This window comes from Lachnoclostridium sp. An196 (genome assembly GCF_002160135.1).
GTDB lineage: Bacteria > Bacillota > Clostridia > Lachnospirales > Lachnospiraceae > Hominiventricola > Hominiventricola avistercoris.
Window position 1 is genome coordinate 1 of sequence record NZ_NFJZ01000015.1, and the last position, 56,574, is coordinate 56,574.

64 protein-coding genes, 1 tRNA gene and 1 pseudogene are annotated in these 56,574 nt (G+C 50.4%); 9 read left to right on the forward strand and 57 right to left on the reverse strand.

What is annotated here, in order from left to right:
* The 36 genes from B5F29_RS14530 to B5F29_RS14705 all read right to left on the reverse strand — a co-directional run.
* The coding region (locus B5F29_RS14530; protein WP_087155329.1) for a phage tail tape measure protein at positions 1–2,238 on the reverse strand (2,238 nt) is incomplete at its 3' end.
* 14 nt (positions 2,239–2,252) lie between these two features.
* Positions 2,253–2,462 (reverse strand): hypothetical protein, encoded by a 210-nt coding sequence (locus B5F29_RS14535; RefSeq protein ID WP_087155330.1) that lies wholly within the window; start codon positions 2,460–2,462, stop codon positions 2,253–2,255.
* Positions 2,463–2,539: 77 nt separating this feature from the next.
* Positions 2,540–2,875 (reverse strand): hypothetical protein, encoded by a 336-nt coding sequence (locus B5F29_RS14540; RefSeq protein ID WP_087155331.1) that lies wholly within the window; start codon positions 2,873–2,875, stop codon positions 2,540–2,542.
* An 88-nt stretch (positions 2,876–2,963) separates the two neighbouring features.
* Positions 2,964–3,779 (reverse strand): hypothetical protein, encoded by an 816-nt coding sequence (locus B5F29_RS14545; protein ID WP_330397628.1) that lies wholly within the window; start codon positions 3,777–3,779, stop codon positions 2,964–2,966.
* Between the two features lie 23 nt (positions 3,780–3,802).
* Positions 3,803–4,141 (reverse strand): hypothetical protein, encoded by a 339-nt coding sequence (locus tag B5F29_RS14550; protein WP_087155332.1) that lies wholly within the window; start codon positions 4,139–4,141, stop codon positions 3,803–3,805.
* A gap of 3 nt (positions 4,142–4,144) precedes the next feature.
* Positions 4,145–4,552 (reverse strand): hypothetical protein, encoded by a 408-nt coding sequence (locus B5F29_RS14555; RefSeq protein ID WP_197710838.1) that lies wholly within the window; start codon positions 4,550–4,552, stop codon positions 4,145–4,147.
* Positions 4,542–4,832, reverse strand: coding sequence for a hypothetical protein (locus B5F29_RS14560; RefSeq protein WP_087155333.1), 291 nt, complete (start codon positions 4,830–4,832; stop codon positions 4,542–4,544). Before B5F29_RS14560 ends, B5F29_RS14555 begins: the two co-directional genes overlap by 11 nt.
* Complete coding sequence (locus B5F29_RS14565) at positions 4,829–5,158, reverse strand: hypothetical protein (protein ID WP_087155334.1); 330 nt, start codon at positions 5,156–5,158, stop codon at positions 4,829–4,831. The genes B5F29_RS14560 and B5F29_RS14565 overlap by 4 nt, the downstream gene beginning before the upstream one ends.
* A 32-nt stretch (positions 5,159–5,190) precedes the next feature.
* Complete coding sequence (locus tag B5F29_RS14570) at positions 5,191–6,432, reverse strand: phage major capsid protein (protein WP_087155335.1); 1,242 nt, start codon at positions 6,430–6,432, stop codon at positions 5,191–5,193.
* A gap of 17 nt (positions 6,433–6,449) precedes the next feature.
* Positions 6,450–7,217, reverse strand: a complete 768-nt coding sequence (locus B5F29_RS14575) for a head maturation protease, ClpP-related (RefSeq protein WP_242955688.1) — start codon at positions 7,215–7,217, stop codon at positions 6,450–6,452.
* On the reverse strand, positions 7,195–8,499 hold the full coding sequence (locus B5F29_RS14580; protein WP_242955689.1) for a phage portal protein: 1,305 nt from the start codon (positions 8,497–8,499) through the stop codon (positions 7,195–7,197). The genes B5F29_RS14575 and B5F29_RS14580 overlap by 23 nt, the downstream gene beginning before the upstream one ends.
* Before the next feature lie 100 nt (positions 8,500–8,599).
* The gene (locus B5F29_RS14585) at positions 8,600–10,363 is read right to left on the reverse strand and encodes a terminase large subunit (protein ID WP_242955690.1); all 1,764 of its coding nucleotides are present in this window, start codon (positions 10,361–10,363) and stop codon (positions 8,600–8,602) included.
* Between the two features lie 3 nt (positions 10,364–10,366).
* Positions 10,367–10,753 carry a hypothetical protein gene (locus B5F29_RS14590; protein WP_087155336.1) on the reverse strand — a complete coding sequence of 129 codons (387 nt, stop codon included), beginning with the start codon at positions 10,751–10,753 and terminating at the stop codon, positions 10,367–10,369.
* 136 nt (positions 10,754–10,889) lie between these two features.
* Complete coding sequence (locus B5F29_RS14595; RefSeq protein ID WP_087155337.1) at positions 10,890–11,213, reverse strand: hypothetical protein; 324 nt, start codon at positions 11,211–11,213, stop codon at positions 10,890–10,892.
* Position 11,214: 1 nt separating this feature from the next.
* The gene (locus B5F29_RS14600) at positions 11,215–11,562 is read right to left on the reverse strand and encodes a hypothetical protein (RefSeq protein WP_087155338.1); all 348 of its coding nucleotides are present in this window, start codon (positions 11,560–11,562) and stop codon (positions 11,215–11,217) included.
* Between the two features lie 22 nt (positions 11,563–11,584).
* Positions 11,585–12,334: a hypothetical protein gene (locus B5F29_RS14605; RefSeq protein WP_087155339.1), complete on the reverse strand. Its 750-nt coding sequence runs from the start codon at positions 12,332–12,334 to the stop codon at positions 11,585–11,587.
* A 47-nt stretch (positions 12,335–12,381) separates the two neighbouring features.
* Positions 12,382–13,248: a rolling circle replication-associated protein gene (locus tag B5F29_RS14610; RefSeq protein WP_087155340.1), complete on the reverse strand. Its 867-nt coding sequence runs from the start codon at positions 13,246–13,248 to the stop codon at positions 12,382–12,384.
* Positions 13,249–13,521: 273 nt separating this feature from the next.
* On the reverse strand, positions 13,522–13,830 hold the full coding sequence (locus tag B5F29_RS14615) for a hypothetical protein (RefSeq protein WP_087155341.1): 309 nt from the start codon (positions 13,828–13,830) through the stop codon (positions 13,522–13,524).
* A complete protein-coding gene (locus B5F29_RS14620) occupies positions 13,808–14,212 on the reverse strand; it encodes a hypothetical protein (RefSeq protein WP_242955691.1) in 405 nt (134 codons plus the stop codon). The genes B5F29_RS14615 and B5F29_RS14620 overlap by 23 nt, the downstream gene beginning before the upstream one ends.
* Positions 14,178–14,573, reverse strand: a complete 396-nt coding sequence (locus B5F29_RS14625; protein WP_143449170.1) for a hypothetical protein — start codon at positions 14,571–14,573, stop codon at positions 14,178–14,180. The genes B5F29_RS14620 and B5F29_RS14625 overlap by 35 nt, the downstream gene beginning before the upstream one ends.
* Before the next feature lie 17 nt (positions 14,574–14,590).
* Complete coding sequence (locus tag B5F29_RS14630) at positions 14,591–14,917, reverse strand: hypothetical protein (protein WP_143449171.1); 327 nt, start codon at positions 14,915–14,917, stop codon at positions 14,591–14,593.
* Positions 14,918–14,944: 27 nt separating this feature from the next.
* Positions 14,945–15,220, reverse strand: a complete 276-nt coding sequence (locus tag B5F29_RS14635) for a hypothetical protein (protein ID WP_087155344.1) — start codon at positions 15,218–15,220, stop codon at positions 14,945–14,947.
* Between the two features lie 4 nt (positions 15,221–15,224).
* Positions 15,225–15,506, reverse strand: a complete 282-nt coding sequence (locus tag B5F29_RS16640) for a DNA methyltransferase (protein ID WP_275532942.1) — start codon at positions 15,504–15,506, stop codon at positions 15,225–15,227.
* Between the two features lie 73 nt (positions 15,507–15,579).
* Positions 15,580–15,933: a site-specific DNA-methyltransferase gene (locus B5F29_RS16645; RefSeq protein ID WP_197710836.1), complete on the reverse strand. Its 354-nt coding sequence runs from the start codon at positions 15,931–15,933 to the stop codon at positions 15,580–15,582.
* Complete coding sequence (locus B5F29_RS14645) at positions 15,927–16,922, reverse strand: DUF6273 domain-containing protein (protein ID WP_087155345.1); 996 nt, start codon at positions 16,920–16,922, stop codon at positions 15,927–15,929. The genes B5F29_RS16645 and B5F29_RS14645 overlap by 7 nt, the downstream gene beginning before the upstream one ends.
* Positions 16,923–16,952: 30 nt before the next feature.
* Complete coding sequence (locus tag B5F29_RS14650) at positions 16,953–17,453, reverse strand: helix-turn-helix domain-containing protein (RefSeq protein ID WP_087155346.1); 501 nt, start codon at positions 17,451–17,453, stop codon at positions 16,953–16,955.
* The gene (locus B5F29_RS14655) at positions 17,444–17,920 is read right to left on the reverse strand and encodes a hypothetical protein (protein WP_087155347.1); all 477 of its coding nucleotides are present in this window, start codon (positions 17,918–17,920) and stop codon (positions 17,444–17,446) included. Before B5F29_RS14655 ends, B5F29_RS14650 begins: the two co-directional genes overlap by 10 nt.
* Positions 17,921–17,961: 41 nt before the next feature.
* Positions 17,962–18,414 carry a DNA N-6-adenine-methyltransferase gene (locus tag B5F29_RS14660; protein ID WP_162608446.1) on the reverse strand — a complete coding sequence of 151 codons (453 nt, stop codon included), beginning with the start codon at positions 18,412–18,414 and terminating at the stop codon, positions 17,962–17,964.
* Between the two features lie 22 nt (positions 18,415–18,436).
* On the reverse strand, positions 18,437–18,655 hold the full coding sequence (locus tag B5F29_RS14665; protein WP_087155348.1) for a hypothetical protein: 219 nt from the start codon (positions 18,653–18,655) through the stop codon (positions 18,437–18,439).
* Between the two features lie 223 nt (positions 18,656–18,878).
* Positions 18,879–19,076 (reverse strand): helix-turn-helix domain-containing protein, encoded by a 198-nt coding sequence (locus tag B5F29_RS14675; protein WP_106790444.1) that lies wholly within the window; start codon positions 19,074–19,076, stop codon positions 18,879–18,881.
* 133 nt (positions 19,077–19,209) lie between these two features.
* Entirely contained in the window at positions 19,210–19,659 is a 450-nt protein-coding gene (gene dtd / locus B5F29_RS14680) for a D-aminoacyl-tRNA deacylase (RefSeq protein ID WP_087155350.1), read from the reverse strand.
* Positions 19,656–20,252, reverse strand: coding sequence for a Maf family protein (locus B5F29_RS14685; protein WP_087155351.1), 597 nt, complete (start codon positions 20,250–20,252; stop codon positions 19,656–19,658). Before B5F29_RS14685 ends, dtd begins: the two co-directional genes overlap by 4 nt.
* A gap of 219 nt (positions 20,253–20,471) precedes the next feature.
* Complete coding sequence (eno, locus tag B5F29_RS14690; protein ID WP_087155352.1) at positions 20,472–21,770, reverse strand: phosphopyruvate hydratase; 1,299 nt, start codon at positions 21,768–21,770, stop codon at positions 20,472–20,474.
* A gap of 52 nt (positions 21,771–21,822) precedes the next feature.
* Entirely contained in the window at positions 21,823–23,187 is a 1,365-nt protein-coding gene (locus B5F29_RS14695; protein WP_087155353.1) for an SH3 domain-containing protein, read from the reverse strand.
* A gap of 12 nt (positions 23,188–23,199) precedes the next feature.
* Positions 23,200–24,738, reverse strand: a complete 1,539-nt coding sequence (gene gpmI / locus B5F29_RS14700; RefSeq protein WP_087155354.1) for a 2,3-bisphosphoglycerate-independent phosphoglycerate mutase — start codon at positions 24,736–24,738, stop codon at positions 23,200–23,202.
* A gap of 74 nt (positions 24,739–24,812) precedes the next feature.
* The gene (locus tag B5F29_RS14705; protein ID WP_087155355.1) at positions 24,813–25,676 is read right to left on the reverse strand and encodes an aldo/keto reductase; all 864 of its coding nucleotides are present in this window, start codon (positions 25,674–25,676) and stop codon (positions 24,813–24,815) included.
* Positions 25,677–25,858: 182 nt separating this feature from the next.
* On the opposite strand from B5F29_RS14705, the gene B5F29_RS14710 reads away from it, so the two are divergent.
* The 4 genes from B5F29_RS14710 to B5F29_RS14725 all read left to right on the forward strand — a co-directional run bounded on the left by B5F29_RS14710 (position 25,859) and on the right by B5F29_RS14725 (position 29,630).
* Entirely contained in the window at positions 25,859–26,845 is a 987-nt protein-coding gene (locus B5F29_RS14710) for a lysozyme inhibitor LprI family protein (RefSeq protein WP_087155356.1), read from the forward strand.
* Positions 26,846–26,894: 49 nt separating this feature from the next.
* Positions 26,895–27,557, forward strand: a complete 663-nt coding sequence (locus tag B5F29_RS14715) for a MerR family transcriptional regulator (protein ID WP_143449172.1) — start codon at positions 26,895–26,897, stop codon at positions 27,555–27,557.
* An 83-nt stretch (positions 27,558–27,640) separates the two neighbouring features.
* Positions 27,641–28,375 carry an ABC transporter ATP-binding protein gene (locus tag B5F29_RS14720; protein ID WP_087155357.1) on the forward strand — a complete coding sequence of 245 codons (735 nt, stop codon included), beginning with the start codon at positions 27,641–27,643 and terminating at the stop codon, positions 28,373–28,375.
* Positions 28,362–29,630 (forward strand): hypothetical protein, encoded by a 1,269-nt coding sequence (locus B5F29_RS14725; protein ID WP_087155358.1) that lies wholly within the window; start codon positions 28,362–28,364, stop codon positions 29,628–29,630. The genes B5F29_RS14720 and B5F29_RS14725 overlap by 14 nt, the downstream gene beginning before the upstream one ends.
* A 57-nt stretch (positions 29,631–29,687) precedes the next feature.
* Here B5F29_RS14725 and tpiA read toward each other — a convergent pair whose 3' ends face one another.
* The 3 genes from tpiA to gap form a co-directional block, all read right to left on the reverse strand.
* Positions 29,688–30,437, reverse strand: coding sequence for a triose-phosphate isomerase (tpiA, locus tag B5F29_RS14730; RefSeq protein ID WP_087155359.1), 750 nt, complete (start codon positions 30,435–30,437; stop codon positions 29,688–29,690).
* A 26-nt stretch (positions 30,438–30,463) separates the two neighbouring features.
* A complete protein-coding gene (locus B5F29_RS14735) occupies positions 30,464–31,687 on the reverse strand; it encodes a phosphoglycerate kinase (protein WP_087155360.1) in 1,224 nt (407 codons plus the stop codon).
* A 200-nt stretch (positions 31,688–31,887) separates the two neighbouring features.
* Entirely contained in the window at positions 31,888–32,901 is a 1,014-nt protein-coding gene (gap, locus tag B5F29_RS14740) for a type I glyceraldehyde-3-phosphate dehydrogenase (RefSeq protein WP_087155361.1), read from the reverse strand.
* A gap of 253 nt (positions 32,902–33,154) precedes the next feature.
* On the opposite strand from gap, the gene B5F29_RS14745 reads away from it, so the two are divergent.
* Complete coding sequence (locus B5F29_RS14745) at positions 33,155–33,961, forward strand: histidinol-phosphatase HisJ family protein (protein ID WP_330397629.1); 807 nt, start codon at positions 33,155–33,157, stop codon at positions 33,959–33,961.
* 19 nt (positions 33,962–33,980) lie between these two features.
* On the opposite strand, the gene mnmA is transcribed toward B5F29_RS14745, so the two are convergent.
* From mnmA to B5F29_RS14765, 4 genes are read right to left on the reverse strand one after another with little or no spacing between them, the layout of a single operon-like run.
* Positions 33,981–35,066, reverse strand: coding sequence for a tRNA 2-thiouridine(34) synthase MnmA (gene mnmA / locus B5F29_RS14750; protein ID WP_087155362.1), 1,086 nt, complete (start codon positions 35,064–35,066; stop codon positions 33,981–33,983).
* A gap of 2 nt (positions 35,067–35,068) precedes the next feature.
* Entirely contained in the window at positions 35,069–35,512 is a 444-nt protein-coding gene (nifU, locus tag B5F29_RS14755; protein WP_087155363.1) for a Fe-S cluster assembly scaffold protein NifU, read from the reverse strand.
* A gap of 47 nt (positions 35,513–35,559) precedes the next feature.
* On the reverse strand, positions 35,560–36,729 hold the full coding sequence (nifS, locus tag B5F29_RS14760; protein WP_087155364.1) for a cysteine desulfurase NifS: 1,170 nt from the start codon (positions 36,727–36,729) through the stop codon (positions 35,560–35,562).
* A gap of 7 nt (positions 36,730–36,736) precedes the next feature.
* Positions 36,737–37,201: an RrF2 family transcriptional regulator gene (locus tag B5F29_RS14765; RefSeq protein ID WP_087155365.1), complete on the reverse strand. Its 465-nt coding sequence runs from the start codon at positions 37,199–37,201 to the stop codon at positions 36,737–36,739.
* A 123-nt stretch (positions 37,202–37,324) separates the two neighbouring features.
* Between B5F29_RS14765 and B5F29_RS14770 the strand changes: the two genes are divergently transcribed.
* Both B5F29_RS14770 and B5F29_RS14775 read left to right on the forward strand, forming a co-directional pair.
* Complete coding sequence (locus tag B5F29_RS14770) at positions 37,325–38,818, forward strand: oligosaccharide flippase family protein (RefSeq protein ID WP_162608447.1); 1,494 nt, start codon at positions 37,325–37,327, stop codon at positions 38,816–38,818.
* 115 nt (positions 38,819–38,933) lie between these two features.
* Positions 38,934–39,962 carry a 3-deoxy-7-phosphoheptulonate synthase gene (locus tag B5F29_RS14775; protein ID WP_087155367.1) on the forward strand — a complete coding sequence of 343 codons (1,029 nt, stop codon included), beginning with the start codon at positions 38,934–38,936 and terminating at the stop codon, positions 39,960–39,962.
* A gap of 50 nt (positions 39,963–40,012) precedes the next feature.
* On the opposite strand, the gene B5F29_RS14780 is transcribed toward B5F29_RS14775, so the two are convergent.
* The 10 genes from B5F29_RS14780 to B5F29_RS14825 form a co-directional block, all read right to left on the reverse strand.
* Complete coding sequence (locus tag B5F29_RS14780) at positions 40,013–43,069, reverse strand: gamma-glutamyl-gamma-aminobutyrate hydrolase family protein (RefSeq protein WP_087155368.1); 3,057 nt, start codon at positions 43,067–43,069, stop codon at positions 40,013–40,015.
* 63 nt (positions 43,070–43,132) lie between these two features.
* Positions 43,133–44,014, reverse strand: a complete 882-nt coding sequence (locus tag B5F29_RS14785) for a tyrosine recombinase (protein WP_087155387.1) — start codon at positions 44,012–44,014, stop codon at positions 43,133–43,135.
* Between the two features lie 126 nt (positions 44,015–44,140).
* A complete protein-coding gene (locus tag B5F29_RS14790; RefSeq protein ID WP_087155369.1) occupies positions 44,141–44,698 on the reverse strand; it encodes a hypothetical protein in 558 nt (185 codons plus the stop codon).
* Positions 44,699–44,744: 46 nt separating this feature from the next.
* Positions 44,745–45,539: a pyrroline-5-carboxylate reductase gene (proC, locus tag B5F29_RS14795; RefSeq protein WP_087155370.1), complete on the reverse strand. Its 795-nt coding sequence runs from the start codon at positions 45,537–45,539 to the stop codon at positions 44,745–44,747.
* Positions 45,540–45,617: 78 nt separating this feature from the next.
* Positions 45,618–47,165 carry a ribonuclease Y gene (rny, locus tag B5F29_RS14800; protein ID WP_087155371.1) on the reverse strand — a complete coding sequence of 516 codons (1,548 nt, stop codon included), beginning with the start codon at positions 47,163–47,165 and terminating at the stop codon, positions 45,618–45,620.
* Between the two features lie 116 nt (positions 47,166–47,281).
* Positions 47,282–47,812 carry a regulatory protein RecX gene (locus B5F29_RS14805; RefSeq protein WP_087155372.1) on the reverse strand — a complete coding sequence of 177 codons (531 nt, stop codon included), beginning with the start codon at positions 47,810–47,812 and terminating at the stop codon, positions 47,282–47,284.
* A complete protein-coding gene (gene recA, locus B5F29_RS14810) occupies positions 47,715–48,791 on the reverse strand; it encodes a recombinase RecA (RefSeq protein WP_087155373.1) in 1,077 nt (358 codons plus the stop codon). The genes B5F29_RS14805 and recA overlap by 98 nt, the downstream gene beginning before the upstream one ends.
* 173 nt (positions 48,792–48,964) lie before the next feature.
* Positions 48,965–50,050, reverse strand: a complete 1,086-nt coding sequence (gene asd, locus B5F29_RS14815; protein WP_087155374.1) for an aspartate-semialdehyde dehydrogenase — start codon at positions 50,048–50,050, stop codon at positions 48,965–48,967.
* Positions 50,051–50,171: 121 nt separating this feature from the next.
* Positions 50,172–51,575: an argininosuccinate lyase gene (argH, locus tag B5F29_RS14820; protein WP_087155375.1), complete on the reverse strand. Its 1,404-nt coding sequence runs from the start codon at positions 51,573–51,575 to the stop codon at positions 50,172–50,174.
* Between the two features lie 168 nt (positions 51,576–51,743).
* On the reverse strand, positions 51,744–52,517 hold the full coding sequence (locus tag B5F29_RS14825; protein WP_330397630.1) for a formate/nitrite transporter family protein: 774 nt from the start codon (positions 52,515–52,517) through the stop codon (positions 51,744–51,746).
* A 160-nt stretch (positions 52,518–52,677) separates the two neighbouring features.
* Here B5F29_RS14825 and B5F29_RS14830 point away from each other — a divergent pair.
* Positions 52,678–52,750: transfer RNA gene (locus B5F29_RS14830), tRNA-Thr, on the forward strand.
* A gap of 69 nt (positions 52,751–52,819) precedes the next feature.
* Here the strand turns inward: B5F29_RS14830 and B5F29_RS14835 are convergent.
* From B5F29_RS14835 to B5F29_RS14845, 3 genes are all read right to left on the reverse strand, one after another.
* Positions 52,820–53,014, reverse strand: coding sequence for a hypothetical protein (locus B5F29_RS14835; RefSeq protein WP_087155376.1), 195 nt, complete (start codon positions 53,012–53,014; stop codon positions 52,820–52,822).
* 84 nt (positions 53,015–53,098) lie between these two features.
* Positions 53,099–54,346, reverse strand: a complete 1,248-nt coding sequence (locus B5F29_RS14840; protein ID WP_143449173.1) for an amidase domain-containing protein — start codon at positions 54,344–54,346, stop codon at positions 53,099–53,101.
* Between the two features lie 26 nt (positions 54,347–54,372).
* Positions 54,373–55,287 carry a M15 family metallopeptidase gene (locus B5F29_RS14845; RefSeq protein WP_087155378.1) on the reverse strand — a complete coding sequence of 305 codons (915 nt, stop codon included), beginning with the start codon at positions 55,285–55,287 and terminating at the stop codon, positions 54,373–54,375.
* Between the two features lie 186 nt (positions 55,288–55,473).
* Here B5F29_RS14845 and B5F29_RS14850 point away from each other — a divergent pair, with 186 nt between their 5' ends.
* Entirely contained in the window at positions 55,474–56,052 is a 579-nt protein-coding gene (locus B5F29_RS14850; RefSeq protein ID WP_087155379.1) for a flavodoxin family protein, read from the forward strand.
* Between the two features lie 52 nt (positions 56,053–56,104).
* Here B5F29_RS14850 and B5F29_RS16490 read toward each other — a convergent pair.
* Positions 56,105–56,574: pseudogene (locus B5F29_RS16490) on the reverse strand (PD-(D/E)XK nuclease family transposase); the annotation flags it as partial.

The window sequence follows — 56,574 nt, forward strand, 5'->3', positions numbered from 1 at the left end:
CGTGACGTTCGTGTATGCTGTCTGAAACGTTGTCAGGAACCACGAACCGACCGTAGACAATGCGGTCTTGACATCCGTCCACCGGGCGGAAAACCACTGTCCGATCCCCGAAAATACTGTCGTTATCGCCGTGTATGCTTCCGTGAATCTATCGGAAAACCACTGTCCGACATTTTGGAAAATCAGAACAATATTTTCCCACAATCCCGAAAAATACGCCTTTATATTTTCGATCAGTGTGTTAATTGTATTTCTGAACCCCTCGCAATTATCGTATAATAATTTAAAGGCGCCCGCGAACGGATTCACGATCAGTAATAAAAGCCCCTGCCAATTTGACTTTACGAAATTAACGACCGAATTAAAGGCTGCCGGGATCGTAACCGTAAAAAAATCCGCTATCGCGCCGAACGCGTTCAGCGCGGTTTCTTTTACCTGCTCCCATACTGCAATCACTTTATTTCGGAAATCCTCATTTGTCGCGAATAATGTGACTAACGCGGCAACAAGCGTTGCGACCAATGTTATAATGATTCCGATCGGATTCGCCGCCATAACAGTATTCAGTATCTTTTGCGCTATCGTGACGCCCTCCGTCGTCGCCTTCCATACCTTTATCGCCGCAATAAGCCCTTGAATCATATTTACAACATTCCACGCCAACATTCCGGCGGCGATTCCTGCTATAATGGAAATGATCGTCGTTCCGTTCTTTGCGACAAACGAAACAAATTCTGTCACTTTTGAAATCACGTTCAATAATATGTTTCGGACGTCTGGAAGTTTTGACTGAACTTCCGAAATAACGTTGCTGATGACGGGCTGCAATTCTTCCCCGATCGGTTTCGCAAGTTCCGCGTTTATATTTCTCCCTAGTCCTTCTATCTGACTTCCGATATCGTCGTATTTCTGTTCATTGATTTTTGACAGGGCGTCCGTTGTGTTCGATATTTCGCCCTGTGTATTTATTAAAGATCGGATCGCGTCCTCTCCTAAATCTTCCCACTTTGTACCGTAAAGCGTAACGCCTAAAATATTTCTTTGAACCTGATCTTCGCACGAAAACAAGGCGTCGTTTACGATTGTAAATGCTTCCCGCGCCCCGTCGCCCCCTGCTGTAAATTTCGACTTTAGATCGTCAACGTCAAGCCCTAATTCTTTGAATGTGTCGTCGGCTGTCCCGTCCTTTACCCGGATCCCGAATTCCTTCACAGCGTCATTCAGGTAATCGATCTGAAATGTTCCGTCTTTCGCTCCGTTGGAGATCATATTGAACATTTCCTGCGCAGAAAATCCCATGTCGGCATAGTAAACGGCGTATTCTGCCATTTGATCCGCAAGATCTCCGTTCTGATTTAACCCCTTTTGCGCCCCCTGCGCCATAAGGTTATAGGCTTCTTGCGCTGATATTCCGAATTGCTTCATCATCGCAGTAACACCGCGAACGCCTTCGTTGACGTCTATATCGAATGTATCGCGCATTAACAGGGCGGTTTCCGTGGTGCTTTCCAATTCATCGTTTGCAAGCCCGGTCTGCTGCTTAACGGTTGCCATAGCGACAGCGATATCTTCGATATTTTCCCCGAAATTGTTCTTGTAAATATTCATCAGGCTATCTTCTAAGCCCTCTAGTTCATCATCAGCCGCGCCCGTCTGTGTAACTAAAGTGTTAAACGCTTTGTCGCAATCTGTTTCAAATTTCGTCGCATATGTAGCCGCCGCTACCAACGCGGATCCGGCTACTGCTCCCGCTTTTGTTATCGCGTCCGCCGCGCTGCTTATAGATTCCTTGAATTCATTTGACTTTTCTTTCGCTTCGTCTAACTCTTTCCCGGTCAGTTCTGAAGCGCCTTGCAGTCCTTCCATAGCTTTTTCAGCTTGTTTTGACGCTTCTTTCAGGCTGTCTAATTCCTCGGACGTTTTAATAATTTCCCGCTGCATGGCGCGATATTGCTGTTCCGAAACTTCCCCACGCTCGAACTGCTGCTGAACCTGTTCTTCCGCTTTTTTTAACGTGTCAAGTTTTTCCGACGTTGCAGAAATGCTTTCAGATAATATTTTTTGTTTTTGCGCAAGAAGTTCTGTATTTTTGGGATCCAGTTTTAAAAGTTTATCGACGTCCCTTAATTCTGCCTGCAAACTCCTTGTTTGCTTATTAACGTCTTTCAGTGCCTTGTCTAAAGCCGTTGTATTCCCGCCGATTTCGATTGTGATTCCCTTAATATTGTTTGCTGCCATATCGTCGCCCCGTTCTACTTCTTGCCTTTATTTCCAAACTTCTCCCGCAGCCTTGCGCGATCCGGTTTTTCCTGTTTGAAATAAAAGGCGTTTTCTAAATATTCCCGTCCTTCTTTTGTTTGGTTCATGCTATGGATAAAGGCGTCCCGGAAATAATACAGATATTCGTCCATTTCCATTTCGCCGATCTCTCGGATATTCAATCCGGTATATTCGACGACCATTCGTTCCCCCGCACTATCCGGCGTATAGAATAATTTGTCTTTTTCTTCTCCCGTGTGTCCCGGATAGAACGGGATCTCTAATTTGGGTTGTTCTGTAACCCGCCGACGAATTTTTCGTAATACTCCCCGATAAACGCCGTCATTTCCTCAATGTCGTATTCCTCGGCGATCTGCTCCGCTTTAACCCGAACGCCGTTCAAATTGTTGGAAAGACAATCCGCCATAACCGCCGCCATTGTGTCCATAACGTCGGCGACGTCGGCGTTTTCATCGTCCTGCAGTCTGTTCAGTGCCTGAACCTTTCCGAACGTGTTCTTTGTCGGCATTTTTACCTGCAGGGCGGTTCCGTCCTTCAGTGTTACGTTTAAATATGTCCTTTTGATTTTGTTGAAATTAAATGATAAATTTGCCATGATATGATCCTCTCTTTTCCTGAATAAAATAATCCGGCGGCGGACGTTTTAGTCCCGACCGCCGGATCCCTTTTTTCTCCTGCTGCCCTTAATCCTGAACCGCTGTCGCCGTAATGATGACGTTTCCCGTCACGCTTTCGATCGTGACTTTCTTTTCGGCAGCACTCCACGCCGTTTCCGTGATATCCTGACTATTCATTGTAATTGTGGGCGTCTGAATTGTGTGTGACGCTTCCGCTGTCAGAATCGCTTCCAGTTTTCCGCCCGCGCTTATACTTGTCCCCTCAAACGACGAAGTGACATTCGTCAAATTCTGTTCGACGGTATATGTCTGCGGCTCCGGTTCCTCTGCGTCCAAAATTTCCTCGACATAATTAACAAGCGTTCCTTCGCCGTCCAGATTCGGCATAGCTTTAAATTCCGCGTCAACGACAGTTGCGTCAGACGGCGCAAACGACAGCGTGAAGCCCGCCTGATTCTGACCGACAATCATAACCCATATGTCGCCGTCCTCCGGGTCTACATGGTGGAAACAAATAACGTATTTCGCGCCCTTCCTGTTGCCGACGCCGCCGATCTTTGTCTTGCGATATTTTCCGTTTGCCGATACAGAAACGCGGGCAGTGTCACACAACTTTTCGATTGTGTCCCCGATCAACGTCATAAGCCCCGCCTTCAGCGTGACTTCCTCCGATGTGATAACGGTTTTTGACACTCTCCCCATGTCGTCCTTCGCTTCGACTACCTCGTTCGTATATTCAAGCGTCGCGCCGTTTTTGATATACGAATACCGGTTTGCTTCTGTGCAGAATTCTTCCGGTTCCGGGATCTCCTGCCCTTTTTTGAATGTTGCAAGATGAATATAGCCGGATCCCAAAATGATTCTTTCAGGTGCTTTATCCATATCTTTTTTACTCCTTTCCGTTTCTAAAATTTTTGAACGACGTTGAAATCATACGCCGTTTGATACATATTTTCCGACTGGATCGGGGCGGTTGTTTTGTGAAAATCCACGTCAAACAGGACTTCGCGTTCGATCCGGCGTTCCAGAATGTGATCCGGTTTCCGGTCAGTATAAAGTTCAATCGAACCGTTTATCCGGCGGATCCGGTTTCCCGTGTCCGTCCCGCTCTGATCTTCCGAAGAAAAATAAATCAGAAACGGCGGATCCGGCGCCGGATTCTTTTTCGTGTCCCGAAATTCATATTCTGCAATCGGCAGCCCCAACGCGACCGCCCGTTCGATGATCCGTTCATACTTAACCATTGATTAGATCCCCCCGTTCGCGCTCTTTACGGCTTTTTCCACCGCTTCGACCGCCATTTCCTGCGCTGCCTGTTCAGCGGGCAAAATGTGTTCAAACGCCCGCGTCCTGCTGCCGCTCCGCGTGACGTGTCCCTTTTCCAGTAGGTGCGTTAATTGATGATGTTTTCTGTTGTGGACGGAATAGCTTTCGCCTTGTGCGACAGATTCCGTCTTTCGCGCTGTCACACTCCAATCCGGCGTATATTTTCCCGTCCTCTCCTTGTACGATCCGCCCTTTTTCAGCGTTTCCGCCGTCTTGTCGGCGACCTCTTTCAAATTCTTGTTTATCGCCTTTACGATATCCGCGTTGTATGTTTCCAACTGATCGCGGATTGCTTCGTCCAGTTCTTCCGCTTTTACATTAACGACCATAATTTCCCACGCGCTCCGCCGCATATAGTTCGATTTTTCCGTCTGCCCGGACGCCATACGTCCGATAAATTGTCAACCGCTTTTTCCCGAATTGAAGTTCCGGCTGTTCGTCGTATTCTTCCGCCCAAACGTCGAACCTGTTTTCCGCCTTGTACCCATTGACGCCCGCCGCCTGAAATTCATCCCGTCCGATCGGGTAAACCTGTGCAAAAACGGGCGTCTTTTCGTCGTCCGTCTGCTTTTCTCCCGGATGAATCAGGAATATTTGACATTCTGTCATCCATCCACGCCCCCTTCCGGTTCAGGATCCGGGGCGGCAGTGAAATATTTACTGTCGCCCTTGATTTTTGTTATGTTCATGTCGTAAATCCCGGATAATATGGGATATGCGTTCGTGTCAATGGAATAGTTTGCCTTGACATACGACAGGACGGCTTCGACGATCAGCGGATCCGACGGTTCTTTCAGCCAACTATCAGCGACGCCGATTCGTTTTAAATCCGCGATCGCTGTATCAGCAGCGCGGCGGACGTCCTGATCCAGATCGTCCGCGACTGCTTTCCTTACGCGAAGCCGCGCCGCTTCGTACAGTTTTTCAATCGTCATTTATTCCGCCCGCCTTTCTGCCCTGCTGTCTCTTACTGCGATTCTTCGCCGCTAGTCGTTGTCGCTTTCTTTACGCGGATAAATCCATTCCACGCCGCCACGGAACCGCCCGCGAACATGGACGCCCTGAACGCCGTCTGCCCGTTCTTGAACTTATAGTCGTCAGAACGACGGACGTCGATATCGGAAAAGACTGCCAGTTCGTAATTCTGTAAATAGCCGTATGCCATTTCATACGCGCCTTCCGCTGTCGCTGTATTGCTGATAGCAGCACACGCGGAATTGATAACGAACGGAACGCCGTCGATCGTCCCGGTCTGCCCGCGATTTACGATCGTGTAAACCTTGCGCCCCTGCTTGTCCCGCAGCTTTGCGAACGCTTTTAAATCCTGCTTGTTCAGGATCAGCGTCGCCACGCCCTCGACTTCCTCGTCTCCGCCGAAGGAATAGATAATTTCATCCAGTGTTCCATCGTCGATCGCCGTGATTGTATCAATATCCGTCGCCGGATCGATCACGCGCTCACTTTCCTTTGTCGGATTATAGAAAATACCTTTTAACTTTGACGTGGAACCGTCCCCGACAAGAATCTGCCGGGACAGATAGCGCCGGATTGCCTTGCTGACGGAACCTTCGATGACGGAATCATAATCCGCGTTCGGTAATTTCTGCATTTCCTCCGGTTCCTCCGTGTATGCTGTCACTTTCTGCTTTTCGATCGTTGCGTAACCGAAGGACGGTTCAACGTCGTTGTACGCTCCGCCCTCTGTCGTGCTTCCTCCGTCGTCCGCGCCGTAATCCTTCACGAAGCCGCGTTCGTATGTTTCGCCGCCATTTAACGGAACGACCTTGACCATATCGATCAGGGCGGAAACCGGGTTTGTCGTCTGATTCAGATCCGGGGCAGTATGAACCACGGGGGCGGTCTGCGAAACAGACAAGGACGCCCGGACGTTTGGCGTCGCAATACGCGCGGAAAATCTGACGCCCGCGCCCGCTTTAAGTGCGCCGCCGCGTTTGTCAAACGCTTTCACGTCTGCGCTGCCCTTTTCTCCTTTTTCGCCCGCTCCCGGCGCGGGATCTTCTGCTTCATCCGCGAAACCCTGAAGCTGTTCGCGCTTTTTCGCCTGATCCAGAATGTCCCGGATATCCTGCGCTTCGGTCAGTAACGCGTCCAATACGTCGCCCTCTGCCGTCTTTGCCGCTGCCCCGATCTCTTTCAGACGCGCGTTCAACTGATCTTTTGTGCATTTGATAAGTTCTTCGTGTTTCATGGTTTCTTAATCTCCTTTCACAAACTGTTGATAATGATCCGCGCGATTTCGTCGCGCTTTTTATTCTGATTCAGTACCGCCGACCGCGCGTCCTGATTATCAGACGTTTTGTTTCTCGCGGCTCCTGCCGCCCACTGGATAACAATATCTTTCGGCACGTTCCGCGCCCTCGCTACATATCCGCCGGACGCCGCCGCAATCTCGGCAACGCTTTCCGTCGTCTCGATGTTGAAATATTCGGCGGCGTCCCGACCGTTCAGCCATGTTTCCGCGTCCATAAGGGCGCGGATCTGATCCTCTGTCACGCCCTCTTTGACGTGTTCCATATAGACATTCAGGATCCCTGTCGTGATGACGTCCAGATCGTCCGCCATTTTCCGCAAGTCCGCCGCGTTTCCCTCTACCAATGCAAACGGATTGTGTATCATCAAAAACGCGTTTGACGGGATTTTCGGCGGCGTATTTCCGGCGAAGGCAATCACGGACGCAATCGATCCCGCCAGTCCGTCCACTGTCACAGAAACGGCGTTCGTCTCCGCAAAGCGCCGGATCATGTTGTAAATTGCAATCCCGGCGAATACGGAACCGCCGCCGGAATTGATATAAATATTCAGGCTTTTCCCCTGCTGTCCGGACAGGAAATTTTTAATTGCTTCCGGGTACTGATCTTCTTCCTGCCATGCTCCCCACCAGTCCGAAACAATATCGCCATAAAAATATAAATCTGCCGACGTCGCCGTTTCGTTCTTTACCTCGAAACAGTTAAATGCTTTCATTTTTGGCATTGTCCGCCCCTCCTTTTTTCTCTGTTTTCAGGAAATAGATCCCGTATTTCCGGATCTGATTTTCCGGTATTCCCTCCGGCTCCTGCTGCCCGCTGTCGCCCGAACCTGCTCCGTCATCCTTTCCTACCTGATAAAGCGATTGATCCCCGGTTTTGACGTAGTTTAGACTTATCATCCGCACGTCTCCGCCCTCGATCGGTTCGTAATACATCAGTTCCCGGAATTCGTTTATCGTAATGATCCCCCGGTCATAAAGCCCGCCGCCGATCGTCATCCGTGTTTGAAGTGTCGCATATTGCAGACGGTTCGCGGTAAAAATGATCCGGTTCCCGAATCCGCGTTCCCGCTCTGTCAAAAGTTTGTATGTAAATTCAAGCGATAACTGGATCGATATCGGTTCGATCACGTTCTCATAAAACGAATTCCATTCGGCTTCCGTAAATGTGGACGTCAGGATCTTTTCGTTTACTCCGTAATATCTATACACGTTATCCCTTAAATACTGCGACTGTATGACCGGGATATTCGGGGCGGTCTGCTTTACCTCATGGAATGACATGGAATTATCCAGTCCGGCGATTCCGCCGTCGTTGGACGCTGACATATAGGCTTCCTGAAACTCTTTGACTTTCTGTTTCAGTTCGTCGTCATCAATGAAATTGTTATACTGCAAATAGCCTTTCAGGTTTGCGGAATTCCTGACCGCTGACCGTAGGGCTTCCCCGGTTGTGTCAAGCAATTCAAGCGTGTTTTTCAACTGATCGTCCGGCGCGGTTCCCATAAACCGCTTCTTGTCAAAACGGCTTCGGATGTGGATCACGCTCTGATACGGCAGCGTGTAAAATTTCCCGTCATACTCCCAACGGAACCGGAATAAAAGAACGCCGTTTTCATCCTCCCATATCCGCACGTTTGAGACTGTGACCGGGACAATCGACTGAACCCGCATAAAGTCCGGCGTGTAGAATATAATCGCGTATGCGTTGGAATGATAAACCAGATCCGACGCTATCCGGTAAAGCGCGGAATATGCGTCTGTTTCCGGCGACCAACGAAGCGACAGGATCCGGGACAGATAATCGTTTCTGACCGCCAGTCCGTCGTCCGTCCGCCGGACGATCTGCGGCTGCAGCTTTCCAACGTTGGACGCGATCGCGTTCGCAATCGCTCCCACGATATCGGAATCCGCCAGATTCCCGTTCGCCTGATAATCGCCGCGCAGGGCGAAAAACGGCGAATATTTCGCACGACGCAGATTAAGTAAATCCTTTATCAATCCCACGCTTTCGCCCCCTTTCCTCGCTCAAACTTTTTCTATCTTGCCTTATCATACAAAATGAAACCCCGACAGAATGACGAAATTTTCGTCCTGCTGCCGGGGATCATTTTCCGCGGTTTTCCAGTAGCCGCCCGATCTCGTTATAGTATTTCATTTTTACTGTAAACGCGTCGAACACGGCGACAGATCCGTCTATGTGCGACCGTCTGTCGATTTTTACGGGCTTCATCCGGGAATCTTTCAGACTGATATCGACGGCGACGTTCAAGAAATGAGACTGCAAAAGTCCGTTATCTCCAAACACGATCCGCCCGTCTTTTAGTTTTCCCTCGAACTCGATCAGGATCGGCGTCAGGTTTGTTCCCTGATATACGTCGTCCATATGGAACCCGGCGTCTTTCATATCCTGAACCAGATACTGCGCTGAATATCTGTCGTAGCCGACCTTCAGCGGCTTTATTTTGTAAACCTTTACCAGATTGAAAAACCACTTAAAAACGTCGTGATAATCGACCACGTTTTCCCCGCTGATTGTCAGAAAACCTTGTTCCCGGAATATATTGTACGGTACGCCTTCTTCGTCGATTGCCTGTTTATACCGTTCCTGCGGCATAAAAAATTGAACAATGCAATAATTTATTCCGTCCCGCTCGATCACGACTGCCGCCGCCGTCAAGTCCGTTGTGCGCGACAGATCGATTCCGCCGACACAATAACAGCCCCGGAAATCATCAAGCGACAGCGACGCCGTAATCCCGTCTGCGTCCTTTGCTGCTGCCTTTTCCACGTCCTGAAAATCAAGCCATGCGACGGAAGAATTCTGTTTGATATTGCAGAATTTTGTTAAAAACTCCGCCTTTTTTGATAGGCTCGAATGTGCGATCGCGATCTGCTCCCGGTAATACTCCCATGAAACGGAAACGTCAAGATTCGGATTCGATTTTTCGATTTCCTCGCGCGTGTCCCACTTTTCCACGTTATCAATGATGAACAAGAACGGCAGGATCCGACGCTCTTTTTCTTTGCCGATCTTTCGCCCTTTCAAAAACGCCGTCGCCCGCCGGATCAGTTCGTCATATATTCCTTCGTTCTCATATCCCGCCGTCCCGGTTGACATGATAAGCGGCTGCGCCCTGCTGCCCGTCGCCGACGAAATGACTTCATACTGCTTTAGCCCGGAATCTCCGCGCCACGCTTCGATCTCGTCATTTAGGCAGAAATAGACATTGAATCCGTCGGACTTTTTGGAATTAAACGCAATCTTTTTCACGGACGTGTTGAAATCCTGAATATAGATATCCGTCCGGCGCTTTTTCGTGATTTTATTTAATTCGTCGTCTGACTGGACAATCTGATAAAAGGCGTCGAAACACAATTCCGCCTGATCCAGTTTCGGCGCAAGGCAATATAACTTCGCGCCATACTCTCCGTCTATGTATGCCATATACGCCATGATTGCCGCCGCAAGTAATGTTTTTCCGTTTTTTCTCGCAACAATCAGAAGGACTTCCCGGAACATACGGCAGTCCGGGCGATCCGGATCCATGATTCCGAATATCGCAGAAACGACGGCTTTTTGCCATAATTCCAGTTTTAGCAGATCCGCCCGCCCCTCGGAATGATGACAAAAATTTTCAATGAACCGGATTGCTTTTCCTGCTTTTTTCCTGTCGAAAATATATTCGCCGGACTTGATCCCGTCCGTCAGGATCCGGAAAATGTCATGTATAAACTGCCCCGCCGCCCTGACGCCCGCGATCTTTTCCCCGCGCTTTATGCGCCGGATCGCGTCGTAATACTGGAATATATAATTGTCTGTTATCGGCGGGCGGCTTTCTGCTCCTGCTGCCCCTTTGCGCTTCTCCACGCTTTAATCATCCCCCCGAAGCTGCATGATCCGCGAAATTTCTTTTTTCTGTTTCGGCGGCAGCATATCAATCAGCGTTTTCATATTCGACGCATATGAACGGGCGTATTTGTCGTATGTCTGCACTGCCGGATTTTCTTTTACGAATTTTTGTGACGCGTTTTTCGTTGTTGTCTGAAGTCCGTTCTTAATCATGTCCGCCTTTGCTGCTTTCATGGCGATTTTTTGGAACGCCACTTCCTCGATGATACGTTCTAACAGTTTCATTTTGTCCGAATCGTCGTCTTTGACGGAACGAAACATCCGCCGGATCGCGTTATACTCTTTTTTTATATTTGCGTCTGTCAATATTTCTGTATTTCCTGAAATTGTACTCTTTTTTTCTGCCATAAATTGAAGTTTCTCCTAACCCCCCTATATGTGCGCGTATTGCAGCGTTTTTTGGAAGTCCCTCCCTCGGTTCCAAACGCCGCCTTTTTAAAACGCATACCGGGGGGGCGGTCTGCGGCGCGTAAAGGTTGATTGTTCATAACGGGACAGGACGACCGCGTTTGTCGAAACAAAATCTTTTTCCTTTTCCCGTTTTATGTTCTTTGTTGTGGTGTTCGTCGCAGACGCCTTCCAGATTGTCGAAGGACAGGCTGATCGCCGGATCGTTTATGTTCTCCGGCGTTAAATATATTCTGTGATGAACAATCTTGATCGGCTTCATGTCCGCAAGCGAACGCGTCCCCTGCTCCACCTCCCGGCGGCAGCGTTCGCAATATCCGCCCGCGTATTTGATATACGCCGCCCGCGTCCGCTCCCATGCGGGCGAATGATAAAACCAGTCCGAAAAATCTTTCGCCATGCTATCCGGTTCCCTCCTTCTCCCTTTTTCGTCTTGCGTCTATCAATCCCATATAATCCGCCACCAGATAGCAGAATTGTTTTCGGAATTGATAGAATTGTCCGCGATAGCAATATGTTTCTCCCAAACGCTCCCACGGCTGACTGTATGCGATCGACTGATATATCTTTTCGACTATGACGCGTCGGACGTCCGGCGCAACTTCCCCGACGTCCATATTGTCCTTCGCTTTCCTGATCGCTTCCTCTGCCCGCTTTGAAAAGGGCGACGCCTTCCCGCGCTGTGAATCCATTCTGACCGCCGCGTTGACAATTTGTCTTTCGTTGTAGTCCAGATAAAAGCGTTTCAAAAACCGCCGCCCCCTTTGCCTGTTAAAATGTTTCTTCGTTGCTGTCTCTGAACGTCGATCGGATCCGAATCATCCCGTCGGAATCCGTGTCAATTTTGTGTGTGCGCTTGCCGATTTTAATTGTCACGGAATCGATCGCGCCCTCAAACGTGGAGTGAATCGCACACAATACGGTCTGAAGCTGTCCGTCCTGATTGCTGAATACATTCTGCGCCCATGCGCCTGCAGCTTCCATTCTTGCCCGGCGCTCCCTCTGCCGCCGCGCTTCGTCACACTCACATTCTTCCGTCGCTAATTCGTTGAGATCGGCAGCGGATGAACCTTCCGGGGCTTCTATCGTGCGCCCCTGATTGCAATACTTACAGAATCCTATTTGCCGCGTCATCACGCGGACAGCGGGCGCGTTCGGCATACCGACGACCTCCGGTTCCGCTTCCTGCCCCTCATCCTCCGCCACGCCCCGAACTTCCAGAATGTCCCGGATTGTCAGAATAAAGCAATCGACGCCGGACTTCTGCCCGATCCTGATTGTTACTTTTACCGTAACCGCCGCCGCGCCGCCCGCCGTGAATGTGACGTCCCGTTCCGCGTCCGTTGTCCCTTTGCGATTCTCTGCCAGATTGTGCAGGATTGTGCGCTTGTCGGAATCTGAAAAGCCCAACAGATTCACGATCCGCTTCGTCCAGAAATCCGTGATCGGCAGGGCGCGTTCCGTGATCGTCCGTTCCGCTATTCCTTTTACCTCTGCTTTGTTTGTCGTGATAGTCAACATGTTTCAATCTCCTTTCCTGAATACCTTTATATCCTCGGCGGCTCCTTTCAATCCCGAACCATTCGGGCGTATATGTAAAACCCGCCGTTGACATCGTTTATCCTGATTTCGGCGTCAATGAACTTGTAACCCGGATATGACTTCCTGATCCTGTCCTCTAAATACGCCCGGTCTTTCGCCATTCGTTCCGCCGTCCTTTTCCCGAACCGACAGACTGATTTCGTCACAATAGGCTTTTTCAAATTCTTTGACGCTCTCCACCGCTTCCGTCCTTTTGGGTCTTTGCTTATATAGTTCACGATTCCGGCGACGTGCGTTTCCGGATCCGGATCAATCCGGCGCGTATGATTCCGCTTGCCCTGTCCCCATATCTTTTCCAATTCGTCCCGGTCAACGTCCCCGGACATGATAACATGATGATGACAGCGCGTCCGTTTCCCTTCCTCCTCGTGATACTCTGTCACGCAGATATATTTCACGTTATCCATTCCCGCCCGTTTCCGGCGTCTGTTTATCCGGCGAATGAAATTCGTAAACCGCCGATCGGCTTCGTCCGGGTTGTCTGGTAAATGCTGATCGTCGTATGTGAACGTACACCATAGATCCCCGCGTCCGAAATTCGCGCTGACTAAGTTATTCAAATACCGCCGCGCCCTCTTACTGTTCAGGTTCTTTTGCGCCGGGCGGCTTTTGTTCCCTCTCTTTGTGCGTGGCGCGTCCTTCCTGCTCCCGAATACCGGGTATATATCTGCTTCTAACTGATCCCCGGCTTTCGTTGTCTTTGTCTGATACGCAATCCCCGCCCTTTTCTCCTTCAGATATCGTTCGATCTGATCCTGCTTCATATCCTCGATCGATTTCTGATAGGATTCTTCAAAATCGTAATCATCGAAATACTTTCTTTTCGTTCCCATAGCGTCCGCCCTTCAGATACGTTCTAATTTAGAATGGTTGATATCTTAATACCCATTACAAGGACGGGAAGCCGCCGTGTTCCCCCTGTCCTTTATCGAACATTCGTTCTTTTTGTTTTCCTATTATATATAGGAAGAAACCGTTTCTTTTTTCCAGAACTCCCCGATCTGATATTGCGCTTTGACATTTATTCCGCCCTCCGCTATAATAAAGTTGGTTTGATTCTTTGGATCCCGGCGTTACGGTTCCCCGCCCGACGCCGGGATCCTTGTTTATTTCTCCGCTACTGCCTGAAACTGTGCAATCTGAAAAACCTTGCTTTCCTCCTGCCCTGATTCTGCGGCGCGGCGCTCCGCGATTAAGTCCCGGCGCATTTCATCCCCGATAACTTCCACCATTTCCGCGATTGCGTCCGCTGATTCCGCTGTCAGTTTCCCTTTCCTGAACTTTTCGTCGATAACTCCCAACGCGTAGCCCGTCAATATGTCGGCTTCTCGCGGCGTTTCCGCCGTCTGAATCCGTTCCGTTGCCCGGTACACTTCCCGCAAGTCCCGCCGTTTATTTCTTTTCGTCAAAAACATTGTCTTTTCCCTCTCTTTCCCTGATGAAATTAAATCCCGCCGGAACAACTGTAAAATGTCCGGCGATCGGATTTATTGCTTTGTCGTCGATATAAAAATCCGCGTTAATTTTCCGCGTGTCGCCGCCGTACAGTTCAATTAGTTCCGGCAGATTTTCGTTCATAAATTCAAATTCCAGTCCGTGATCCCGGCAGTAATCCACCGCCGCCGCCAGATTATCCCCCGTCCGGCATGTGTGCAGAATCAACCGCGCCCCGCGCTCTTTTTCTGATATCAGGAAATGAAACAAATTATAGTTCGGCTCCCCGATATCAGGAAACCGCCCGAACGATAACGTCCCGTCAAAATCAACTGCATAAATTACATTCCCGTTCAAGTCCATTGTTTCCCCCTCCTGTCTCCGCCCTGTCAATCCGGCTTATTGTTTCCGACTGAATGATCCCTGTTCGGGCGATTGCTGCCAGACGAACCGATTTTCCGGCGATCTCGATCGCTGTCCGGTATATCTGCGTGAATTGTTCGTGCAGTCCCTCCGATGTACGCCCGGCGTCTGCTACCTTTCCCGGATATGTCATAATCTCGATCGCGTCGTTTAATTCAATCTGAATCCCGTCCGTTGCTTCGCATATCAAGCGGAACGCCTGATTCGCTTCCCCGATATCGATCGCGTTCAGATCCTCCAGTTCCATATCCATTAAGTGATATATTCCCGCCATTGTTGCGGCTGTTGGTTCATGCTTCATATCTCCCGCCTTTCCGATTATTGAATGTAAATATCGTAATAAAGGAAAATTGTCAGATCCTTAAATTCATACATCCGCGTCACTTCCGGCTCATACGGCGGCATTAAACCGCGATCCCTGAACTTTTTGTGCCTGATTTCCATGTGCGCGACCATACGGACGACTTCCGGATCCCGTGTCAGGAATTCCGTTTCCGCGTCCGCATACTGCAGGGATCCCATATAATCGCAAAACAATATTTTCGCGTTTGGATCATGTTCCGGATCGCGATTCCCGCGCTTTCCCTGAATGATCCGGATCCTATCCATTGTCGATATGACTTTTAGCTGTTCTGATAGTCTCATTCCGGTTCGTTCCTTTCCGTCCGGCTGCTATCGCGCTGAATTCCGATAGATAAAAATGTGCATAACATAACGGGGCGCTTCGGCGTCGGTTTCCCGTTCTACCTCCGGCGAAATATGCTTGATTGTCGCCCCTTTTCCCGCGAACTCCCGAAAAGCCTTGACCGCTGCGCCCTTGAAAAGCGTTATTTCCTCCGGATCCGCTCCCGCTCCGTTTTTTGACAATGTGTCGTCCATGATCCGGACGGTTTGTTGTGGCGAAATGACCGTTAATAACGATTCTACTTTTACGATCTGTTTTTCCATTTTTTCATTCTCCCTTCTGCTCCATATAATCAAAAAGCGTTATCTGCGCCGTTTCCCGCTCGTACCGACTGACGGCAGCAGAATAATATTCTGGATCCAGTTCAAAACCCACGAATCGCAGCCCCGCTTTGTGTGCTGCGATCAGGGATGAAGCGGATCCGACGTGTGTATCAATAATTTTCTGACCGCGTTCCGTGTAATTCTGGAATATCCAGTCATAAAGCGCGACGGGCTTTTGCGTCGGATGTATGCGAAATTCTTTATTTCTCATATTTCCCTGCCGCATACCCGCCCATGTGAAATGATAAATCCGAACGGCAGTTTGAAATGATGTGTACGCAAGTTCTCCGTCCGCGAAGTCATTCTGCCCGTTTTGCTTGTCCCACACAATCCAACAAGGCGACGAAACGCCGGAAGCCCCCCCCTCGGAACCCTTCGGCGATATTATCCATAAAATGATTCGCGCCGAATATAATCTGATTCCGGGATATCCTTTTCAGTTGCGCGAAATATTCAGGATCCGGGGCGGCGTTATCGCCGCCCGCGTATCTCTTGTAACTTTTTGACGCTGCCAGTTTTGACCGTGACGCGTTATCCTTTGCGAAAACCTTTATCCCATACGGCGGATCCACGACCGCCAGATCGAAATATTTGTCCGGGAAGTCCCGCATAGCGTCCATACAGTCCATATTGTAGAATCCGAAGTCTAACATACGTTTTCCTTTGCGCCGTCGCTGTCGGACGGCGCGATTTCTGATTGTCTGATGACGAATAGCGGGGCGACGCCGCCGTCGTCGGACGCTCCGGCGGAGTTGCTGTTGCCGCCGTAGCTGAAACTGCAAAAGTTCGTCGTGTTCGCGGCGGACGGATCGGCAGTCCAGTACCAACAAGGATCCCCGTCCTCGTCATATGCAACGCGGTTCCGGCGTTCTTTAAAGAACGGAAACTGTTTCCCCGTTCCGTTGTATTCCGAAAATACTGTGTCGCCGCGTCCCTCGAATTCTGTCATCAGGAACAGGCGATCTTCGCATTTTATTGTTTGTCCGTCGATTTTCTGGACGGTTGTATGTAACGCAATCACGGACTGCAGTTCATCCGGCAACAATGAATAGATCTGTTCCAAATATTCCCGCATATCTTCCGCGCCGGAAAATCCGTTTTTGTTGCTGCCGTTCCGGTTCATGCAGTGACGACCAACTATCCGGCGGAACCAGAACACGCAATCGCCCTTTTCGTAATGATCCACGCCCACGACAACAACCTGCGCCAGATCTCCGTTTTTAAGTGTGAAATTGATTTCCGTTCCCGGCGGCAGCGATACGCCCGCACGTCCTTTCTTGATAATGTCCTGAATATCGATCCATTCGACGCGCTGTTCGTTGTGCCTAACAATTCCGACAGAACCGGATCCGACCGACCGACACCGACCGGGCGTCGCGTCGGCGTTCTCCTTGTCTTTCTGTTCGTCCTGCTGCCCGCTGCTGTCTTTTCCGCGCGACAAATCAATTCCGATAAATACGGGCGTTCCCGCGTCCTCTTTTACTCCTGTCGCAATCTGCCGGGCGTATGTGTGCGGGACGTCGCATTTTGCAGCGTTCAGAAGAAATTCTGCTTTTGCTGCTTCTTTCATAACAGCGTACATTTCCGACGCCTTGACCGCGAATTCCGTTTCCGCTTTGAATAAATCTGTTAAACTTGCCATTTTGTGATCCTCTCTTTCTTTCCTGATTTTTTATCCTTCCTCAACGTCGCCGAAAATGCGAATATACGCGTCCGCGTCCAGTTTCCGGATCGTGTCCGCGACTTGCTTTTCTGTCACGACTTCAAGTTCTTTTCTTTTTGGGCAGTAATACAGATACGTTCCCCGAATGGTTTTTAAGTATTGAACATCTTCCCAAACATTCCGAACCATGTTTTCCCCGAAAAATAACGGGTTTAGCGGATCTTGATATTTCCGTCTGAACTCGAATATGATTCGGGCGGACGCCGTGTCGTACAGTTTCCCGTCGATGATTTTCCGAAGCCCGGTTCCCGGCTTTTGTTCCCGCGTTAATTCTTCCATAGTAACGCCCAACGCTCTAGCGACCTTTTCCACGTCCTGAAACGTCTGGTTGCGCTCCCCATTTTCCCACCGTGACAGCGAAACCGCCGTAACCCCGGCGCGGTCTGCTGTTTCTTCTTGCGTCATCCGCTTTTCTTTTCGGATCTGCTTCATGCGTTGCCCTATATCCATTCGTCCGCCCCTTTCCCAAATATCCGCGTCAGAATCCGACGGATCGCCGCCGTCGCCCGGAACATAATTCCGTTTCTTCTGCCCGGATTCTGTCTCATAATTTGCCGGAACGGTTCAGCGATTGCCGCGAACAATTCCGCGACCGCTCGTTTCAATTCGTCCAATTCTTCCCGGATTTCCTGTTTCTGTTTTTCCCGGCGGACGTCTTGCGCTTTATTTTCCTTTTGCTTTTGCGGGCGGCGCACCGCCCGAATCGCTGTCACTGTGACAACGTTATTTTCAAAATTGACTTCCTGAAGCGTGTACCCCGCCGCCCGCTCGATAATCTGATTCGCGGTTTCTTCCGACGTGTATTCGTCCAACATCACGACATCAGGATCGGGATCCTTTTTATCCGCCTTGAACTCGATATGTATTTCCGCCCCGCCTATGCTCCCGATTTTCTTTAATAAATCTGATACTTTCACGGTTTGATCCTCCTTCCCCTTCTCCTGCTGCCGTCATCGTCTTACATACCCGCACCCCGAAATATAACGACCATTGACGGAAACGGGGCGGCGTTTTCTGTGCCAGATCCCCCCCCCCCGCTGCCGAATTTTAATCGTCCGGGAACGAACCTGATTTCCGATCTATGCAATATGAAATCGTGAAAATAGCGTGTGTCTGTTCGTGCCGGAATCAGCATGACGACGATCGTTCCGTCTTTCGTCCCCTCTCTATACGCTTTTTCTACCCATGCCGCAATCGCCCGACCATATGGCGGATTGCAGAAAACACGTCGCCCGCTCCAATCCTGCAGCAAGCCGTCCTGCTCCTTTGTGAAATATTCCGGCGTCTTGTGGTTCGATTCATCCGCGCATGGATCCAGATCGAAATGAAATTCCCGATCCAGTTCGTCGAAAAACTCCTGCGGCGTCGCCCACTGATCCGTTTTACTGCTGAAAAGCCCCTTGTTTATCATGGTTTGATTCTCCTTTTTTCTCTTAATAGTCCGCTTCGATCTGTTCGTCGCTTTCGTCGTAATATTCCCCGTCATACCCTCCCAACATAGCGACTTCGTAGCAATTCCAACATAAAAGCCGGAACGGAATACCTCGACAGTCTTTCGTGAAAAGCATGTCCGCCCGCTCGACTTCTTTTCCACATTCCGAGCAAATACGAATGTCTTTGTCCTCATTCGTGTAAACATTCGGCTTTATCATGGTTTGATTCTCCTTTCTTTTTATCTTTTCAGTGCAAGCCACCAATGCGGATTGTTCCTTTCTTCCATATGTTCGCAATTTTCCGCGTCGCAATTTTTCGCCTTGCACATAGCGCAAAATCTTTCTTGAAACGCTTTATCCCACGGCGCTTCCAAAACTGGAAGGCTATCTAGGAAGTTCCCCAACGTCTCCGGGCTTTGTGTTATTTCCTCAAATATCGTTTTCATCCGATCGCCCTCTGTGCCACCTCTGCGCTATAAGCGTTTTTTCCGTTCCCCGTCCCGCGATCTAATTCTCTATAAATCGTCGCAATATGAACGCCCACCGCTGCGGCAATTTCTTTTTCGCTCATTCCCTGCCTGCGCATTTCCTCGATCCTCTGCCTGTCCGCAAATACAAGTCGTTTGTATTTCCTTGCCACTTTTTACACCTCCTTGAAAGTAAAAAAATAATGCGTATGAGTTTTTAAACTCATACGCATTGACTTTTTTATATCCCTATGATAAAAATAAATAAATGCGAATTGAGTTTAAATACTCTATTCGCATTTAATTTTAAAACTTAGCGTCCGAATCCAGCACGAGAGTAAAAGGTCCATCGTTCAGAAGTTCTACTTTCATATCCGCGCCGAACCGGCCCCGTTCCACGATCGGAACCTGTTCCCTGCATTTCTCTATGATATACTCATATATCCCCGACGCCGCATCCGGCTTGCCCGCACGGGTAAAACCGGGGCGATTCCCCCTGCGGCAGTCCGCGTACAGGGTAAACTGAGAAATCAGCAGCAGTGAGCCTCCCACTGTTTCCAGGTTCAGATTGGTTTTCCCATTTTCATCTTCAAAGATGCGCAGCCCCAGCATCTTCTTCACCATCCGGTCAGCAGTCTCTTCAGTATCCTCATCCGAAACGCCGATCAGCACCATAAATCCTTTTCCGATTTTACCCAATACCTCTCCGTCCACGGTAACCGACGCATGGGCGACTCTCTGTATCACAAACCTCATCTTTTTTCATCCTTTCCGCAGGCAGTCAAATCTATACCTGCCGCCAGCGCTTCCTGATAGAGTCTTCCCACCGGAAGACCCACCACCGTATTATAGTCGCCTTCAATCCCCGACACATAGGCTGCAAATCTGCCCTGAATGCCGTAGGCTCCCGCCTTGTCCATGGGCTCGCCGCTCTCCACATAGGACCGGATCTGCTCCTCCGTCATGGGATACACATGTACTTTTGTGGCTTCCGCAAAACAGATCTCCTGCCCGCTCTCCTTGAGAATCAGCGTTACTCCGGTAAGTACCTCATGCTCCTTTCCCTGAAGCATTTTCAGCATTCTCACTGCGTCTCCCGCATCTTTGGGTTTTCCCAGTATACGCCCGGATACCGCTACGACTGTGTCCGCTCCGATGATCACATCCCCGTCTGTCTTTGCGGCCACTTCCCGCGCTTTCTGCCGGGATAATTCTTTCACTGCCTCGGAAGGAATCTCCGTCGTGATAACCTCTTCTCCTTCCGCTTTCACGATCTCGAACGAAACGCCGATCTGCTCCAGGAGTTCTTTCCTTCTGGGCGACCCGGACGCCAGGATGATCTTTTTCACTTTTCTTCCTCCTTTTCTTCTGTATCCTTTGCCTCAATCCGGAATATTTTGATTATGTCCCCGGTGGCTTTTCGGAGTTTCTCCTCCATTTCGCCAGCGACAGATTACCGGTCCCTGGCTTCATCACATTATACATAATGAAAAAATGATGCGCAAGCCTTCAAATTTCAGACGCAGTAAAGCCGCCCCTTTTCAAATGTTCAGGGACGGCTCTATTGCTCATTCAAACGGATTCCGATATGACGCCAGGCTGCCCAGCTCTTCTTCTATCCTAAGCAGCTGGTTGTACTTCTCAGTCCGCTCTGCCCGGCAGGGAGCTCCTGTTTTGATCTGTCCGGATCCGCAGGCCACCGCCAGATCCGCGATGATATCTTCCGAAGTCTCTCCGCTTCTATGAGAGATGATCGTGCGGTATCCTGCTTTATGCGCCATATGGATGGCATCAAAGGCTTCCGTCAGTGTCCCGATCTGGTTGACCTTGATCAGAACAGCGTTCGCCGCCTGCAGTTTCACTCCGCAGGAGATGCGTTTCGTATTGGTTACAAACAAATCGTCTCCTACCAGCTGGACACGGTCTCCCATCTGGCGGGTCATGAGCTGCCAGCCCTCCCAGTCATCTTCCGAAAGTCCGTCTTCAATGGAAACAAGCGGATACTGTTCGATCAGCTCTTCATAATACTCCACCATTTCTTCCGAACTGCGGCTGATCCGATGTCCGTTCGTTTTCGCTTCACCGGGAAAATCATAAAGATTTGTCTTATCATTCACCAGCTCACTGGCCGCCGCGTCCATGGCAAATACAAAATCTTTTCCCGGCTCATACCCCGCCTCTTCCACCGCTTCTTTCAGATATAGAAAAACTTCTTTTGCATCCCGCATATCCGGCGCGAATCCGCCTTCATCTCCCACCGCTGTGGTCAGTCCCTCTTTCTCCAGGATCAGCTTCAGTTTATGATATACCTCCGCTCCCATGCGAAGCCCTTCCCGGAAGCAGCACGCTCCCACCGGCATGATCATGAATTCCTGAAAATCCAGGTTGTTTTTAGAGTGGCGTCCTCCGTTCAGCACATTCATCATGGGAACCGGCATCGTATCTGTACGGATTCCTCCCAAGTACTGATAGAGTGGAAGCCCCAGCGCTCTGGCTGCGGCCTTTGCTACGGCCATGGATACTGCCAGGATGGCATTGGCCCCCAGGTTGGATTTGTTCTCCGTACCGTCCGCATCGATGAGCAGATGATCAATATACCCCTGGTTCAATCCGTTTTCACCCAGAAGAACATTGGCGATCTTGGTATTCACATTGGCCACTGCCTTCTCCACACCCAGCCCCAGATAGCGTTCCTGGCCATCCCGCAGTTCTACTGCCTCAAATCTTCCCGTAGATGCTCCCGACGGAACTGATGCTCTGGCCTGGTAAATGCCGTCCAGCAGCACCTCTGCCTCCAGCGTGGGATTACCTCTTGAATCCAGAATCTCTCTCGCATAAATATAAGTAATCGGCAGATATTGATTCATAAAAAAGAACCTCCTCATACGTTTTTCTTAGTATGAGCAGGTCCTTTGCTTCCTATTCTGTGATTTCCGACAGATACTGGGACATCACATAACCTTCTTCGTTATTCTGTTCAATGCAGCGGATCTGTACCCATTCCTGAGAAGGATCACCCAGAACTTCTACGGTCTCTCCCGCATTGACCTGAGTAAGAATTTCCCCATTTGTGCTCGCCTCGCTGCGAACATTGACCGAGCTTCCATTGACCTCCATCGTAAGCGTCGTCTCTTCTTCAGCGGTCTCCTCTTCAGTGGTCTCCTCCTCAGGAGTTTCTTCCTCTGCTGGCGTCTCTTCCTCCGAAGTATCCCCCTCCGTATCGGCAGAACCATCTTCTTCTCCCCGGATGATCAGGGAGCCTTCCTCCTCGTCTTCCTGTTCCTGCTCCGTCACAGTATTATCCGCATTGTCACGGCCTCCGCCGCCGAATATACGGAACGCGGCAAACCCTATCACCGCCACCAGGACAAGCGCAATCACCACTCCGAGAATCACCATCTTCTTCCCGTCATCTTCCAGATCCCAGTCATAACGATCATCTTCTTCATCGTAATTATCATCGTCTTCTTCGTCGTCCTCGTACTCATCGTCGTATTCTTCATCCTCATCGTCAGGCTCTTCTGCGACTGCAGGAACGGGCTTTCTTACTCTCTTCGGCTCCGGTACGGGCTCTGCTTTCTTCTCCGGTTCTTCCTCCGGCAAATCCGGATCCGCGATAAAATACTCGAAGGTATCGTCTTTCGCCACTGCGGGCTCCACCGTAATCCCCGCCTCTGCGGCTGCGGCCTCGTAGACCTGGTCCACCAGCGTCTCGGAAGCGCCTCTCAGGATCTGGCGGAAGGCTCCTACCAGGAACACTGCCCAGCTTCCCATATACCCGGACACTCCTGCCGGCTGGTTCTTCGCCAGTGTAGGCAGGATCTTCTCCAGTTTGTCCAGCTCTGCCTGGATCTTGTCTTCTGCCAGGCCGAAGATAGCAGAGATCTCCTTCGCCGTAAAATCATCTTTATAGGCCATCACCAGCATGATCCGGTGCAGAAGAGGGAAACCTCCCGGTATATCAGACAGTGCGCCCGCTTTTCCTGAACCGGACGGCTTCTTCTCCTGATCTGCCGCCAGCAGCTTGTGATACTCCCGGCGCATCCTGCGGTAATATTTGTCCCAGAACCATTTTTCCTGATTCTTGGCAGGATCTGCCTCGTCCAGCATACCGAACAGTTCCGTGAAAAAGCCTTTCATAAACTCCCCGGCTGCTTCCTCCGACTGCAGGATCAGGAAAGAACGGCTGTAAGTATCCTCATATACCGCGTCATACAGTTTTCTGTAGCCCTGCCTGTCTCCTTTCTGGAGATCCTCCAGGGCACGTTTCATCTCAAGTACCATATCTCTCCTACCTTATTTTATCAACAGGGACTTTCCGGTCATCTCTGCCGGCTGTTCCATATCCATCAGTTCCAGAAGCGTCGGGACAATATCTGCCAGGCAGCCGCCCTCTCTCAGCTTATAGGAAGGATCCGCGTTTACCAGAATGAACGGAACCGGGTTCGTCGTATGCGCCGTAAACGGTTCGCCGGTCTCATAATCCTTCAGCTGCTCCGCATTTCCATGATCCGCGCAGATAAACATCTGGCCGTCTACGGATTTCAGCGCGTCCACCGCCTTGCCCACGCACTCGTCTACGGCTTCGATCGCCTTGATCGCCGCGGCTTCCACTCCGGTATGGCCTACCATATCCGGGTTCGCGAAATTGATGATGATCACATCGTATTTTCCGGACTTGATCGCCTCGCAAAGTTTATCGCATACTTCATACGCGCTCATCTCCGGCTTCAGATCGTAAGTAGGAACTTTCGGAGATTTTACAAGGATACGGTCCTCTCCCGGATTGGGCTCTTCCACTCCTCCGTTGAAGAAGAACGTCACATGGGCGTATTTCTCTGTCTCGGCGATACGGGCCTGGGTCATATTATGAGCGGCCAGATACTCGCCGAAAGTATTCTTCAGAACCACTTTATGGAATGCTACCAGTTTGTGCGGGATCGTCTCATCATAATCTGTGAAGCATACATAGGTCAGATCCAGTCTCTTCTCTCTCGGGAAGCCTGTGAAATCATCATCGCAGAATGCGCGGGTGATCTCTCTCGCCCGGTCCGGACGGAAGTTAAAGAAGATGATGGAATCCTTGTCCTGGATCGTCGTCACGGGTTTTCCGTCCTTTACTACGACGATCGGTTTCACAAACTCATCGTGCACATCCTGGCTGTAGGAATCGTTTACCGCGCACACAGGGCACTCCGCCTGCACGCCCTCGCCTTTGGTCAAAGCTCTGTATGCCAGCTCCACACGGTCCCAGCGGTTGTCGCGGTCCATCGCGTAGTAGCGCCCCATCACGGTCGCCACTTCGCCCACGCCGATCTCTTTCATCTTATCGCGGAGCTCTTTAATGTATCCTTTTCCTGATGCCGGCGGTGTGTCGCGGCCGTCCAGGAAACAGTGTACGTATACCTTCTCCAGGCCATGGCGTTTTGCCATCTCCAGGAGCGCGTACAGATGGGTATTGTGGCTGTGCACGCCGCCGTCGGACAGCAGTCCGTACAGATGCAGGGAAGAATCATTCTTCTTCGCATTCTCCATGGCAGCCTGCAGAGCCTCATTCTGGAAGAAATCTCCGTCCTGGATCTCTTTCGTGATCCTTGTCAGTTCCTGATATACGATACGTCCGGCGCCCATATTCATATGGCCCACCTCGGAGTTGCCCATCTGTCCGTCCGGCAGGCCTACTGCCAGGCCGCTGGCATTCCCCTGTACAAAGGGATATTCCTTCATCAGTTTATCCATCACCGGAGTCTTTGCCTCCGCTACTGCATTTGCCTCGACTTTGTCATTCAGTCCATAACCATCTAAAATCATCAAAACTGTAGGTCTTTTGCTCATATCCTATCTCCTTTTTGTACTTTGCTAATTCATTATTGTACATGAACTGAGTCCGACATTCAAGCCTTTTTGCGTCAAACTCCGAGTCCCTTCTGCTCCTGCACGCGGGGCAGATCCGGGTGCTCTCCTCCCCACCCGATCTGCGGCAGACACCGCAGCAGATACAGGTCTTCTTCGGCAATCTGCACGTCCGGAAGTTCCAGGTTCTGCTTCAGGCGCTCCATGGAAGATGCCTTGGGGATCACGCCGATCCCCTGCTCCAGCAGGAAGGTCAGCAGGAACTGTGCCGGTGTAAGACCGTATTTTTCAGCCATTTTAGCCACCAGCGGCTCTTCCAGCACCCGCCGGCGTCCCAGAGGGCTCCACGCCTGTACCTGGATATGCTGTGATTTACAATACTGAACAGCCAGTTCCTGCATGTATCCCACATGCAGCTCCAGCTGGTTGACCATAGGCCGGACTTTAGCCGTCTCAAGCAGCGCCTCTATGTGATGCGGCAGGAAATTGCTGAGGCCGATGGCTTTCACTTTTCCCTGATGATAAAATTCCTCCATAGCGGCCCAGCTTCCCCGGTCCAGTTCTTTCCAGTCTTTACTGTCGGGATCCGGTTTCGGCCAGTGGATCAGGAACAGATCCAGATAATCTGTCTGCAGCCGCTCCAGAGATTCCTCAAAACTTTTCTTCGTGGCCTCATAACCCAGCCTGTCTTTCCACACTTTGGAGGTCAGGAAAATCTCCTCTCTGGGAACGCCGCTCTCCCGGATCGCGGTCCCCACTTCTGTCTCATTTTCATAGACCGCCGCAGTGTCCAGCAGACGGTATCCCGCTTCCAGCGCCATATGGATAATACGTCCGCCACTGCCATCTGTAGACTTATAAGTACCATAACCAATCTTCGGCAGCTTTACGCCGTTTTCCAATACAAAATACTGTTCCATTTTTTACCTCTCTCTACCATCTGACAAATGTATATTTTATTGGCAACAGCTCAGCTTTTCCCGCCGTCCTGAACTGTTACGTTTATTGTAACACCGAAAGCCCGGAAAGCAATACAAAAAATTTATTTCATCCGCATAAATCGATAAAATGTGATATATTAAAAGCAGCGAGGATAAAGCCTATGAAGACAAATATTCTTATACAATTTCTGGCCGGCGTCCTGATCCTTTCCACATCCGGATGCTGTCACAGCCCGGCAGACGGCGAAGGACGCACAGACGGCAGCAGCGAAGCTGCCGCCGCTGATCATACCGGAAGTCTCTCTTTCTCAGATTTTCGCAGACTGAGATTCACTTTTACCAGCGGCGCCGGCGCATGGGCCACAACCTTTACGATCAATGAAGACGGCAGCTTTTCCGGCGAATACCGGGACAGCGATATGGGCAGCAATACTCTGGAGTACCCGGGAGGCATCGCCTACCAATGTACATTCAGCGGACAGTTTTCTCAGCCGGAAAAGGTAGATGACAATACCTGGGCGATGCAGATCGAAGCCATGGAATATGCCCGCGAATCCGGGACAGAAGAAATCAGAGACGGCATACGCTATATCTACAGCGACGCATATGGACTGGAAAACGCGGATAACATCCTGATCTATCGGCCCGGCACGCCGCTTGGGGAACTTCCGGAAGGATTTCTAAGCTGGGTGGGATACAGCACGCTGAACAGCGAGGAAGATACAGAACTGCCTTTCTATGCTCTGTACAACGAAAACATGCAGTACGGCTTCATGAGCTATGACATTGCAGAAAACCTGCGGGACACGCTCAGCTCTACAGAAAGCCGGACCGCCAGGCTGGAAGATTCCATCGAAAACGATGTGGCGCTCTCACAGGACGATCTCAACGCTCTGTCCGCCGATCTGTACGCCGCTTGGGACGCTCTTCTGAATCAGCTCTGGGAAGTCCTGCAGCAGATATTGGATGAAGATACTATGGAAATACTGACCCTTGAAGAACGCGCCTGGATCGTCGAGAAGGAACAGGCCGTCAAAGACGCCGCCGCTTCGTACGACGGCGGTTCCGTCACCGCTCTGGTCTGCAATCTGAAAGCGGCAGATATGACCAGAGAACGGGTCTATGAACTAATGGAATATCTGGAATAGATCGTTTGTTGGCGGCTATTTCTGACGCATTTGTATAATAGTTGATACCATGCCTAAATCAACATATCAAAAGAAAGACGCTAAAGAATTATCCATGAAAATAAAAGAAATTGAAATTCAGACTGGCATTACAAGCCATAATATTCGTTTTTACGAAAAAGAAAAACTAATTTTTCCTAAGCGAAATCCGCTCAACGGCTATCGTGAATATACAGAACAGGATGTAGAACTCTTGAAACGCATTAAGTTATTGAGAATGTTAAATGTTCCGGTTTCTGATATAAGGGAATGTATAGAGGGGAAGAAACAGCTATCAGATGTTTTAACAATTCGTTTAGAAGCTATAAAAGCAGAGGAAAATAGAATCCGGCAAAATCATCTGCTATGTGAACAGCTTGCGGCTATGGAAATTGAAATAAACGATTTACCCGCAGAACTTATAGACAAAATATTCCGTGACAAAAACGCTTATGTATACCAGTTAGAACAATTAAAGAAACATGACCGAATGGAAAATTTGATTTTTCTTTCCAAGCAAATAACTTGTATCTTGGGGTGGCTAATCGTAATTGTCGTGTGTTTACAGTTTTATTTCGGACTTTTTGCCGCACACGTAAGTAAACCGTTACAAATTGTAACGTTCATAATGACAGCATTATTATTTAGTTGTATCTTTTGGATTATATATTGCAATGAAAAAAAGGACAGATGATAAAATTTGTCCTTTTTTCTTGACCTTAACCCTTGTCTAAGGTGTATGTTCAAAGAAATAACAAACGGGAAGAGGTATATTTTATGTATGTGAAGATAGAAAATATAAGTTTTGCATATGCCGATGAAGCTGCCCTTCGGAATGTAAGTTTCGGAATAGACAAAGGAAAAATAACCGGCTTAATCGGTTCCAACGGCGCAGGAAAGTCAACGATGTTGAAAATAATGATTAAGAAGTTAAAACCGCAAAGTGGGAAAATAACAATAGACGGAATGGATATAGTTTCATTAAAAAACGATAATTTTCCAGTTACCTTTGTGCCGGATGTTCCAGTGTACTATGAAGAACTCACTGTATGGGAGCATATGCAGTTTATAAAAGCATTATATCCGCAAAGTAATATTTCGATTAAAGAAATCATCATGCAATTTAATTTACAGGAACATCTGCATAAAATACCCGCCGCATTATCAAAAGGAACTTTACAGAAAATGATGATTGCACTTGCGCTATTGCGGCAATATGAGATATTTCTTGCTGATGAACCCTTTACGGGACTTGATCCAAAGCAAATATATGGATTCAAACAGATTTTACAGGAATTAAAACAGCAGGACAAAGCAATTCTTATTTCAACACATTTATTGGATATGGCAGAGGGTATTTGTGACAAGTATGTCTTTCTTCACAACGGAAAGATTTTGGCGAAGGGCGGAAAAACTGAGATAATAAAACAGTATCATTTGAAAACAGAATTGACACTAGAAGAACTTTATATGTTCTTGTTAGAGGGAGACGAACATCATGCTTGTCTATAAAATGATGTGCTTAAACAGGCTTCGGGAATATAAGAGATTGATACGCAACATGCTGCTTCCGTTATTGTCTTTACTTATGATAGCCGGATTTATTGGTTATCAGACACTCTCTGTGGTTTTTCCGGTTCTCAAAGGGATAGAAAAATTTAGCACAAGTATTTATTATAGCAGTATTTTGTTTTTGACACTCTACACCGGATATGAGTGTTTTATGAAAGTTAAGCCGGCTATTACTGTTAAGCCGGCGGCAATGTTTTTCCTCAGCGAAAACACATTATCCAAACTTATAGTCATAAAGTTTATTGGAACAGGCCTAAAACATTTTATATTAACACTTGCTTTTACATTCTGTATCAACGGAATCCATTTTAACAGCGACTTTTTATTAACCCTTTCAGCATTTTTTTGCATATTAAATGCCTGTTGTCTGCTTCAGTGGAAAATATATCATACAAAGCAAAAATGGAAAGATGTAGTCATCTGGTTTTTAATATGTTTTCCTGCTATGCTGATAAACATACACCCGCTTGCCATTATCGCACCCATTGGAATATGGTTAGCACTGGCACTATTTGATTTTCTTATACTGGAATTGAATACTGCAAAATATGAAGAAGAAATGCGATTCAGAGAAAAAATACTAGTCGCACAGAACTATAATAATACAGTACTGCTGAATCAATATGTAAAAGAAAAAAAGGTTCGCTATCTTCCAAAATCCCAAAATGTATCGAAGCTGTTGTCAAGAAATCCGCTGATTTGGAAGGCCAAAACATCTATTTACAGGCTGAGTAAAGATTTGATTGCGATAGGCGTTGTTTTATTTGGAATCAGCCTGTCCATTTATAAAATACCGCTCTTTTGGTCATTACCCTTTCTGGAACAGAAAGAGACACGACATTTTTTATTGATTGGGAGTATCTTTGCGATATTTCAATTAACATTGCAGAGTATGCTGAAACAGTCAGACAGTATTCTGGAGAAAGCGAAAGACGGCTTATTTATACCATTACCGGAAAAGCAGATCATAAAACAGTTTACGGCAGTTCCGGTTATGATGATTGGTACTGAAAGTTTACTCCTTGCAATTATTATGCAAAACAAAGCGTTACAAATTATCATCGGGTGTATTGCAATGACAACAGTAACAGCTTTTATATTTTGGCTTGATGTGAAACATAAAGCACTATTGGCAAAAGGATATTTTGCTTTGAATATTATAGTTTTTATCGTATCTTTGATTATTTCAATATAAAGCAAAACACCATTCGATCAGTAATTGCTCACAAATCGAATGGTGTTTTACGTCATTTTATTTCCAGTTTACAATCTTTCCAAAATCCGGTTTCAGAGCCGCGCCGCCTACCAGGCCGCCGTCGATATCCGGCTGCGCGAACAGCTCCGGAGCGGTTGCCGCATTGACAGATCCGCCGTACTGGATACGGATCGCGTCTGCAGTCGCCTGATCATAGATCTCTGCGATGCACTCACGGATGCCTTTGCATACTTCCTGTGCCTGCTCGGTCGTAGCGGTCTTTCCGGTTCCGATAGCCCAGATCGGCTCGTATGCGATCACTGCGCTGGCTGCCTGCTCTGCAGTCACACCCAGGAATCCTACTTTCACCTGCTGACGGATGAAGTCCATGGTCACGCCCTGCTCTCTCTGAGTCAGAGTCTCGCCGCAGCACATGATCGGGGTCAGGCCATGCTCGAACGCTTTGAGCATCTTCTTGTTGACCGTCTCGTTGGTCTCTGCAAAATATTCTCTTCTCTCAGAATGACCAAGGATCACGTATTTTACACCCGCATCAGTGAGCATGTTCGGGGAAATCTCTCCGGTATATGCGCCTTTCTCCTCAAAATACATATTCTCAGCGCCTACCTGAATGTTGGAACCTTTTGCCGCTTCTACTACCGGGATGATGTCGATAGCCGGTACGCAGAATACCACGTCCGCGTCATCCGTTGCCACAAGCGGCTTCAGAGTATTTACCAGCTCCACTGCCTCGGTAGGAGTCATGTTCATTTTCCAGTTTCCTGCAATAATCTTTCTTCTTGCCATTTTAAACGGCCTCCTTAATCTTATCTCTATTTGTCGTCTGCAGCCATTACGCCCGGAAGCTCTTTGCCCTCCAGGAACTCCAGGGAAGCGCCGCCGCCGGTGGAGATGTGAGTCATCTTGTCGCCATAGCCCAGAGTATTTACAGCTGCAGCAGAGTCTCCTCCGCCAATGATCGTGGTCGCGTCAGTCTCGGCAAGCGCTTTCGCCACTGCGATCGTACCTTTTGCCAGAACCGGGTTCTCGAATACGCCCATCGGTCCGTTCCATACAACAGTCTTGGCGGATTTCACCGCGTCTGCGTACAGTTCAGCCGTCTTCGGTCCGATATCCAGCCCCAGCTTGTCAGCCGGCATTGCGTCACAGTCTACGGTCTCTACTTCGATCTCAGCGTCGATCGGGTTCGGGAATGCGCCGGCCACTACCGTATCGATCGGAAGAAGCAGTTTCTTGCCCAGTTTTTCAGCCTTCTCGATCATCTCTTTGCAGTAATCCAGTTTGGTATCGTCTACCAGAGAGGTTCCAACTTCCTTACCCTGTGCTTTCAGGAAGGTATAGGCCATACCGCCGCCGATGATCAGAGTGTCGCATTTCTCAAGCAGGTTGGAGATTACGTTCAGTTTGTCCGCAACCTTTGCGCCGCCCAGAATCGCTACAAACGGTCTTACCGGGTTCTCTACCGCGTTGCCGAGGAAGTTGATCTCTTTCTCCATCAGGTATCCGACTACATTCTCTCCGCCTTTTGCCTTGATGTATTTGGTAACGCCTGCAACGGAAGCATGCGCTCTGTGAGAAGAACCAAACGCGTCGCATACATAAATGTCAGCCAGATCAGCCAGCTCTTTGCTGAATTCGTCGCCGTTCTTGGTCTCTTCCGCTCCGCGGAAACGGGTATTCTGAAGCAGTACCACATCTCCGTCTTTCATATTCTCTACGGCTTTTGTAGCAGCTTCGCCGGTCACATGATAATCCGACACGAATACCACTTCTTTGCCCAGTTTCTCAGACAGGCGTTTTGCAACCGGAGCCAGGGATTCTCCCTCGTTCGGGCCGTTTTTCACCTTGCCCAGATGAGAGCAGAGGATCACCTTTGCGCCATCGTCAATCAGTTTCTTAATGGTCGGAAGAGCCGCCACGATACGGGTCTCATCCGTGATCTCGCCATTTTTCAGCGGAACATTGAAATCGCATCTTACAAGCACGCGTTTGCCTTTTGCGTTAATGTCGTCTACGGTCTTTTTATTCAGTGCCATAGTTCTATCCCTCCTAATGATATTCACCGGATCCTGCCTTGCAGGAGTCCCGCCTGCGGCGGGTCGCATAAGCGGCAGCTTCCATGCCGCAGCATCGCGATCCCCGCGGAGCGTTTTTGTATCGCGGAAAACAATGTTCTTTGCGATACAAAAAAGGGTCCGGTCCTGAAGACCGGACCCTTAAAGGTCTTTGCTTATGATTAGCCAAGCTCTGCGAAGTATTTGATAGTACGAACCATCTGAGAAACGTAGGAGTTCTCGTTGTCATACCAGGAAACAACCTCAACCTGAACTTTTCCGTCCGGAAGCTCAGAAACCATGGTCTGAGTTGCATCGAACAGGGAGCCGTATCTCATACCAACGATATCGCTGGATACGATCTCATCCTCGGTATATCCGAAGGACTCGGTTCCTGCTGCTTTCATAGCTGCATTGATCTCATCCTTGGTTACTTTCTTGCTCAGAACTGCGAACAGAAGCGTGGTAGAACCGGTCGGGGTCGGTACACGCTGAGCAGCGCCGATGAGTTTGCCGTTCAGTTCCGGAATAACAAGGCCGATAGCCTTTGCAGCGCCGGTGCTGTTCGGAACGATATTTACCGCACCTGCACGGGATCTTCTCAGATCGCCTTTTCTCTGCGGTCCGTCAAGGATCATCTGATCTCCGGTGTAAGCGTGGATCGTGCACATGATACCGGACTCGATCGGAGCCAGATCATTCAGAGCCTTAGCCATCGGAGCCAGGCAGTTGGTGGTGCAGGAAGCTGCGGAAATGATGGTATCCTCTTTGGTCAGAGTGGTGTGGTTTACATTGTATACGATGGTCGGCAGATCGTTGCCAGCCGGAGCGGAGATAACCACTTTCTTAGCGCCTGCGGTGACGTGTGCAGATGCTTTTTCTTTGGAGGTGTAGAATCCGGTGCACTCCAGAACTACATCTACGCCGATCTCTCCCCACGGAAGTTCTGCAGCGTTAGCTTTTGCATAGATCTTGATCTCTTTTCCATCAACGATAATGGAGTCGTCCGTTGCGGATACGGTGTCTGCCAGTGCGTATTTACCCTGAGAAGAGTCATACTTCAGCAGGTGTGCAAGCATCTTCGGGGAAGTCAGGTCGTTGATCGCAACTACCTCATATCCCTCAGCACCGAACATCTGTCTGAATGCCAGACGGCCAATACGTCCGAAACCATTGATTGCTACTTTTACTGCCATGTTTCAATTCCTCCTAAAAAGTTGAATAATAAATTTTTGACCTTATAACTCTTTCCATGATTGTTAAAAGATCATCAACCATTACATATTCTACCTAATTTGTCCAAAAATATCAATACCCAATGTCAAAGAATCCCTATTTTTTTTCTTTACTTTCGCGGAAATATCCCATATGATGGAATGAAAGAAACAAACAGTTCCAGCTGTCTTCACCCGGGACAGTGCGGCACTGTTTTTTACGCAGGAGGAAATTTTGAAGATCTTATCTGACTATCATGTACACTCATCCTTTTCAGGAGACAGCAGCGTCTCTCCTGAGGCTGTAATCGAACAGGCAATCTCTCACGGGCTCCAGCATCTGTGCCTCACGGACCACATGGATTATGACTATACGGACGGCGACGTCTGCTTTGAATTCGACCCGCGTGAATATTTTCGCAGGCTGCAGCCCCTGAAAGAAAAATACCGGGATCAGATCGACCTTTGCATCGGCGTGGAACTGGGACTGCGTCCCTATCTGAGCGGGCGGCACCACAGCCTGATCTTTTCCTATCCGTTCGACTTTGTGATCGGATCGATCCACCTGGTAAACAACCGCGATCCCTACTTTCCGTCTTACTTTGAAGGCCGGGATGAGTCGGGCGCATATCTGGAATATTTTCAGTGCGCTCTGCAGAATCTGAGAGCCTATTCCAACTTCGACACCTTTGGCCATCTGGATTATGTGGTCCGTTATGGTCCCAATCAGAACCGTTTTTATTCCTATGAACGGTACCGGGAAATCCTCGACGAGATCCTGCGCACGCTGATCCGCCGTGATATCGGGCTGGAAATCAACACCGGCGGATACCGCCACGGTCTGGAAGAACCCAACCCCTGCAGGGAAATCATCAAGCGCTACCGGGAGCTGGGCGGCCGGATCATCACATTCGGTTCCGACGCCCACGACCCGCTTTTCCTGGGCTACCAGTTTGACCGGGCCGCCGCTCTCGCAAAAGAATGCGGATTTACCAGCTATTATATTTTCCGCCGCCGCAAACCTCAGGAACTTCCTCTGTAGTCCGGCCTGCCGGCCGTCTCTAACAGGTTCCCAGGATCGTGCCGCCGCCTGCCACGTAGTCGCCGTCATAGAAGACGACTGCCTGGCCCGGCGTGACCGCGCGGACCGGCTCGTCAAAAATACATTCCACTTCATCCTCTCCCGTTCGCCGGACCGTACACATGGCTCCCGCGTGATTATAACGGATCTTCGCCAGGCACCGCATTCCGCTCTCCGGCGCTTCCACACCCATCCAGTTCAGACGGTTGGCCCTGAGCCTGTCTGAAAATACGTCTTTTGTCTCCCCGATCACCACTTCATTGGTCTCCGGGCGGATCTCAAGCACTACCACAGGGCGTCCCATGGACAGTCCCAGCCCTTTTCGCTGGCCCACAGTATAATGCGTGATCCCTTTATGCTTCCCGATCACAGTTCCATCCGACCACACAAAATTGCCTTCCGGGATCCTCACTCCCGCATGTTCTTCGATAAAGCGAGCATAATCCTTATCCGGCACAAAACAGATCTCCTGGCTGTCCGGCTTATGCGCCACCGAAAGTCCCAGATTCTCCGCAAACGCGCGTATTTCTTCTTTAGAATATTCTCCCACCGGCATCAGCGTACGGGAAAGCTGCTCCTGGGTCAGATTGTACAGAGCATATGTCTGGTCCTTGGCAGCCGTCTTCGACATCTTGAGAGCATATCTCCCGTTCGGCAGGAGATCGATTCTGGCATAATGACCGGTTGCGATATAATCCGCACCGATCTCCATGCTCCGCCTCAGCAGCGATTCCCATTTCACATACCGGTTGCAGGCGATGCAGGGATTCGGCGTGCGTCCACACAGATACTCGTCCATGAAATAGTCGATCACTTTTTCCTGGAAATCTTTTTTAAAATTCATCACATAATGAGGAATCCCCAGACGTGACGCTACGCGTCTCGCATCCTCTACAGCGCTGAGCCCGCAGCATCCTCCGTTCTCTTCCATCTGCTCCGGCTCCTCATCCTGCCAGATCTGCATGGTCACTCCCCATACCTCATATCCCTGCTGCAAAAGCAGCCAGGCCGCCACAGAGGAGTCTACTCCCCCGGACATGCCTACTACTACCTTTTTTCTCTTCATCTTTAATACTCTTCGCTTTCCTCTTCTTCACCTTCGTGAATATCTGACTTCGGCTTCTCCAGGCCCTCGATCCTGATCCCATGCTTTTCTGCATAGTCCCAGAGCGCCGCATGGATTGCTTCCTCCGCCAGCAGAGAACAGTGTACCTTGACTGGCGGCAGCCCGTCAAGAGCTTCCATAACCGCTTTGTTCGTTACCTGAAGCGCTTCACGGATGTTCTTTCCTTTTACCAGTTCCGTAGCCATACTGCTGGTGGCAATCGCTGCTCCGCACCCGAATGTCTTAAACTTCACATCCCGGATGATCTGGTTTTCATCGATATCCAGATAAATTCTCATAATATCTCCGCATTTTGCGTTCCCTACGGTTCCTATGCCGCTGGCGTTCTCAATCTCTCCAACGTTTCTGGGATTCTGGAAATGATCCATTACTTTATCGCTGTACATATCGTTTTTCCTCGTCTTTCTTTTCTTTATCCTGTGCGGCCGGCATCCTACTGCCGGCGCACAAAGTCTTCATAGAGCGGAGACATTCCTCTTAACTTCTCCACAATCTTTTTAATCGCTTCTACCACATAATCCAGTTCTTCCTCTGTCGTCTCCTCACTGAGGGTCAGGCGGAGCGAACCGTGCGCGATCTCATGGGGCAGTCCGATGGCAAGCAAAACATGGGAAGGATCCAGAGAACCGGATGTGCAGGCGGAACCGCTGGAGCCGCAGATTCCTTCCATATCCAGCATGATCAGGAGAGACTCTCCTTCCACAAACTGAAAGCTGAAGTTCGCGTTGTTCGGCAGACGTCTGGTCCGGTGTCCGTTCAGTCTGGTATAAGGCACTTCGTGAAGCACGCGGTCGATCAGATGATCCCGCAGTTTTCTTTCCATTGCCGTCCTTTCTTCCATGGTACGCACCGCGCGTTCTACTGCCGCGCCGTATCCCACAATTCCCGGCACATTCTCCGTACCGGCACGGCGTTTCCTCTCCTGAGCTCCGCCGTGAATAAAACTGCGGATCTTCACCCCTTTGCGGATATAGAGGAAACCGATGCCCTTGGGCCCGTTCAGCTTGTGTCCGCTGGAGCTGAGCATGTCGATCCCCAGTTCATCCACCTGGATGGGAATCTGGCCGAACGCCTGCACCGCGTCCGTATGGAACAGGATCCCATGCTCTCTGGCGATCTGCCCGATCTCTTTCACCGGCTGGATGGTTCCGATCTCATTGTTGGCAAACATGATGCTGATCAGGATCGTCTCCGGACGAACAGCCTTCTTCAGCTGATCCAGCTTCACGATCCCGGATTCATCCACATCCAGATACGTCACTTCATACCCTTGCTTTTCCAGCCACTGGCAGGTATGCAGCACCGCGTGATGTTCGATCTTCGACGTGATAATATGATTGCCCTTCGCACGGTACGCTTCCGCCGCCGCTTTGATGGCCCAATTATCGGCTTCTGTGCCGCCGGCAGTGAAATAGATCTCTTCCGGCTTTGCGCCCAGCGCTCCGGCGATAGTTTCCCGGCTGGCAGCGATCGCCTCCTTGCTCTTCTGAGAAAACTGGTATACGCTGGACGGATTGCCGTACAGTTCGGAAAAATACGGAAGCATGGCTTCCACCACTTCCGGCGCCGTCTTTGTCGTTGCTGCATTATCTAAATAAATCATGTTCTAATCACTCCTCTTCTATTCCATGCATCCGCAGGTCTTCTTTCGCATCCCGTACCCTCCGGCTTTCTTCCGCCAGATCACTGAGCTTCATCTCGTCCACGGTACGGTTCACGCTTTCGTTAATCTTCTTCCAAACATATTTGGCCACACACAGGTCTTCCCCGCTGCAGCCGCCTTTTCCGAGAAGGCCCGGACACTCTACCGGACTTAAGCTGCCCTCCAGTGCCCGCAGGATATCGCCCACCGAGATCTCTTCCGCAGGGCGTTTCAGCAGATACCCTCCTCCTGCTCCGCGGAAGCCTTCCACCAGCTCCGCTTTGCGGAGCCTGGCGATCAATTGTTCCAGATAGTTCTCTGATATGTTCTGTCTGGCCGCGATACTGGCCAGCGATACCGGTTCTTCCCCGCCATACTGGGCCAGGTCAATCATCGCCCGCAGGCCGTAACGTCCTTTTGTAGATAATTTCATCCTGTCCACCTTTAATTCCTAGCATTTTACTAGGTTTTATGTTCTGATCATATCATCTGTCCCTGGTTCTGTCAAGCACCCGAAATGAATATATTTAAAAACAAAAGCTATCGCAGGATTTCTATGAAATCATCGACTCAGTTTGTCAAAGGGACCCTGATCCTGGCCTTCGCGAATCTGCTGTGCAGATTTCTGGGTTTCTTCTATAAGATATTCCTGGCACAGGCCCTCGGTGCGGAAGGAATGGGTATCTACCAGCTGATTTTTCCCGTTTTTTCTGTCTGCCATGCGCTGACGGCTTCCGGAATCGAAACGGCCATTTCCCGTTTTACCGCTTCCAGGAAGGAGGATGGCGCATCCTTTCTGTACGCAGGAGTTTCCATCTCTCTTGCCGCATCCTTTCTGACCGGAGCAGTACTGTGGCTGGGCGCTGCATCTATCTCCGTCCGTCTGCTGCATGAACCCCGCTGCGAGGTTCTTCTTCAGATCCTGGCTGCGGCGATTCCTCTGGCCGCTTTCCACGGGTGTTTCTCCGGTTACTGCCTGGGCAGAAAACAAACCGCCGTCCCTGCCGCCGCCCAGTTTCTGGAACAGGCCGCGCGCATCGGCACCGTCTGGCTTCTCTGCGGCATCTATGTCTATCAGGGAAAAGAAATTACCCCTTCACTGGCCGTATTCGGACTTCTGGCAGGAGAAACAGCGTCATCACTGCTGATGCTCTCTTTTGTCTCGCCGGGACGTCCCGACCTGCATCCGGTCTCCAAGTATCTGAAAAAATGCCGGACTCTTCTTTCCATGGCTCTGCCGCTCACCGGAAACCGCCTGACGCTTGCTCTGCTTCAGAGTCTGGAAGCCGCCCTGATTCCTCTCTGCCTGCGCAAGTCCGGGCTCAGCACTGCGGATGCCTTGAGTCTCTACGGGATTCTTACCGGAATGTCCATGTCGTTTCTCATGTTTCCCAATGCGCTGACCGCCTCTGTATCTTCCATGCTGCTTCCCGCAGTCTCGGAAGAACAGGCCCGCGGTGATCAGAGAAGAATCTCGCTGACCATCGAATATACCCTGCAGTTCGGTCTGACCATCGGGATTTTCTGTATGGGGCTCTTTCTCCGCTACGGACAGCAGCTTGGCGAACTGTTTTTCCAGGAACCTCTGGCAGGACGATTTCTGGTCACGCTGGCATGGATCTGTCCCTTCCTGTACCTGACCGGCAATCTGAACAGCATCCTGCACGGATTGGGAGAGACCGGGATCACGTTTTTCAACCAGCTGACAGGCAGCGGAATCCGCATCCTTTTCGTTGTCTTTCTGGTTCCCGCTCTGGGAATCCAGGGCGTCCTGCTTGGCATTCTGGCCAGTCAGCTTATACTGAGCATACTCGGGATTCTGGCCGTATCGCGCCATGTAACCCCCTCGATCGGTCTGGACAGTCTGGTCCTGAAACCGCTCGGGGCTCTGATCCTTTCCCTGGGAGGTGTGGAACTGATGAAACATTTATGCCCCATCCTTCGTCTGGGCGGCGAATTATTTACGCTGGTCCTCAGCATCTGCCTGATGGCTGCCGTCTATTTTCTTCTGATGATCCTGGCCGGTATCCGTAAAATTTTTCGTCTTTGAAAGACCGTCTTTGTCGGGCGCCGATTGGCATTTACAACGCGAAAAACTTATACTATAATAGAAAATTGTCAGGGACAGACGCATGTCCCGGCCGAAGGAGACGAAAGGAGACATTATGGGATTCACATTCAACAAAAAACTGCCCATCCCGAAAGAGATCAAAGCCATGTATCCGCTTTCGGAAAAATGCGCAGCCATAAAAGCACAGAGAGATAAAGAAATCCGGGACGTAATCACCGGAGCAGACGACCGTTTCCTGATCATTATCGGCCCCTGCTCGGCGGACAATGAGACGGCTGTCATGGATTACCTCCACAGACTGGTGCCCGTCCAGGATAAGATCAAAGATAAATGTATTATTATACCTCGCATATATACCAACAAACCCCGCACCACGGGAGAAGGCTATAAAGGAATGGTGCATCAGCCGGATCCGGAAGCCGCTCCGGATCTGCTGGCCGGACTCGTCGCCATCCGGAAGCTGCACATACGCAATATTGAAGAAACAGGTCTGACTGCTGCCGATGAGATGCTTTATCCGGAAAACTGGTGGTATCTCTCCGATCTGCTTTCCTATGTGGCCGTAGGAGCCAGATCCGTAGAAGACCAGCAGCACCGCCTTACCGTCAGCGGTTTCGATGTGCCGGCCGGCATGAAGAATCCCACCAGCGGCGACATGACGGTTATGCTGAACTCTGTAGTCGCCGCCCAGCACGCGCACAATTTTATCTATCGCGGATGGGACGTCAATACTGGCGGCAACCCGCTGGCACATACCGTTCTGCGGGGTGCAGTGAACAAACGGGGCGCGACGATTCCCAACTACCACTACGAGGATCTTCTCCTGCTGCTGCATCTTTATCAGGAAAAGAACCTGAAAAACCCCGCCTGCGTAGTGGACACGAACCATTCGAACTCCAACAAACAATATCTGGAACAGATCCGGATCACCAAAGAGGTCCTGCACAGCCGCCAGTACAATCCCGATATCCACAAGCTGGTCAAGGGACTGATGATCGAAAGTTATATTGAGGACGGCTCGCAGGGTATTCACGATAAAGTGTACGGCAAATCCATCACCGACCCATGCCTGGGCTGGGAGAAAACCGAACGTCTTCTCTATGAGATCGCAGAAAAATGCTGATATATACGGAGCGGAGATCAGGCTGACTGCGCCTGATCCCCGCTCCTCATTTATCTTACATATTTCTGAATAAAATTCAGCATAATCTTGCGCGTCTCCTCGTAAGCATTGGCGGTCTCAAACCGCCGCTCCGGATGCCACTGGAGCGCCAGAATCTTCATCTCGTCCGATCCGAACGCTTCCACGATCCCATTTTCCCGGTCCAGGGCCAGCGGTTCAAAACAAGGGGCAAGATCCGCTTCAAAGATACAGTCGTCATGGTAATTGTTCACCCAGATATTCCGCTCTTCTTTTATCAGCCACACCTGATGGTCCACTCCGCGCTTTCTCTCAACGGGCAGATCCGGATGATAACGGAGCTTCCCTCCGAACATGACATTGATATACTGCATTCCCCGGCAGGTCGCGATAATCGGGATTCCATGCGCCACGCAGTAATGGATCACCTGTTCCTCCATACGATCCCGGTGAGGCTGCAGCTCATCTTCATGGGGACGGTCATACATCTCCGGCGGCAGGGAACCTCCTCCTACCACGATCAGCAGGTCCCTTTTCTTATTGAACAGCATCTCCACATTTTTGGTAAAATTTGACACGGCTTTCGGGATAAATCCCAGCAGTTCGTAGAACCGCACATATCCGGATTCCAGGATGTCCACCGGATCACCATACTGATTTACCCCTTCCCTCTGGGTAATCAAAGCGCTCAGATTCCGGTACTGTATACCTTCTTCGATCTTTCCGCTCTTGCAGTCCATGGACAGATAGCTTAAAGACGCCACGTAATCATAGATCTTTTCCCCGCAGCCGATGGCGGCAGGTATTTCAAATTCCGCGCAGCGGATCGCCATGTGGGAAGCCGCGCCCCCATAACAGGTAATAAATCCTTTGATTCCCTTTGTGAACACCCACTCGTATCCCGGATCCGCCTTAGGCACTACTACGATCTTATCATGAATATCCGCATCCGGCTCCTCTTCCAGCAGGACCGCTTCGCCTTCTACCTTTTTCGTCGTGATAAAATTCGGCCTTGCCTCATACACTTCGACCACATCCAGGCTGGTGCGGTCCACGATCACTTCAGGAAGCGAAAGTTCCCGGAACTGCTGGTACTTCACGTGCCTTCTCTGGATCAGGGTTTCCAGCCTGTCCTTCAGTTCCTCCGCGATCATATACTGCGGAATCTTGAAATCTTCGATCTTCAGCCAGGAAAGATCCTGCCGGGCAATCTCCAGCACATTGCCCGTACGTATCAAAAGCTCCAGGATCAGACTCAGGGATTTTGTAAACTCAAATTTAAAATATTCTCTCTGACGCACCGCGCTCCGTATAAAATGGATCAGCTGTCCTGCCTCGACCGAAATACTATGCTCGTCCAGTGCCTGTTGGATCCGGGACAGTTCCAGGGCGTCCGGGCGCCCTTCGGTTCTCTGACGGTGTCTGGAAGGTCCCGGACGAAAATTCATCTGATCATAACGCTCCGTACGGATATCATAGGTTCCCACACGCAGATGGCCGTATTTCCGGTTAAATTCTGCCCGGGTCATGCGGTCCATGGAGAAATCCCGGAAGTCCCTCTCAAACTCCGTAGCCACCGTGGAGATCGACTGCATAAATGCGTCTACATCCTCAGCGGGAAACCAGCTCGTCCCCGGTTCCGAGGCAGGTCCGCATTCCGTAAGACTTCTTAAGAATGCTCTGGCCATAAAAGCCATTCTGGCCTGGCGGGCAAACTGGGGCGTTCCATAGAGCTGCAGAGCCGTCATGAGATTCTGAACCGACGCCAGTATCTGATGAACGGAGATTTCCTGGTTCGCCAGCCGGGCTTCTTCATTCTCACGGATCTCTTCCAGACTCTTCAGCGCGTCCAGGTCTTCCTCCAGGATTTCATCAAAATGCAGGATCGCATACTCGGTCACTTCCTTCAGGCTCTCCGTCAGACAGCGGCGTTCTTCTTCCGTGAACCCATAATCCAGCAGACACCCGGTCCTCTCTTCCGTCCCGAAATCATAAGTGGAAAATACGATTTCGAACTCAATCTTGTCATGGGCCGTCAGATTACGCTTCAGCGCCTCCTGATAATATTTCACCAGCCGCAGCGCCAGCGGCTCGTCTACCTTCTGCGGGATCAGCGAATAGAAAGAATATTCCAGACAGATATAAGGTTTATTTCCTATCTGGTGCATAAGGTCCTGATCCAGCTTTCTGAAACCGATAGCCGCGATCCCCTGGTTCCAGGCCCGCCGCGTGATGATGGCCCGGTACAGGGAATAATCCAGCGGCCGCGGATTGGTACCGATGATCTCGGACGGATTCCAAAAAGCCATATCCGACAGCATCATAGGAGTATCGGTCACCACGTTGCGGTGATGGGCATACATGGCTCCCGCATCCTGCAGCAGTCGGAAAAAGGCCTGATCATCGTAAGAACCCGCCTGTTTGTAACTGGCCACCAACGGCCGCATCTGGAAAAGGATCACCCGGTTGTCCTGATCGATGGCAAATTCAATATCCAGCGCCAGTCCGTCCATGATCTGCTCCAGTTCCCGGACTGCCCGCAGCAGTTCTCTCCACGGCGTGTGCAGGAGGTTCTCATCCACGTTGCGGATCACCTTCATCATCCTGCCTGCCGACCCGCTGGTCACGCTGTCCGTCGATCCGGTCTCATCATAGTTAATCAGATAGTAAGGCCGGTGATTCTGGATATCCCTTGTAAAGACAACTCCCCCGTACCGCACATTCTTTGCCTGGCACTGAATCAGCACCTGCTCGTTCTCCACCTGCCGGATATCTCTGGCATAAGAAGCAATTACCGAATCTACCGCCCGGATAATCTCCTCCTTACTTGAAGAATTCACATCCAGTATGCTTTTATAATGTCCCGCGTTGGACCGCTGAAAGGAATCTTCTGCAGAAGAAGAGCTTCTCACCACGATGCGCCGGCCTTTAAACTGCTCCATAATCTCCCGGCACACCGCCTGTTTGTCCTTCTGGTAATCTCTGATATACAGAATATACATTTCCTCAATGACAGATTCACGGACCAGACTTCGGAGCGCGAACAGCGTATCTGCTTTTGTCGATATGAGTTTCCTGTGTTCTTCCATGGTCTCCTCCCGTTAAAAAAGCGCACAGATCCCCCGGATCCATGCGCCTTTGCATGTCGTCAGTCATCCTCTCGGATGAGCCTTGCTGTATTCCTTTCTCATTCCCGGCTGAAATCCGGCATAGATCTGCGTCGCAGTCAGGTCCGAATGTCCCAGCATTTCCCGGATGGTCTGCAGCTGCGCGCCTCCGGCGGCCATATGGGCCGCGCAGGAATGGCGGAACATCCTTGGCGTAATATCTTTCTCGATGCCGGCCTTAGCCGCATAACTCTTCAGAACTTTCCAGAATCCCTGGCGGCTCATAGGCATGCCGGAACAGTTCAGGAAAAGAAAGTCACTGTCTTCTTTTTTCAGAAACGCGTCACGGCCTTTTTCCATATATTGACGCAATGCCTGTCCCGCCTTTTTTCCAAACGGAATCATGCGTTCCCGGTCGCTTTCTCTGCAGATCACCCATCCGAAATGCAGATTCACGTCTCCGGTCTTCAAATGAACCAGCTCGCTGACCCGAAGTCCGGTGGCGTACAGAAGCTCCAGCATGGCTTTATCCCGGCTGCCTTTGGGGCCGTCTGTCACCGGCTGGTCCAGAAGACTCTCCATCTCCTGGACCGTCAGAATATCCGGAAGCTGACGTTCGACTCTGGGCGCCTTCAACCGGAGAGCCGGATCTTCCGGTATCCGGTGTTCGCGTACCAGATATTCAAAAAAAGCCTTCATAGAGGCAACATACCTGGAAATCGTAGATGGAGCCATGCCGCTCCGCTCCAGATCCAATACATATGCGTTCAGAATCGTAGCCGTAACCTCATCGATGCGCTCCACACCTTTTCCTTTCGCGTATGCCGCCATCTTCGTCAGATCACTGTGGTAAGACAGCACCGTATTATGAGAAGCTTTCCTGACTTCTCCCAGATAACTTACAAAACACTGTATCTCATAGTCCATAACATGCCCTCGTCTGTAAAAAAATTCCCCGTTCCGGAAATTTTCTGTCTGCGCGCACATTTTCAATGTCCCTCTGCGTGCGCTGCGGTACAAGTATAGCCGAGAATGGCTGAAATTTCAACAATTTCAGGATATTTTTCTGAGAACCTGCTGCAAAATAAGCGGATTGACGCCTGCTTCCGTCCCGATCCCAAATAACAGGAAAAAAAATCCGGCCACTATCAGGCAAAAATATCTTTTCCGGTTCCTTCCGCCATACATGGTCCACAGAAGAACCCATCCAAAAGCTGGAAGATAAAAGAAAAACTGCGGGAAAATTCCCGCCGCGCAGATCAGAATTCCCGCCAGGCCCAGACGGACGACAGAAATACTGAGAGCCGTTCCCCAGGCCATTCCCAGCAGAAATACCAGGCCCGCAAAAACTGCCGGAGCCACGGGCAGCACCCCGCAGCAGACTGCCAGAAAATACTGACCGCAGCGGTACCTTCCCACATAACTCAAAAGCTTTCCTGAATCAATCCTCAGATTTGCGTACTGATTCAGGAAATATTCGCTGAAAATCCCTGCCAGCGCCGCGCTGTTCTGCACCTGCACCACTGCGACCCCGGCCAGAATCCCGCAGAAAAAGAACATCAGATATCCCGCCGGACGCGTCATATACTTGCTGAAAACAGATTCTCCCATAAGTGTTCCTCCCTGCTTATTATATGAGCAGAGATAGGACGATATATCAGATCCGGGTACATTTTTTATAGACGGCTTCCGACGCTTTCAGCACCGCGTTCCTCATACCGTATTCCTCCAGCGCCGCTACGCCTTCTATCGTCGTACCCGCCGGAGAACACACCTTGTCTTTCAGGATTCCCGGATGTTCTCCCGTTTCAAGCACCATGGCCGCCGCACCTTTTACCGCCTGAGCCGCAAATACATATGCCTGTTTCCGGGGCATGCCGCATCTTACCGCACTGTCTGCCAGAGCCTCAATAAACATGTAGGCAAAGGCCGGAGAACTGCCGCTGGCGCACACAACCGCGTCCATCAGTCTTTCGTCAACCAGTTCCGCCTTCCCGCAGGATAAAAATATCCTTTTCAGCATCTCCAGTTCCTGAGGCGTATATTCTTCCTGAATGCAGCTGATACCGGTCATTCCTTCACCAATCATCGCCGGCGTATTGGGCATAGCCCGGGCAATCCGCTTGTCGTTCCCGAGACTCAGTTTCAGCTGTTCGATGGTTCTTCCCGGCGCCAGGGAGATCACCACATGTTCCGGTGTCACCATATACCGGATAGCCTTCAGCACCTCTTCATAAAACTGGGGTTTCACTGCCAGGATCAGATATTTGCAGCGGTTTGCGCACTCCGCGTTTGAATCCGCATACATGACTCCGGTCTCCTCATAGACCCGCCGCTTCGTCGTCTCGGTCTTTGCAGTAAAGATCAGATCTTCCTTCGGAAATTCCTTCAGCAGACCGTGCAGGATCGCGCTCCCCATATTACCCATTCCAATAAAACCTATCTTTGCCAACCTGTATGTACCTCCTGTTCCTATAAAAAAAGGATGCCGTTTTCACGACATCCCCTTTGTTATCTTTTCTATTCGTTATTATTTTGCATATTCCGTCGCTCTGCTCTCGCGAATCACATTGACCTTGATCTGACCAGGGTATTCCAACTCAGCTTCAATCTGTTTGGAAATATCACGCGCAAGCAATACCATCTGCGCGTCGTCTACCTGATCCGGAACTACCATAACCCGAATCTCTCTGCCTGCCTGAACAGCAAAAGATTTTTCTACTCCTTTGTAGGAGTTCGCAATATCTTCCAGTTGTTTTAATCTGTTTGTATAAGTCTCCAGCGTCTCTCTTCTCGCACCTGGTCTGGCCGCCGATATGGTATCCGCAGCCTGTACAATACAGGCGATCAGAGATGTGGGCTCCACATCACCATGATGGGCCTCCACTGCATTGATGACAATCTGAGATTCCTTATACTTTTTGCATAAATCCACGCCAATCTGAATATGGGAACCTTCCATTTCATGGTCAATGGATTTACCAATATCATGTAAAAGTCCGGCTCTCTTTGCCAAACGGACATCGACGCCAATCTCCCCCGCTAATAAGCCCGCCAAATGAGCCACCTCGATAGAATGCTTCAGAGCATTCTGTCCGTAGCTGCTGCGGAACTTCATACGTCCAAGCAGACGCACAAGTTCCGGGTGAATACCGTGAACGCCCACTTCCAGCGTCGCAGCTTCCCCTTCTTCACGAATCATCGTATCAACTTCTTTTTGGGCTTTTTCCACCATCTCTTCGATCCTTGCCGGATGAATACGCCCATCTACAATGAGTTTTTCAAGCGCAATCCGTGCCACTTCACGGCGTATCGGATCGAATGCTGACAGAATCACAGCTTCCGGCGTATCGTCTATAATCAGATCCACGCCGGTCAGGGTCTCAAGAGTACGGATATTTCTGCCCTCTCGCCCTATAATGCGTCCTTTCATCTCGTCGTTCGGAAGCTGAACCACAGAAATCGTGGTCTCGGACACATGATCGGCCGCACATTTCTGAATGGCATTCACAATATATTCCTTTGCCTTCTTGTTCGCTTCCTCTTTTGCCCTGCTTTCCAATTCCTTGACCAGCTTGGCAGTTTCATGTTTTACATCGTCTTCAACTGTTTTTAAAAGATATTCTTTTGCTTGTTCGGAGGTAAGGCCTGAGATTCTCTCCAGTTCCTGTAACCGCTTCGCAGACAGCGCTTCTACTTCTGCACGTTTTTTCGCAAGCTGCTCTTCCCGTACAGCAAATCCCGCTTCCCGCCGTTCGATGGCTTCCGTCTTCTTATCCAGGGCTTCTTCCTTCGAAAGTACACGGCGTTCATAACGCTGGAGCTCCGCTCTGCGCTCTTTGGTCTCTTTATCCAGCTCGTTCTTGGTCTTCATAGACTCTTCTTTTGCTTCCAGCAGCGCTTCGCGCTTCTTCGTCTCTGCTGTCTTCAAGGCTTCATCTATGATCTCTCTCGCTCTGTCTTCTGCATTCCCGATCTTAGCCTCTACGACCTTCTTGCGATAGCCGATCGCACAGGGCCAGACCACTGCAGCTGTCAGGACGAGTGTAACCGCCACGGCCACAATAATCTCAACCATATACAGGAGCACCTCCTTATTAAGTTTTCATTGTACATTATACATACACAATGATTAAATTTTAAACTGTTTTTACAATTATGTCAAGTCTAACGTAGACTCTTTTGTGCAACAGTTCAAGGCGTATCCTGTATATCTTCCCCCATTACAGAGAGAATATCTCCTGTCCGGAAGCCCCGGCGGAGAAGCGCGGACATGAGCCGCCGCTTCTGCTTTTCGTCACAGCTCTCCCGGTCATAACCCTTTTTCTCCAAAAAATCCCGGATCATTTCCTTCTCGTCCGCCGGTTCCAGTTCCCCGCAGACTTTTTGAATCAGCTCTTCAGAAGCCCCGGCGCGGTACCGGAGTTCCTGGGCGAGAAGGCTCCTGCTCTTTTTCCCGCAGCCATTCTCCAGATAATTGCGCACAAAACGCTCATCATCCAGATACCCGAAACTCTTCACATATTCCACAGCCGCAGCTGCTTCTTCCTGCTCAAATCCGGCTCTCAGAAGCCGGTCCGTAAGCTGGCTTTCTGTCCGGTCAGACCTCTCCAGCAGGCGAAGCGCCTTAAGCTTTGCCCTTCTCAGCCGGCTTTCCGGAGTCTCCTGCTCCCGGCTGTCCTGGCTCTGACTGGCCTTCCGCTGCCGGCGATACCGGTAATCCATAATGTTCTCTTACTTTCCTTTCCACTTCCTCGCAGATCTGAGGATTGTCCTTCAGGTACTGTTTCGCATTCTCCCTGCCCTGTCCGATCTTGGCGTCGTTGTACGCATACCATGCTCCGCTTTTTACGACTACGCCGCAGTCCGCCGCCAGATCCAGAATATCTCCTTCTCTGGAAATCCCTTTGCCGAACATGATATCAAATTCTGCCTCCCGGAAAGGCGGCGCGATCTTATTCTTCACCACTTTGACGCGGGTACGGTTGCCCACTACTTCGCCGCCCTGCTTCAGCGCTTCGATCCTGCGGACATCCAAACGGACCGAAGAATAGAACTTCAGAGCGCGGCCTCCGGTAGTCGTCTCCGGATTGCCGAACATCACGCCCACCTTCTCGCGGAGCTGATTGATAAAGATCACCACACAGTTGGTCTTGCTGATCACCGCAGTAAGCTTCCGGAGTGCCTGGGACATCAGGCGGGCCTGAAGGCCCACATGGGAATCACCCATATCCCCGTCTATCTCCGCCTTCGGCACCAGCGCCGCCACCGAGTCCACGATTACGATGTCAATGGCGCCGGATCGCACCATGGTCTCCGTGATCTCCAGTGCCTGTTCGCCGTTATCCGGCTGAGAAATGTAAAGATTGTCAATGTCTACGCCGATATTCTTGGCATATACCGGATCCAGCGCGTGCTCGGCGTCGATAAATCCCGCTATGCCACCTCGCTTCTGCACTTCTGCCACCATATGTAAAGCCACTGTCGTCTTACCGGAGGACTCCGGTCCGTAAATCTCCACTACTCGTCCCTTGGGCACTCCGCCCGCTCCCAGCGCAATATCCAGACTCAAAGATCCCGTAGGCACCGTCTCCACCTGCATGTGGCCGGTATCTCCCAGTTTCATCACGGAACCCTTTCCATACTGCTTCTCAATCTGACTCAGCGCCGCGTCCAGCGCCTTTAATTTATCCTCTTTGCCCATAGATATCTCCTTCTATACTCACAGATTTCACAATACGAACTTTTGTTCGATTCCCTGTTCTTATCCTATCCTATCGCGCGCCGGATGTCAAGGAGTAAAAAAGCCGATATGGAAATCTCCGACAGATCTCCATACCGGCAGCGAGCTCCGCGTCATTCCCTGCCCGGGAGCTATTATTTTTTCGTGATATAGCCTTTCGCCTTCAGTGTCTCCGCACAGAGCACAGCCCCGCCTGCCGCGCCGCGCACGGTATTGTGGGAAAGGCCGATAAATTTCCAGTCATAAATGCTGTCCTCGCGCAGACGTCCCACCGAAACGCCCATACCGTTCTCATAATCCACATCTGCCTTTACCTGGGGCCGGTTATCTTCTTCCATATAACGGATGAACTGCTTCGGCGCGCTGGGCAGTCCGGCTTCCTGAGGGAATCCGCGGAAATTCACCAGACGGTCGATGAGTTCTTCTTTCGTAGGTTTCCTGCGGAATTTCACGAATACAGCCGCCGTGTGGCCGTTCAGCACAGACACACGCACGCACTGGCAGGTGATCTTCGGCTCCTCCGCCTTCACGATCACGCCGTTTTCAATATGTCCCCACAGGCGCAGCGGCTCCTGCTCGGATTTTTCTTCTTCTCCGGCGATATAGGGGATCAGGTTCTCCACCATCTCCGGCCAGTCTTTGAATGTCTTGCCCGCGCCGGAGATCGCCTGATAAGTGGTGGCCACCACCTCGTAAGGCTCGAACTCTTTCCATGCCGTCAGTACCGGAGCGTAACTCTGGATGGAGCAGTTCGGTTTTACAGCAATAAATCCTCTTGTGGTACCGAGGCGTTTCTTCTGGAACTCGATCACGTCGAAATGCTCCGGATTGATCTCCGGCACAACCATCGGCACATCCGGAGTCCAGCGGTGCGCGCTGTTGTTGGACACTACCGGAGTCTCTGTTTTCGCATATGCTTCCTCGATAGCGCGGATCTCGTCCTTGCTCATATCTACGGCGCTGAATACAAAATCAACCTCCGCAGCTACTTTTTCCACTTCATTTACATTCATAACCACGATTTTCTTAACCGCTTCCGGCATAGGCGTATCCATCTTCCAGCGGCCGCCGACCGCTTCTTCATAAGTCTTTCCTGCCGAACGTTCGCTGGCGGCGATGGTCGTCACCTCGAACCACGGATGATTCTCCAGCAAAGAAATAAACCTCTGTCCCACCATTCCGGTACCGCCCAGGATACCGACTCTCAACTTTTCACTCATTTTTCATTCTCCTCTGTTCTGTGCGCGTGTCATACAACCGTTCTTACTGTCTGTCCGTGCTATGCGCACATTTGTCTTTCCTATGAAATATTACAGGATTCTTCGTGAAAATGCAAGCCCTTTATTTCCGCGGGCAGCGATCCGGACAGTCTTCTTTCAGATATGCCCGGCACGCCTCGATCTCTTTCTCCATGGCCTCTTTGCCCGGAGCGCCCGCCGTGAGCCGCTTGTCCACACAGGTCTCCAGAGAGATGGCATCGTAAATATCTTCCTCAAAGACAGGGCTGACCGCGCGGTACTCTTCCAGAGTCAGATCATCCAGCGCTTTGCTCCGGTCGATGCAGTACAGCACCAGCCGCCCCACGATCCCGTGAGCGTCCCGGAACGGCACTCCACGCTTCACCAGATAATCCGCCGCGTCTGTGGCATTGGTAAACCCGTGCCTTGCGCTGTCGCGCATACGGTCTTTGCGGAAGGTGATCGTATCCAGCATCCCGGTGAACAGGGCGATGCACCCCTTAGTTGTATCCATGGCGTCAAAGGGCAGTTCCTTGTCTTCCTGCATATCCTTGTTGTAAGCCAGCGGTATCCCCTTCATCGTGGTCAGCAGGGCGGTCAGCGCTCCGTAGACCCGTCCGGTCTTTCCGCGTACCAGCTCCGCGATATCCGGATTCTTCTTCTGAGGCATGATAGAACTTCCCGTACTGTACGCGTCGTCGATCTCCACAAACTGATATTCATTGCTGTTCCAGAGGATAATCTCCTCGCAGAAACGGCTCAGATGCATCATTACGATGGACATGGCCGACAGATACTCGATCAGATAGTCCCGGTCGGACACCGCGTCCATACTGTTCGCCATAGGCCCGTAGAAGTCCAGCAGTTCCGCAGTGTATTCCCGGTCCAGAGGATATGTGGTCCCGGCCAGCGCGCCGGCTCCCAGAGGACAGTAATTCATCCTCTCATAGATATCATGCAGGCGCAGGCGGTCTCTCTTGAACATTTCAAAATAAGCTCCCATATGATGGGCCAGCGTGATCGGCTGCGCTTTCTGCAGGTGGGTAAATCCCGGCATGATCGTTTCTTTATTTTCTTCCATGATCCTCAGCAGTACCTGCAGCAGATTCTTCAGGAGCTCATCAGTCTCCCGCACTTCCTGTCTCGTATACAGACGCATGTCCAGAGCCACCTGGTCGTTGCGGCTCCTTCCAGTATGCAGTTTCTTTCCCACGTCGCCGATCCGGCCGATCAGATTCGCCTCCACGAAACTGTGAATATCCTCATATTCATCGGTGATCTTAAGCTTTCCGGATTCCACGTCCTCCAGGATTCCCTGAAGCCCTTTCAGGATCCGGTCTCTTTCTTCTTCCGTCAGAATTCCCTGCTTCGCCAGCATCTTCACATGAGCCATGCTGCCCTCTATATCCTGTCTGTAAAATTTCTGATCGAAAGAGATCGACGCGTTAAACCGGTACACCAGCTGATCTGTCTCTTTCGTAAAACGTCCGCCCCATAACTGTGCCATAGGTATCTTTCCTTTCTCATATGCAAAATCAATCTTTTGTCGTCCATTGTATCACAAAGCAGGCACAACGCACAATTCTTTTCCGTTTTCGGGCAGCAAAAAGGGGCAGAACCGCTGCCCCTTTTTGCTTTATATGGGATTAAACACTCAAAACTAGTACTTGTCGCCTTATTTTTTCCGGGAGATCGTGTAATACGCCAGCGCTACGCTGATACCTCCCACCATATTGCCCAGCGTCACCCAGAGCAGATTATGTACATAGCCGGCCAGAGAGATCCCCTCCACTCCGTTCGGAGCGATCAGTCCCACTGCCATCACCGTCATATTGGCGATGCTGTGCTCAAATCCACATGCCATGAACACGTAGATACACCAGAATACCATGATCAGCTTGCCGGCTTCCGACTTCATCTTTGCCGCGCACCACACCGCAAGACATACCAGGATGTTGCAGAAGATCGCTTTGACAAAGAGCTGCGGCGCCGTGCCGCCCATCTTGGCCGCCGCCGTAGTAGCGAAATATGCACCTACATTTCCTGTAGGGATCCCGGCAAAACAGAACAGAGCCGCCGCCGCCAGAGAACCTGCCAGATTTCCCACATAGCAGAAGATCCAGAGCTTCACTGTATCAATCCACGGCACTGTTTTTGATAAAGAAGCAGACGCCATTACGAAATTATTGCCGGTAAACAGTTCCGCGCCGGCCATCACCACAAGGCTTAACGCCGCGGCGAACGAAAACGGCTGAACCACACGGACAAGCACATTGTCAGCCGCCGAGAAATAGCTTCCCAACGTAAACGTGACGAAACCGCCGAAGGCAATAAAAATACCGGCCACCACAGCCGCCACAAAATAACCTAAGGGATTATTCTTCATCAGAGCTGCCTTTCCCTTTGCTGCATTACATACGCTCATAAATTCATCATAAAACATATTCATTCATCCTCCGTCCGATCTAAAGATCGTTAATATAATAACATACTCTCTCTGTTCTGGAATTGTACAATCTGTATGAAAAGATGCCGGCATAATTTTTTTAAAAAAGGTCTTTACTTTCAAAAGCGCATCGTGTATAATAACCTTCGTTGTGAGACAACAGGCTTCCGTGGCTCAGTTGGTAGAGCACTTCACTCGTAATGAAGGGGTCGCCGGTTCGAGTCCGGCCGGGAGCTTTTCTTTCTTTAAAAATCCCCCATGGAACAGTGCCATGAGGGATTTTTCATTATCAAATCTTTACCGGCTTATTCCTCCGGACGCTCCACTTTCAGCGGCACGTCTTCCTCTGCCTTAAACACATAACCGCAGCTGCACGCGGTATCCTCGATAACCCTTCCGCGGTTGGTAAATACCTCTACTTCTTTGCCGCACTGAGGGCATACTCTTTCTTCCGGCACCGGGGTACGGTATTGAGCTTCACAACCATCCATGACTGCCATAGTGGCACCTCCTTTTTTATAACTCATGCTGTGTTTTTGTCACACCTATACTATAACTCCGCCTGTATTTTCTGTCAATTCCAATCACCCGTTCCAGCCGGCGATCCTGACCAGTTCCTGCTCCGCGTATACATATGCGGAGACAGGGAAATCCCGGTAATTGCCGGTATTGGAACAGATCAGATAATCTATCGTCCTGCCGTCCTCATCGCGCACTGCCTGGGAGATAATCACCGCATGATGATAATTTCCATCGGCAGACATGAGGATCACATCGCCTTCCTCCCCGGTATCGTAAGCGGCGCCCACCTGGGCGCTGAGCCCATATCCCGTATTATCCCGGGCATATACCCGGAAAGAATCCACTCCCGTCCAGGCCGGAGCCCGATTTCCGTCGGAGTACCAGTACCACCGGGCATCTCCGGACTCATCCATGGGGATACCGGAAGCATAAAGGCTCTGGGAAACAAAATTCATACAGTTCCCGCCGGAGCCGTCGTACGCCTGCCACCGGGGGTTTCTCTCTCCTGCCCATTCTCTTGCATATGCCACCGCCGCTTCCCGGTCATAGGCATGCTCTGCCTCAGGCACGGCCTCTCCGGCCGCCTGCTGCCCGCGCAGAGCGATCTGCTCTTCCGCGGCCCGGATCCGCTGCCGGGCTATCGCTTCCAGTTCTTCCTCCGAAGCAGTTTCCGTACTGCGCCCTGTACTGGAATTTTCCCATCTCAGGAACCCGAAGTAAGCAGAATCATATGCCGCGTGATGCGTCAGAAACCACTTTCCATCCGCTTCTCTCATCACAAAAGAATGCCAGACGCCGGTGACGGAACTGTCTGTATCCGGCGTATGCGCGAACCTCATGTCCGCGTATTCCATGACCTCTACCTGGACGCATCCGTCCTCCTGCGTCTGATTGTCCGTCACTGCCGCCCAGGAAGTACCGTCCACCTGGGCGCGAAACTGTTCATGTCCCCCGTCTTCTATAAATAATCCGCTGCAGTCCTGTACTTCCAGCTCCGCCATGCTCTGATAATACGCGTCCATGAACTCCAGCAGGATCTCCTGCTGTCCTTCCGTCAGAGCGTCGCTGCCTGTAACTGTCCCGGAGCCCTGGTACCTCCACGCAGACGTGGTTTCATCCGGGCCAACAGATTCTGTTCCGGCATCCGTCTCTTCCCCGGCTGTACCTGTTCCGCTTCCCGGGGCCGCCTCTGTCTCAGCATTTGCCGTCTCTTCATAACCGGCGTTCATTGTCTCCTGTGTCCCCTGGCCGCATCCGGTCAACAATACCGCCAGCACAACCGCCGGCATCGTCCTGAATAGCTTCTTCACTGTGTATGATCCTCCTGCCTGTATCTTCAGTTCTTTTCAAAATGCTGATAATCTTTGGGACTGTCCCAGTCTCCTCCCCACTCAAATCCATGCTGCGTGAATAATTCATAAGCCAGATCTTCATGCATAATCATATGCGGCAGGCCCGCGTCCCGGTCTATATAATCGTTGGCGTTTTCATGCCACCATACGGGTTCTCCTGTCCTGTAAGACACGTAAGGATTCTGCTGCGGATTCAGATCTATGGCCAGCCCGTACGCATGATTGGACATATTGCCGCCTCCCGTGATCTCCCGGTAGCAGAACGCCGAAGTATTGTTCGCGTCCACCGACTCGGTATCAGAATCCTCCGCGTCGCCTGTCCAGTAATCATCGATCAGATACATAGACTTAATCTCATATTCTTCCCGGAAAAGCGCCTGAAAGATCTCCAGCACGTCCTCCTGGATGCTCTCATTGACGATCATCTCTCCCACCTGTATCTGTCCGTCGAAATTATAATGCAGCATCTTCAGATAACGGAGCTCTTCCAGACCGATATGGGGATTATCACGATAGGACCGGCCGTTGATCCGCTCATACACCGGATCCCCCTCGGCAATGGCGGTTCCTGTAAAATAACGTGCGGGGTCTGTCAGGTCCAGCTGCGCCGCATCCAGCACAGTCCCTGCTTCCAGACCGTCCAGGTTCTCAAGTTTCGCAGTCTCAGCCTCCGGTTCCGGCTCCGGGACTTCTGCGCTCTGGCTGTCCGAAACCTCATTCCGGTCTGCGGATGCCTCAGGTACTGCGGAAATTTCGCCGGCGTCCGTTTCTTCCTTCTCCGGTGATTCCGCTTCTATGAATGACTCAGTCCCCTCATCTGCCTGACCGGAAGCCGCCCCGCACGCAGATGCGATAAAAACTATCCCTGACAGTATCAATATGGCTATGGCTTTTCTCACGGTTCTACCTCCATTTTAACCGTATTATAAAGACCCGGAAAGGATTCTGTCCAATACCTGGTATTCATGGCAGTCTATGCCTGACCTGTATGCAGGCTTTTGAGAAATTCACTTGAAAGCGGTTGTACAGATAAGATAGAATATTACAAAACAATGGAAATCATAACAGGAAAAGAGGAATGTGAGATGAAAAAGATTCTGGTCGTTCTGGGCGGCGGACGCCCGAACGGAAATACAAAGCAATTGGCAGACGCATTTATAAAAGGCGCCGCAGAAGCCGGACATCAGACAGAGCTTATATCCCTGAACAAACTGCGCGTAAACGGCTGTACCGGCTGCAACGCCTGCCGGTACGGAAAGCCCTGCGTTCAGAAAGACGACTTTAACTCATTGATCCCCAAAATAAAGGAAGCCGATCTGATCGTGTTTGCTTCTCCTCTGTATTTCTGGACTATTTCTTCAAAAATCAAGGCATTTATTGAACGTTTTTACTGTATGGCAGAAAAAGACGAACATCCCCCGCTTGGGCGCTACGAGAAATATCCGGTGCGCGACTGCGCTTTGCTTATGACTTCAGCGGATCATTTCTTCTGGACCTTTGAACAGGCTGTTTCTTACTATCAATTTACGCTGGTAAACTATATCGGCTTCCACGACAAAGGAATGCTTCTTGCCGGAGGATGCGGCGACACGGACGGAAAACCGCAGATCAGCCAGACTGATTATCTGGAACAGGCGTTTACATTCGGCCGCTGTATCTATTAAGAGTCAAATACCCCGGGCAGCTTTACCGATGCCCGGGGTATATTCTTTTTCATTATTTCTGTGCCGCCAGCGCCTCCAGTTCCCGGATACGCGCCGCCTGCCGGTCGATTACCTGCTGCTGCTCATTCATTTTTTGCCGTTGCTCGTCCATTTCCTGCTGTTGTTCATTTATTTTTTGCCGCTGCTCGTCCATTTCCTGCTGTTGCTCATTTATTTTTTTCTGCTGTTCGTCAATCATATACTTTACCGTATTCTGATCCATGATCTTCAACGCGTCTGAAAACATCCCCAATACCTCCTCCGGCTTCCGACGCAGCATGGCCAGTTCCCGGTAGATCTCCTCCAGCCACGGATATTCGCTTACCAGTTTCTCCGCCTCTTCCACTGTCTCTGTCAGCAGGAAACTCAGCCATGCCGTCTGTTCGTTCTTATCTTTAGCATAAGGGAATTCCCGGAACACGTCAAGGCATACCAGGCAATATTCCTGAAGAAGGGACAGTTCCAGGCCCGTATCAAACTTCG

Excerpts from the sequence above, each read along its gene's own strand:
- B5F29_RS14635 (WP_087155344.1), bottom strand. The coding sequence starts at position 15,220 with ATGGAAAAACAGATCGTAAAAGTAGAATCGTTATTAACGGTCATTTCG.
- eno (WP_087155352.1), bottom strand. The coding sequence starts at position 21,770 with ATGAATCAATATCTGCCGATTACTTATATTTATGCGAGAGAGATTCTG.
- tpiA (WP_087155359.1), bottom strand. The coding sequence starts at position 30,437 with ATGGCAAGAAGAAAGATTATTGCAGGAAACTGGAAAATGAACATGACT.
- B5F29_RS14565 (WP_087155334.1), bottom strand. The coding sequence starts at position 5,158 with ATGACGATTGAAAAACTGTACGAAGCGGCGCGGCTTCGCGTAAGGAAA.
- nifU (WP_087155363.1), bottom strand. The coding sequence starts at position 35,512 with ATGTACAGCGATAAAGTAATGGATCATTTCCAGAATCCCAGAAACGTT.
- B5F29_RS14645 (WP_087155345.1), bottom strand. The coding sequence starts at position 16,922 with ATGGCAAGTTTAACAGATTTATTCAAAGCGGAAACGGAATTCGCGGTC.
- B5F29_RS16645 (WP_197710836.1), bottom strand. The coding sequence starts at position 15,933 with ATGTTAGACTTCGGATTCTACAATATGGACTGTATGGACGCTATGCGG.
- B5F29_RS14590 (WP_087155336.1), bottom strand. The coding sequence starts at position 10,753 with ATGGCAGAAAAAAAGAGTACAATTTCAGGAAATACAGAAATATTGACA.
- B5F29_RS14785 (WP_087155387.1), bottom strand. The coding sequence starts at position 44,014 with ATGGACTATGAGATACAGTGTTTTGTAAGTTATCTGGGAGAAGTCAGG.
- B5F29_RS14550 (WP_087155332.1), bottom strand. The coding sequence starts at position 4,141 with ATGGTTAAGTATGAACGGATCATCGAACGGGCGGTCGCGTTGGGGCTG.
- B5F29_RS14695 (WP_087155353.1), bottom strand. The coding sequence starts at position 23,187 with ATGGTACTTGAGATGAAACGTGCCCTGGAGGATCTCCAGAAAGGAGAC.
- B5F29_RS14630 (WP_143449171.1), bottom strand. The coding sequence starts at position 14,917 with ATGAGACTATCAGAACAGCTAAAAGTCATATCGACAATGGATAGGATC.
- recA (WP_087155373.1), bottom strand. The coding sequence starts at position 48,791 with ATGGGCAAAGAGGATAAATTAAAGGCGCTGGACGCGGCGCTGAGTCAG.
- B5F29_RS14560 (WP_087155333.1), bottom strand. The coding sequence starts at position 4,832 with ATGACAGAATGTCAAATATTCCTGATTCATCCGGGAGAAAAGCAGACG.
- argH (WP_087155375.1), bottom strand. The coding sequence starts at position 51,575 with ATGGCACAGTTATGGGGCGGACGTTTTACGAAAGAGACAGATCAGCTG.
- B5F29_RS14620 (WP_242955691.1), bottom strand. The coding sequence starts at position 14,212 with ATGGACTTGAACGGGAATGTAATTTATGCAGTTGATTTTGACGGGACG.
- rny (WP_087155371.1), bottom strand. The coding sequence starts at position 47,165 with ATGGTTGAGATTATTGTGGCCGTGGCGGTTACACTCGTCCTGACAGCT.
- B5F29_RS14650 (WP_087155346.1), bottom strand. The coding sequence starts at position 17,453 with ATGGATATAGGGCAACGCATGAAGCAGATCCGAAAAGAAAAGCGGATG.
- B5F29_RS16640 (WP_275532942.1), bottom strand. The coding sequence starts at position 15,506 with ATGCGGCAGGGAAATATGAGAAATAAAGAATTTCGCATACATCCGACG.
- asd (WP_087155374.1), bottom strand. The coding sequence starts at position 50,050 with ATGAGTGAAAAGTTGAGAGTCGGTATCCTGGGCGGTACCGGAATGGTG.
- B5F29_RS14735 (WP_087155360.1), bottom strand. The coding sequence starts at position 31,687 with ATGGCACTGAATAAAAAGACCGTAGACGACATTAACGCAAAAGGCAAA.
- B5F29_RS14765 (WP_087155365.1), bottom strand. The coding sequence starts at position 37,201 with ATGAAATTATCTACAAAAGGACGTTACGGCCTGCGGGCGATGATTGAC.
- B5F29_RS14535 (WP_087155330.1), bottom strand. The coding sequence starts at position 2,462 with ATGGTCGTCGAATATACCGGATTGAATATCCGAGAGATCGGCGAAATG.
- B5F29_RS14610 (WP_087155340.1), bottom strand. The coding sequence starts at position 13,248 with ATGGGAACGAAAAGAAAGTATTTCGATGATTACGATTTTGAAGAATCC.
- B5F29_RS14705 (WP_087155355.1), bottom strand. The coding sequence starts at position 25,676 with ATGGAACAGTATTTTGTATTGGAAAACGGCGTAAAGCTGCCGAAGATT.
- B5F29_RS14825 (WP_330397630.1), bottom strand. The coding sequence starts at position 52,517 with ATGAATATGTTTTATGATGAATTTATGAGCGTATGTAATGCAGCAAAG.
- gap (WP_087155361.1), bottom strand. The coding sequence starts at position 32,901 with ATGGCAGTAAAAGTAGCAATCAATGGTTTCGGACGTATTGGCCGTCTG.
- B5F29_RS14660 (WP_162608446.1), bottom strand. The coding sequence starts at position 18,414 with ATGATAAACAAGGGGCTTTTCAGCAGTAAAACGGATCAGTGGGCGACG.
- B5F29_RS14805 (WP_087155372.1), bottom strand. The coding sequence starts at position 47,812 with ATGGATTACCGGTATCGCCGGCAGCGGAAGGCCAGTCAGAGCCAGGAC.
- B5F29_RS14575 (WP_242955688.1), bottom strand. The coding sequence starts at position 7,217 with ATGCCAAAAATGAAAGCATTTAACTGTTTCGAGGTAAAGAACGAAACG.
- B5F29_RS14715 (WP_143449172.1), top strand. The coding sequence starts at position 26,895 with ATGCCTAAATCAACATATCAAAAGAAAGACGCTAAAGAATTATCCATG.
- B5F29_RS14570 (WP_087155335.1), bottom strand. The coding sequence starts at position 6,432 with ATGAAACACGAAGAACTTATCAAATGCACAAAAGATCAGTTGAACGCG.
- B5F29_RS14720 (WP_087155357.1), top strand. The coding sequence starts at position 27,641 with ATGTATGTGAAGATAGAAAATATAAGTTTTGCATATGCCGATGAAGCT.
- B5F29_RS14775 (WP_087155367.1), top strand. The coding sequence starts at position 38,934 with ATGGGATTCACATTCAACAAAAAACTGCCCATCCCGAAAGAGATCAAA.
- B5F29_RS14725 (WP_087155358.1), top strand. The coding sequence starts at position 28,362 with ATGCTTGTCTATAAAATGATGTGCTTAAACAGGCTTCGGGAATATAAG.
- B5F29_RS14625 (WP_143449170.1), bottom strand. The coding sequence starts at position 14,573 with ATGAAGCATGAACCAACAGCCGCAACAATGGCGGGAATATATCACTTA.
- B5F29_RS14595 (WP_087155337.1), bottom strand. The coding sequence starts at position 11,213 with ATGGCGAAAGATTTTTCGGACTGGTTTTATCATTCGCCCGCATGGGAG.
- B5F29_RS14780 (WP_087155368.1), bottom strand. The coding sequence starts at position 43,069 with ATGGAAGAACACAGGAAACTCATATCGACAAAAGCAGATACGCTGTTC.
- B5F29_RS14790 (WP_087155369.1), bottom strand. The coding sequence starts at position 44,698 with ATGGGAGAATCTGTTTTCAGCAAGTATATGACGCGTCCGGCGGGATAT.
- gpmI (WP_087155354.1), bottom strand. The coding sequence starts at position 24,738 with ATGAGCAAAAGACCTACAGTTTTGATGATTTTAGATGGTTATGGACTG.
- dtd (WP_087155350.1), bottom strand. The coding sequence starts at position 19,659 with ATGAGGTTTGTGATACAGAGAGTCGCCCATGCGTCGGTTACCGTGGAC.
- B5F29_RS14710 (WP_087155356.1), top strand. The coding sequence starts at position 25,859 with ATGAAGACAAATATTCTTATACAATTTCTGGCCGGCGTCCTGATCCTT.
- B5F29_RS14545 (WP_330397628.1), bottom strand. The coding sequence starts at position 3,779 with ATGGATAAAGCACCTGAAAGAATCATTTTGGGATCCGGCTATATTCAT.
- B5F29_RS14555 (WP_197710838.1), bottom strand. The coding sequence starts at position 4,552 with ATGGTCGTTAATGTAAAAGCGGAAGAACTGGACGAAGCAATCCGCGAT.
- B5F29_RS14605 (WP_087155339.1), bottom strand. The coding sequence starts at position 12,334 with ATGTTGACTATCACGACAAACAAAGCAGAGGTAAAAGGAATAGCGGAA.
- B5F29_RS14540 (WP_087155331.1), bottom strand. The coding sequence starts at position 2,875 with ATGGCAAATTTATCATTTAATTTCAACAAAATCAAAAGGACATATTTA.
- nifS (WP_087155364.1), bottom strand. The coding sequence starts at position 36,729 with ATGATTTATTTAGATAATGCAGCAACGACAAAGACGGCGCCGGAAGTG.
- B5F29_RS14615 (WP_087155341.1), bottom strand. The coding sequence starts at position 13,830 with ATGTTTTTGACGAAAAGAAATAAACGGCGGGACTTGCGGGAAGTGTAC.
- B5F29_RS14850 (WP_087155379.1), top strand. The coding sequence starts at position 55,474 with ATGAAAAAGATTCTGGTCGTTCTGGGCGGCGGACGCCCGAACGGAAAT.
- B5F29_RS14665 (WP_087155348.1), bottom strand. The coding sequence starts at position 18,655 with ATGATAAAGCCGAATGTTTACACGAATGAGGACAAAGACATTCGTATT.
- B5F29_RS14770 (WP_162608447.1), top strand. The coding sequence starts at position 37,325 with ATGAAATCATCGACTCAGTTTGTCAAAGGGACCCTGATCCTGGCCTTC.
- mnmA (WP_087155362.1), bottom strand. The coding sequence starts at position 35,066 with ATGAAGAGAAAAAAGGTAGTAGTAGGCATGTCCGGGGGAGTAGACTCC.
- B5F29_RS14835 (WP_087155376.1), bottom strand. The coding sequence starts at position 53,014 with ATGGCAGTCATGGATGGTTGTGAAGCTCAATACCGTACCCCGGTGCCG.